Origin of the sequence: Bacteroides finegoldii DSM 17565, assembly GCF_000156195.1 — a bacterium.
Classification (GTDB): Bacteria; Bacteroidota; Bacteroidia; order Bacteroidales; family Bacteroidaceae; genus Bacteroides; species Bacteroides finegoldii.
On sequence record NZ_GG688317.1, the window covers coordinates 442,270 to 499,940 of the forward strand.

38 protein-coding genes and 1 pseudogene (1 of these 39 running past the window's edge) are annotated in these 57,671 nt (G+C 42.4%); 17 read left to right on the top strand and 22 right to left on the bottom strand.

The features are described 5' to 3' along the window. The coding region (locus BACFIN_RS17555; protein ID WP_007748433.1) for a transposase at positions 1-393 on the top strand (393 nt) is incomplete at its 5' end. A 251-nt stretch (positions 394-644) separates the two neighbouring features. Here BACFIN_RS17555 and BACFIN_RS17550 read toward each other — a convergent pair. From BACFIN_RS17550 to BACFIN_RS17535, 5 genes are all read right to left on the bottom strand, one after another. Then, positions 645-3,206, bottom strand: coding sequence for a glycoside hydrolase family 3 C-terminal domain-containing protein (locus tag BACFIN_RS17550; protein WP_007748437.1), 2,562 nt, complete (start codon positions 3,204-3,206; stop codon positions 645-647). A 4-nt stretch (positions 3,207-3,210) separates the two neighbouring features. Then, complete coding sequence (locus tag BACFIN_RS17545; RefSeq protein ID WP_007748438.1) at positions 3,211-4,929, bottom strand: family 43 glycosylhydrolase; 1,719 nt, start codon at positions 4,927-4,929, stop codon at positions 3,211-3,213. Positions 4,930-4,951: 22 nt separating this feature from the next. Beyond that, on the bottom strand, positions 4,952-7,816 hold the full coding sequence (locus tag BACFIN_RS17540) for a glycoside hydrolase family 3 C-terminal domain-containing protein (RefSeq protein WP_007748440.1): 2,865 nt from the start codon (positions 7,814-7,816) through the stop codon (positions 4,952-4,954). Positions 7,817-7,846: 30 nt separating this feature from the next. After that, positions 7,847-12,124, bottom strand: a complete 4,278-nt coding sequence (locus BACFIN_RS23145; RefSeq protein ID WP_007748443.1) for a glycoside hydrolase family 3 C-terminal domain-containing protein — start codon at positions 12,122-12,124, stop codon at positions 7,847-7,849. A 115-nt stretch (positions 12,125-12,239) separates the two neighbouring features. Beyond that, positions 12,240-13,106, bottom strand: a complete 867-nt coding sequence (locus tag BACFIN_RS17535; RefSeq protein ID WP_007748444.1) for a patatin-like phospholipase family protein — start codon at positions 13,104-13,106, stop codon at positions 12,240-12,242. A gap of 222 nt (positions 13,107-13,328) precedes the next feature. On the opposite strand from BACFIN_RS17535, the gene BACFIN_RS17530 reads away from it, so the two are divergent. Further along, positions 13,329-13,859 (top strand): hypothetical protein, encoded by a 531-nt coding sequence (locus BACFIN_RS17530; protein WP_022275916.1) that lies wholly within the window; start codon positions 13,329-13,331, stop codon positions 13,857-13,859. A gap of 178 nt (positions 13,860-14,037) precedes the next feature. Continuing rightward, positions 14,038-15,222 carry a C1 family peptidase gene (locus BACFIN_RS17525; protein ID WP_022275915.1) on the top strand — a complete coding sequence of 395 codons (1,185 nt, stop codon included), beginning with the start codon at positions 14,038-14,040 and terminating at the stop codon, positions 15,220-15,222. Between the two features lie 97 nt (positions 15,223-15,319). On the opposite strand, the gene BACFIN_RS17520 is transcribed toward BACFIN_RS17525, so the two are convergent. Further along, positions 15,320-16,171, bottom strand: a complete 852-nt coding sequence (locus tag BACFIN_RS17520; RefSeq protein WP_007748450.1) for a helix-turn-helix domain-containing protein — start codon at positions 16,169-16,171, stop codon at positions 15,320-15,322. A gap of 237 nt (positions 16,172-16,408) precedes the next feature. On the opposite strand from BACFIN_RS17520, the gene BACFIN_RS17515 reads away from it, so the two are divergent. The 4 genes from BACFIN_RS17515 (at position 16,409) to BACFIN_RS17500 (ending at position 22,632) form a co-directional block, all read left to right on the top strand. Further along, positions 16,409-17,614, top strand: coding sequence for a DUF4925 domain-containing protein (locus BACFIN_RS17515; RefSeq protein WP_007748453.1), 1,206 nt, complete (start codon positions 16,409-16,411; stop codon positions 17,612-17,614). Between the two features lie 29 nt (positions 17,615-17,643). After that, positions 17,644-18,960, top strand: coding sequence for a DUF4925 domain-containing protein (locus tag BACFIN_RS17510; RefSeq protein ID WP_007748455.1), 1,317 nt, complete (start codon positions 17,644-17,646; stop codon positions 18,958-18,960). Positions 18,961-18,965: 5 nt separating this feature from the next. After that, a complete protein-coding gene (locus BACFIN_RS17505; protein WP_007748457.1) occupies positions 18,966-21,815 on the top strand; it encodes a TonB-dependent receptor in 2,850 nt (949 codons plus the stop codon). A gap of 136 nt (positions 21,816-21,951) precedes the next feature. Next, positions 21,952-22,632 carry a hypothetical protein gene (locus BACFIN_RS17500; RefSeq protein WP_007748459.1) on the top strand — a complete coding sequence of 227 codons (681 nt, stop codon included), beginning with the start codon at positions 21,952-21,954 and terminating at the stop codon, positions 22,630-22,632. Between the two features lie 131 nt (positions 22,633-22,763). Here the strand turns inward: BACFIN_RS17500 and BACFIN_RS17495 are convergent, their stop codons facing one another. The 6 genes from BACFIN_RS17495 to BACFIN_RS17470 all read right to left on the bottom strand — a co-directional run bounded on the left by BACFIN_RS17495 (position 22,764) and on the right by BACFIN_RS17470 (position 31,742). Next, positions 22,764-23,957 (bottom strand): BT_3987 domain-containing protein, encoded by a 1,194-nt coding sequence (locus BACFIN_RS17495; RefSeq protein ID WP_230325587.1) that lies wholly within the window; start codon positions 23,955-23,957, stop codon positions 22,764-22,766. Between the two features lie 29 nt (positions 23,958-23,986). Beyond that, entirely contained in the window at positions 23,987-25,105 is a 1,119-nt protein-coding gene (locus BACFIN_RS17490) for a glycoside hydrolase family 18 (protein ID WP_007748468.1), read from the bottom strand. Positions 25,106-25,137: 32 nt separating this feature from the next. Continuing rightward, positions 25,138-26,679 carry a SusD/RagB family nutrient-binding outer membrane lipoprotein gene (locus BACFIN_RS17485; protein WP_007748475.1) on the bottom strand — a complete coding sequence of 514 codons (1,542 nt, stop codon included), beginning with the start codon at positions 26,677-26,679 and terminating at the stop codon, positions 25,138-25,140. 13 nt (positions 26,680-26,692) lie between these two features. Further along, a complete protein-coding gene (locus BACFIN_RS17480) occupies positions 26,693-29,983 on the bottom strand; it encodes a SusC/RagA family TonB-linked outer membrane protein (protein WP_007748478.1) in 3,291 nt (1,096 codons plus the stop codon). 169 nt (positions 29,984-30,152) lie between these two features. Further along, entirely contained in the window at positions 30,153-31,133 is a 981-nt protein-coding gene (locus tag BACFIN_RS17475) for a FecR family protein (RefSeq protein WP_022275909.1), read from the bottom strand. A gap of 24 nt (positions 31,134-31,157) precedes the next feature. Continuing rightward, positions 31,158-31,742, bottom strand: a complete 585-nt coding sequence (locus BACFIN_RS17470) for an RNA polymerase sigma-70 factor (protein ID WP_032839127.1) — start codon at positions 31,740-31,742, stop codon at positions 31,158-31,160. Between the two features lie 274 nt (positions 31,743-32,016). Between BACFIN_RS17470 and BACFIN_RS17465 the strand changes: the two genes are divergently transcribed. The 7 genes from BACFIN_RS17465 (at position 32,017) to BACFIN_RS17435 (ending at position 43,533) form a co-directional block, all read left to right on the top strand. Further along, positions 32,017-32,889 (top strand): electron transfer flavoprotein subunit beta/FixA family protein, encoded by an 873-nt coding sequence (locus tag BACFIN_RS17465; protein ID WP_004314244.1) that lies wholly within the window; start codon positions 32,017-32,019, stop codon positions 32,887-32,889. Between the two features lie 2 nt (positions 32,890-32,891). Beyond that, positions 32,892-33,911, top strand: a complete 1,020-nt coding sequence (locus tag BACFIN_RS17460; RefSeq protein ID WP_007748503.1) for an electron transfer flavoprotein subunit alpha/FixB family protein — start codon at positions 32,892-32,894, stop codon at positions 33,909-33,911. A 6-nt stretch (positions 33,912-33,917) separates the two neighbouring features. Then, on the top strand, positions 33,918-35,624 hold the full coding sequence (locus BACFIN_RS17455) for an acyl-CoA dehydrogenase family protein (RefSeq protein WP_007748504.1): 1,707 nt from the start codon (positions 33,918-33,920) through the stop codon (positions 35,622-35,624). 151 nt (positions 35,625-35,775) lie between these two features. Beyond that, positions 35,776-37,530 carry a rhomboid family intramembrane serine protease gene (locus BACFIN_RS17450; RefSeq protein ID WP_007748505.1) on the top strand — a complete coding sequence of 585 codons (1,755 nt, stop codon included), beginning with the start codon at positions 35,776-35,778 and terminating at the stop codon, positions 37,528-37,530. A gap of 7 nt (positions 37,531-37,537) precedes the next feature. After that, on the top strand, positions 37,538-37,957 hold the full coding sequence (locus BACFIN_RS17445) for a hypothetical protein (RefSeq protein ID WP_008644787.1): 420 nt from the start codon (positions 37,538-37,540) through the stop codon (positions 37,955-37,957). A gap of 37 nt (positions 37,958-37,994) precedes the next feature. Then, positions 37,995-43,055, top strand: a complete 5,061-nt coding sequence (locus tag BACFIN_RS17440) for a DUF4132 domain-containing protein (protein ID WP_007748507.1) — start codon at positions 37,995-37,997, stop codon at positions 43,053-43,055. A gap of 7 nt (positions 43,056-43,062) precedes the next feature. Next, positions 43,063-43,533, top strand: coding sequence for a GAF domain-containing protein (locus BACFIN_RS17435; protein WP_007748508.1), 471 nt, complete (start codon positions 43,063-43,065; stop codon positions 43,531-43,533). Positions 43,534-43,645: 112 nt separating this feature from the next. Here BACFIN_RS17435 and BACFIN_RS17430 read toward each other — a convergent pair whose 3' ends face one another. From BACFIN_RS17430 to BACFIN_RS17405, 6 genes are all read right to left on the bottom strand, one after another. Continuing rightward, positions 43,646-43,960, bottom strand: a complete 315-nt coding sequence (locus BACFIN_RS17430) for a chaperone modulator CbpM (protein ID WP_008025905.1) — start codon at positions 43,958-43,960, stop codon at positions 43,646-43,648. 14 nt (positions 43,961-43,974) lie between these two features. Further along, on the bottom strand, positions 43,975-44,940 hold the full coding sequence (locus BACFIN_RS17425) for a DnaJ C-terminal domain-containing protein (RefSeq protein WP_007748510.1): 966 nt from the start codon (positions 44,938-44,940) through the stop codon (positions 43,975-43,977). Between the two features lie 94 nt (positions 44,941-45,034). After that, entirely contained in the window at positions 45,035-46,738 is a 1,704-nt protein-coding gene (locus BACFIN_RS17420) for a phosphoethanolamine transferase (protein WP_007748511.1), read from the bottom strand. Beyond that, positions 46,725-47,924, bottom strand: coding sequence for a BamA/TamA family outer membrane protein (locus BACFIN_RS17415; protein ID WP_007748513.1), 1,200 nt, complete (start codon positions 47,922-47,924; stop codon positions 46,725-46,727). Before BACFIN_RS17415 ends, BACFIN_RS17420 begins: the two co-directional genes overlap by 14 nt. A gap of 89 nt (positions 47,925-48,013) precedes the next feature. Continuing rightward, positions 48,014-49,027, bottom strand: coding sequence for a threonine aldolase family protein (locus BACFIN_RS17410; RefSeq protein WP_007748516.1), 1,014 nt, complete (start codon positions 49,025-49,027; stop codon positions 48,014-48,016). Between the two features lie 171 nt (positions 49,028-49,198). Further along, positions 49,199-49,417: a winged helix-turn-helix domain-containing protein gene (locus BACFIN_RS17405; protein WP_004301053.1), complete on the bottom strand. Its 219-nt coding sequence runs from the start codon at positions 49,415-49,417 to the stop codon at positions 49,199-49,201. 238 nt (positions 49,418-49,655) lie between these two features. On the opposite strand from BACFIN_RS17405, the pseudogene BACFIN_RS17400 reads away from it, so the two are divergent. Continuing rightward, positions 49,656-51,396 (top strand): annotated as a pseudogene (locus BACFIN_RS17400) (thiamine pyrophosphate-dependent enzyme). A gap of 456 nt (positions 51,397-51,852) precedes the next feature. Here the strand turns inward: BACFIN_RS17400 and groL are convergent. From groL to BACFIN_RS17380, 4 genes are all read right to left on the bottom strand, one after another. Beyond that, complete coding sequence (groL, locus tag BACFIN_RS17395) at positions 51,853-53,490, bottom strand: chaperonin GroEL (RefSeq protein WP_007748528.1); 1,638 nt, start codon at positions 53,488-53,490, stop codon at positions 51,853-51,855. Positions 53,491-53,533: 43 nt separating this feature from the next. After that, positions 53,534-53,806, bottom strand: a complete 273-nt coding sequence (locus BACFIN_RS17390; RefSeq protein WP_004314007.1) for a co-chaperone GroES — start codon at positions 53,804-53,806, stop codon at positions 53,534-53,536. A gap of 791 nt (positions 53,807-54,597) precedes the next feature. Beyond that, positions 54,598-55,305 (bottom strand): DUF5039 domain-containing protein, encoded by a 708-nt coding sequence (locus BACFIN_RS17385; RefSeq protein ID WP_022275608.1) that lies wholly within the window; start codon positions 55,303-55,305, stop codon positions 54,598-54,600. Between the two features lie 17 nt (positions 55,306-55,322). Further along, positions 55,323-55,871: an NUDIX hydrolase gene (locus BACFIN_RS17380; RefSeq protein WP_007748539.1), complete on the bottom strand. Its 549-nt coding sequence runs from the start codon at positions 55,869-55,871 to the stop codon at positions 55,323-55,325. A gap of 155 nt (positions 55,872-56,026) precedes the next feature. On the opposite strand from BACFIN_RS17380, the gene BACFIN_RS17375 reads away from it, so the two are divergent. Together BACFIN_RS17375 and hydE are read left to right on the top strand one after the other, a co-directional pair. Next, positions 56,027-57,496 (top strand): 4Fe-4S dicluster domain-containing protein, encoded by a 1,470-nt coding sequence (locus BACFIN_RS17375; RefSeq protein ID WP_007748547.1) that lies wholly within the window; start codon positions 56,027-56,029, stop codon positions 57,494-57,496. After that, positions 57,477-57,671: the 5' portion of a [FeFe] hydrogenase H-cluster radical SAM maturase HydE gene (gene hydE, locus BACFIN_RS17370; RefSeq protein ID WP_007748548.1), read on the top strand. Its footprint extends 945 nt past the window's final position; only the first 195 of its 1,140 coding nucleotides appear in the window; the start codon lies at positions 57,477-57,479; its stop codon lies off the right edge, out of view. The genes BACFIN_RS17375 and hydE overlap by 20 nt, the downstream gene beginning before the upstream one ends.

A 57,671-nucleotide genomic window follows, 5' to 3' on the forward strand; every position in this document is an offset into this window, starting at 1 on the left:
CGTTTTAACGAAGGAGTACGTTTGAAAGACTGTATTCATCTGCAACAACAACTGACCGGGGTTAGGGTTAAGGCGCTTGCGGCGGATTCAATCTATGCCAATAATGCCAACCGGAAATTTTGTACTAAATATCATATAAGTACTTCCTTTAAGCGTAAGGGCAGAGCTGCCAAAGATGAGCCGCTTCGGAGAATCTTACGGTCGGAACTCAGCCGCGAAAGAGCTACCCGCCTGGAAGGAAGTTTTGGAACGCAGAAACAACATTACTCACTGGCCAGGATAAAAGCTAGAAACAGGAAAACGGAAGTACTTTGGATTTTCTTTGGGATACATACAGCCAATGCGGTATGTATGATAGAAAAGGTCGAAAAGAAAAAAAGAAAGGCAGCATAATCTGACTAAAATAACAGGAAAAACAGGAGAGGTTTTAACTTCCCCTAAAAAAGACATGTACATAATGCATGGGTGGGAAGGAAAAAACAAGAATATGTAAACAATATTCTACAAAAAAGATAGAAGACTGGGAGAGTTGAACGAAAAAATCAAGAGAAAAGCTTTGCTTTACGTGAGCTTTTCTCTTGATTTTTTAGAAAGAGGAACATTTACTGAATATCCCTACGAAAACGACTTTAAAATGACGGACACTATAAATTTGTAGTGTTCTCCAAACGAATATCACCGGATGAAGCACCTACCATGAAAGTAAACGAACCTTGAGGCACTACAAAACAAGCCTGTTTTTCATCCCAATACCGAAGTTGTTCTTTATCAAGCGTAATCTCCACTTTCCGGCTCTCTCCTGCCTTCAAAGCAACACGACGGAAACCTTTCAACTGTCTGATAGCCTGTGTACTGCCTGCTATTTCCGGTAATCTAACATAGACTTGCGCAACTTCATCACCTGCCCGCTTACCTGTATTCTTCAATGTAAATGATACATTCACTGTTTTTCCCGCATCGTCTACTTTCAGATTACTATATTTAAAAGTCGTATAACTAAGTCCATATCCAAACGGATAGAGCACATCTTTCTTAAAATACTGATAAGTACGTCCTTTGGTTATATCATAATCATCAAAGGCCGGAAGTTGCTCTAAAGACTTATAATAAGTCAACGGTAAACGACCCGCCGGATTATAATCCCCAAATAAAACTTCCGCAACTGCCGTTCCCCCTTGTTCGCCGGGATACCATGCGTTCACAATGGCTGGCAAATGTTCGTTTTCCCAATTAACAGCCAAAGAACTTCCTGCAACCAAAACCAAAATGATGTTAGGATTCACTTTATAAATTTCCTGTAAGAATTCACGCTGATCGGCCGGAAGTTGGATGTCATAACGATCTTGTCCTTCGCGTTCAATTGATTTATTGATTCCCATTACGGCAACAACAGTCTCACATTCGCGAACAGCCTTTCCCGCTTCTCCATACAAATCAAGCCGGGTAGCCTTTCCTATTTGCGGCACTTTCCATTGCAACTTTGCAATGGCATAATCCCGGTTATCATAATACTCCGCCTGCAGTTGATAATCTTTTCCCGCCTCCAGATAAATAGATGCGGAGTCGGTAGATACGGAATGCCCATTCCAAGCGTCAATCAACATTTCATTATTAATACGTAAACGACAACCATCGTCCGAAGTAAAGCTAAAAGTATAACGTCCGGAGATAGTAGGCCTCAACTTACCTGTCCAACGAATGGAAAGAGGAGATTTAGGGAGGAACGGATCGGGTGCCTGATTGGCAGGTTCAAAATTGATCCAACCTTCCTTGCGCTCTTTAGGCGTGCCCTCCAAACGGGTATTATCAAAGTACTCCGCTCTCAGCCCTTCCGGGAAATTCTCTCCTTGAATAAGTTCCAGACCATCGACAGCCGATTTCCAAGGAGCATAAACCACCTTTACCTTATCACCTACCCTGTTCTTGATACCTTGCAAAATAGAAACTGGTTCCACTACCGGAGCCCCACTATAATCACCAAACTCGCATTTACCGGCATTAATCCCCACAACAGCTATCGATTTCAGCTTCTTTACATTAAGCGGAAGCATATTTTTCTGATTCTTCAATAAGACAATACATTCGCGGGCAGCATTCAAAGCTACCGTCTGATGCTCTTTCGAACCTATTACCGACGGAGAGATCTTAGCATACGGATTTCGTTCCACACCATCAAAAAGCCCCAGCTTCATACGAGCTGTCAGCACGTGATAAGCAGCCGAGTCGATATCTGCTTCCGAAGCCATATATTGTTTATAAGCATTCAACAGATACTCATCATACACATCATCTCCACATTCCAGATCCAATCCGGCTTTAATGGATAACGTGGCTGCCGCTTCTTTGGTCTTCACATACTTATGCGCATTGACCAATAAAGAAGGTCCTCCGCAATCGGATACCACATATCCCTGAAATCCCCAATCCCGACGCAACACCTTCTGCAAGAGCCAGGAATTCAACGTACAAGGCACATTATTAAGTGCATTATAAGCAGTCATGATGGAAGCGGCCTTTCCTTCCTTCACACACATCTCAAAAGCAGGGAAATAATATTCGCGCAGTTGCTTTTCCGAAATTTGCGGATTGCAGACAAAACGATTGTGTTCTTCATTATTGGCAGCAAAATGCTTGGGAGTAGAAACAATCTTTAAATAATGCGGATCATCCCCTTGTAATCCTTTCACAAAAGCCGTTCCCATCACCCCGCTCAAGAAAGGATCTTCCCCATACGTTTCCGGTGTACGTCCCCAACGAGGGTCACGAGCCATATTCACGGTAGGCGACCAGAAAGTCAGCACATCGCTGAACTGCTCTTTTTGATTCCTCCCCTGATCGAGTTCATTCCAACGGGCACGCGCCTCATCCGAAATCACAGTAGCTATCCGCTTTTGTAATTCGGGATTCCATGTAGCCGCCAGTCCGATAGCCTGTGGAAATACCGTAAAACGTCCCGGGCGGACAACTCCGTGCAATGCTTCATTGCCATGATAATATTTATCAATGCCCAGACGGGGAATGCCGGGAGAAGTCGCACGAAGCAGGCTTATCTTCTCTTCCACCGTCAAACGTGAAATCAAATCCATCACTCGTTCATGCACAGGGGCATTTGCATTCTTATATAACTCCTGTGCGTACGAAAAAAGGCAAGGTGCTCCACATAGAACACCCGCCAATAAAAACTTTCTTATTCCTTTGATACTCATTTTTCTATCTTGTACTCTTTAATAGATCGGAGCTGTTTTCATTAAAAGCTTCAATTGAGAAATAATACTCCGAATCCCGATTAAAATAACGGGCCTCATACTGATTATCAAAAACCATCACTGCATGAGTCAGTTTATCCTTTTGAGTTCCCCAGCGCAATACGTAGCCCGTAGCCCCCTTTTGAGCTTCCCAAATAAAACGGTAAATCCGCTTGTCCTGCTGATCCCGAACAGCTCGGAATCCCGCCACTTTAGAAGGAGCAATACCTTGCCCCGTACCAAACACACGGAAACCGGATAAAGAGAAGTTGCCCTCCATGTTCTTTGCGTTACTGATCCGCAGATATCTGATTTTTACGGGTTTATCTAATGTAAACAAACGATGAGGTTCATCTTTACTGTTGTCTCTTTCGTCAACAAGGTTCACCCACTCTTTTCCGTCCACCGACCCCTCAATAATGAACTGATAGACTACCGGAGGATGCGGTGCAAAAACCTTGAAATTATGATCGGCAAAGTTCACGTGTACAGCATTCACTGACAACAGATTCTCCAAATCAACCTGTATCCACTCTCCTTTTTTTCCGGTTTGAGCAGCCCACCACGTTTCTATTTGTTCGTCATTTACCTTATCCGGCTCATATCCTGCAAGAGACGAAGATGCAAGAACAGGCTTCCGATATGAGAGTAGATTCCAGCCCATACAGAGATTATTCCCGCTGAAATCAACCCTGCGGTCCGGAATATAGAATGGATAATCTCCCCAAACCGTATGAGCGTACATACCTTTGCGAGAAGAGACTACAACAGGGAAAAGCCCTAACCTCCGTTCAAACCAATGGCGGACAGAAATAGTCATAGACGCCACATGCCAATAATTTCCGTATTTGTCACGGAAAGTATGCCCATGCCCGGCCCCACCTATGAAACCTCCCGGTTTAAAGGAAAACGGATTATCCTCCATATATTCAAATGGTCCCAAAGGACTGTCACCGACATAAATTCCATCGCCATAAATACGATACTGAGTACCTGGAGCCGCATATTGCAGATAGTAACGCCCCTCATGTTTCAGCATACAAGGACCTTCATTCCATCCTTGACGCGGTTCTTCATTATTCTTTCCCGGAACTTCCCAACCATATTTGTCTCCATGATGTTCTATCAACGCTTTAGCTTCCCCAATAGCTTTGAAACCATCCTGCGGGGCGACCTCTACTCCCATAATAGGCTCTTTGTCCGAACATCCCCAATACATATACACTCTTCCATCATCGTCTCTATAAAACGCCGGATCATGCAATCGGTAGGTCAACTTCGTGTTTACCGGTTCCCATGTATCTTTTTCCGGATGAGCATTTTTGAATATTTGGGTTTTCCCGCTAGAGGTAGTGAAGTATAATGTATCTCCTATAGGAAGAATCGTAGGAGCATAATCTTCCAGTGTGGGAATAGTCGTACAAGGAATATACTCCCAGTCCGCCAGATCGTCGGATCGCCAATATCCTCCGGACTTGGAGGCAAACAGATAATAGTAGCCTTTGAAGTATTCCAATACCGGATCGGCGGCTTCACGACGAGACTCGTCTTTCGGTTGGAAGCGATAATTCAGATTGAGCGGGTTAGTAACAATCCGGTGAGCGGCTATTTGCTTTTGTGATTGGCAGGAAGTGATACTTCCTGCCAACAACATACTAATTATTATAGAAGCAGTCCCCTTCATTGTGTTTTTCTAATTGATACCTTTATAAAGCTACCATTTTATATTTGGTAGTGAAAGCAACAGGCTGCTTATTATCTTTACTCAGCTTGAAAGGAATCAGTTTTTCTTCTCCGGGTCCGAGTTCATAGTGAATGGCATCTCCCATCTTCTTACCGTCAACAAACATTTCCACCTTACCGGTATCCATCAATGTTCCACCATTCTTCACGCTCACCCATACGGTCTTTTGGTCGTTCAACAAATTCTCTTCCACTTTCGATACAGAGAGGTCAAAATCAGCTCCGAACTCATGCGTATAATTAAGTATCCCAGATACTCCTTTCTTCTTGTCGCTATAACCCACACTATGCTTTATTTCATTATTTGCCTTATAATCAGGACTCATACCACCAACACAAATCTTGAACTCTCCTTTTTCGACTACTCTGTCCATATGATCATTAAGCAATGACAGATCATACGGTGTCAGTTCAAAAGAAACAGTCTTTGACTCTCCGGGATTCAAATGAATACGAGCAAAGTCTTTTAGTTCCATGACACGGGTTTTTACACTGGCATACATATCTGTAACATACAACTGGGCAACTTCGTCACCGGCACGACCTCCCACATTCTTCACTGTAGCCTCGACCGTCACATTTCCATTCGGCTTTTCCTGTACCTTCAATCCCGAATATTCAAACGAAGTATAGCTTAGCCCGTATCCGAAACGATAAAGAGGATAATATTCCATATCTACATATTCATAACGGCGTCCCGAAGTTTTGAAGTTGTAATATAAAGGAAGCTGCCCTACATGACGTGGGAAAGTCATCGGCAAACGACCACCCGGATTATAATCACCAAACAAAACATCTGCCGTAGCCGGTCCGCCTTCTTGTCCCGGCAACCAGTTCACTAGAATAGCTTTACACATTTCCGAAGCCTTCAAAAGATCATAGGGACGACCGGCCTGAAGAATTAAAATCACAGGTTTTCCAGTTGCACAAACCGCCTCCAATAATTCCTGTTGTTTACCCGGCAAAACCAGAGTGGCCAAGTCATTGTTTTCACCACACGTCTTACGTACATCCTTAGTAGCTTCGCTTATTGAACAGTCTCCCAGCACCATTACTACAACATCTGCCTGAGAAGCGGTCTTCACTGCTTTAGGAATATCTGTCATCCCCGTTTCTGTAAAGTCGCATCCCTTTTCATAAAGCACTTTGGTCTGTTTGCTTACAGCAGCCTTAATACCAGTCAATACAGATTTCAACTGTCCCGGTTGAAGTTTCGGAGTATAATCACCCGGTTGAAGATCATCCGCTCCGGGACCTAGAACTGCAATCGTACGAAGCTCCTTTGACAAAGGTAGAAGGTTGTCTTTATTTTCCAACATCACGATAGACTCACAAGCTGCCCGGTGTGCCATAGCTTTATGACTATCCGAATTCCATCCCGGATAAATCTTGTTCCAATCCAACGGTTTGCAGGGATTCTTCTCAAAAAGTTCATTCCGGAACATAGTAGCCAGCATAGTACGACATACATTATCCAGATTCTCCATATTGATACGTCCATCCTTTGCGGCTTGAATCACTTCTTTATTATTGTAAGTATCACCGCAGTTAGTAGCAATTCCGGCAGCCAATGCCTGATTGGCAGCCTCTATCTTATCCTTTGCCGTATAATGCTTACGGGCAGTCAGGTTACCGATAGCCCCACAATCACTGACAATAAAACCGTTGAATCCCCACTCCTGACGCAATATCCGTTGGAGTAATTCCGTACTCTTGGCAATAGGAATACCCATATAATCGGAATAAGCCATCATCAGCGACTGACAATCATAGTTACGGATGACATGACGGAACGGTACTAAATGCACTTCACGCATTTCACGCTCCGACAAGCCGATATCATGTGAATCACGCCCGCCTAAAGGTGCTCCATGCCCACCAAAATGCTTAGGAGTAGTAAACAATCCTTTAGATTGGTATCCTTTAATCCATGCACCTCCCATTTGAGAGACCAATACCGGGTCTTCTCCGAACGTTTCTTCACAACGCCCCCAACGTGCATCCTGAGCTACATCCAATACCGGTGACCATGCCTGTTTGGTATTGGCTATCACTGTCTCATCCCCAATAGCCATTGCTACTTCTTCCGTCAGTTGCCTGTTCCAAGTAGCTCCCATTGCCAAAGCCTGAGGGAAAATGGTAGCTCCACTACCATAAGAGAATCCGTGTACTGCCTCCACTTTAGTAATAGGCGGCACATACAAGTGAGGAATACCGGGAATTCCCCATCCCTCACGAATAAGTTCCATCTTGTCTGCCGGAGTCATCGCAGCTAGCAAGCTTTCCACTCGTTCATCTACAGGGAGCGATGCATCCATATAGGGACGGTCGGTCACTTTCCCTTTGCTGTCTGTCAGCACTTTTTCTGTTAGAAATACGGCAACTTCCTTCAAAGAGAAAGGCTTATCCGCTTTTCCGGATTTAAAGTTCAACTTGACATGGGCACCATATTTAGGAGTAAACTTGACTTTCATTGACTTATCGTTCCCACTCACCTGGTAGTCCACCGGATCTCCCAAGTTCATCGGATCATAGGTGACATAAATATCCAATAATCCTTTCAGATCATTCTTATTGATTCCCTGCATCTGGAGGTCCAGTTCACAAACATCCCCCGGCTGCTGGATAGTGAACATTAACCATTGTTCGGCTTTCAACGCCTGAGACGGCAACGTCCACATCGTTTTCACATTTTTATCAACAGCCAATACAGCTCTTTCCGCATTCACAGAAGCCGATACTGACATAATATCGCTCTGTTGTTGCGCCATCACCGCAGAACATGACAATAATCCTATTGCCAACATCCATTTCATTTTGTTTCTCATGTTATGCTTTTTTCAAATATAATTAAATAATTATTTATCTATCGTATAAGTATCTCCTGTAAGTTTCAAAGCAGTTTCTACAGTTTTTAAAGGAGCAGTTAGCGTAGCCACAGGTGAACAGCCGCCAACTTGTATCTTTACTGTGCCAGGCAGAACTTTACGAATGCCGTTTTCATCGACGCAGGACAAATCTTCAGAAGATAAGGAGAAAGTTATTTGTTTTGCTTCACCAGCCTTCAAATATATCCGTTTAAAACCTTTTAAGGCCGTCACCGGAACCAGTATTTTTTTATCCGGATGGGATACATAAAGCTGGACAACTTCTTCCCCATCCATCTTTCCTGTATTTTTCACTGTAACTGTTACCGGAATTTCTTTATCAGTAGTATTGCAAGCCGTAGGCATTTTCAAAGAAGAATACCTAAAATCGGTATAACTCAATCCGTAACCGAAAGGATAAAGTGCTTTTCCCTTAAAATAACGGTATGTCCGTCCTTGCATATCATAGGATTCGAAATCCGGCAAATCGCTGTCTTTGGCATAGAAAGTTACCGGAAGCTTTCCGGAAGGATTATAATCTCCAAACAGAACATCTGCAATCGCTTCTCCACCATATTGACCTCCATACCAAGCATTCAAGATTGCCGGAACGTGCTTTGCTTCCCAAGGAATGGCAAGTGCGCTTCCCGTCATCATCACGAATACAGTCGGAATGCGCCCTGCCACCAATGCTTTCATCAGTTGTGTCTGGACTGTCGGCAAAGCAATGGAAGTACGGTCACCGCCATCAAATCCGTCTTTATTGACCGACATTTCCTCACCTTCCAATCTCGGACTGATACCGCCTATGAAAATAACCGCATCAGCACCTTTCGCCTGATTAACATATCGCTTCAGTTCATCTTCCGATACGGTATTTATGTAATCAATACCACTCACATATACAACTTCCGCCACTCCTTTCAAACGTTCACGGATAGCCTGCAAAGGAGTTAACATACGGGAAGGATGACCATTATAATTTCCTAACAGAGCGTCTTTGCAATCAGCATTCGGCCCCATCACTACCACCTTCTTCAATTTATTTTTCTGAAGGGGCAGCAATCGGTCATTCTTGAGAAGTACCATTGATTCACGCGCCAATTGCTTCGCTAAATCCTGATGCTTTTTACATTCCAATACAGATATGGGAATATGGGCATAATCCACCTGTTCTGCGGGATCGAATAAACCCAAACGAAAACGTATCGTAAACAAACGCTTCACAGAGACATCCAATTGTTTTTCCGTAATGATTCCATTTTTTACAGCTTTTACTAAAGCCAGATATGCACTTTGACCGCAATCCAAATCAGTCCCATGAAATACTGCATCGGCTGCTGCCGTAGCCGCATCCGGATGTGCCTTATGATGATTGAATATGTCATCGATAGCGCCACAATCAGAAGTAACATAACCTTTGAAGTTCCACTTATCACGCAAGATAGACTGCATTAACAAATCATTTCCACAACAAGGCTGTCCCTTAAAAGCATTATATGCACACATGACACCGGATACATTTGCATCAACTACCAATGTGCGGAAAGCCGGTAGATAAGTATCCCACAAATCATAAGTACTTACATCGGAATTGAAGCTATGCCTATTCTTTTCCGGACCGCTATGCACAGCATAATGTTTAGCACAAGCCGAAGCTTTCAGATAACGGGGATCATCTCCTTGGAGCCCAAGAACAAAGGCTTTTCCTATTTTAGATGTCAGATAGGGGTCTTCACCGTACGTTTCCTGACCACGTCCCCAACGAGGATCACGGAAGATATTTATATTAGGGGTCCAATACGTCAAAGCATGATATTGACTGTAATCCCCTCTCTTTTGTGCATCATTATAAATAGCACGTCCTTCATCTGCTATAGAAGAAGCGACTTCTTTCATTAACACATCATTCCATGAAGCTGCCATTCCTATTGCCTGCGGAAATACTGTGACATGATATTTAGTACGTCCAACACCATGCAAACATTCATTCCACCAGTTATAAGCAGGAATTCCCAAACGTTTGATAGCCGGAGCATTGTTCAACATCTGTCGCACCTTTTCTTCCAGAGTCAAACGGGAAACTAAATCATCAACACGTTGCTCTATGGAAAGTTGAGGATTACGGAACGGATACCTTTTCTGTACCGTTATCGGCGTACTTTTCGTCTGTTTTACGAGCTTAATCGTCCCGTCAGGATTGTGATATAATTTATCTACACAAATGGAACGGAGCCAATCATGATTGGAGAGCGCACTATTATGATAAAAGGCATACCACTGTCCTTTAAACTCTACGATAGAACCATGATTCGTATAGCTGTCAGTCGGCTCCATATAGATTCCCTTTGATTCCCAAGGTCCCAAAGGAGAATCACTGACGGCATAACGCATTCGGTTATCCCCTTTGACCCCATCATTCCAATTCTCATCATGATTGTCGGAATAAGACAGATAATATTTACCATTATACTTATGTATCCAAGTCGCCTCGTGAAAATCTTCCAAACCTTCCATTGTCTGCATAGGTCCGTCCAATTCCATCATGTTATCTTTCAGTTTCCCCCCTTTACAAAGACCGCCACCACCATTATAGATATAGGCTTGCCCATCGTCATCCACAAAAACACAAGGATCAATCAACGGATCCATTCCTTCTATATAACCTTTTACCTTAAACCCTTCGGCAGGCTTACGGCTCGTAGCCACTCCGATTTTCCAGCTATCATTCCAATTCGTTCCACTAGGATGAGGAAAATAAAAATAATAGGTTCCATTCTTATATGCACAATCCGGTGCCCACATAAAACCTCCTTCTTTACGTCCCCAAGACACTTGAGCTGAATTCAAGATCTCACCATGATCTGTCCAATGTACCATATCGTCGGTAGAGAAAACATGATAACGGTCCATTAAATCACATCCGTGGGGCGGAGCAATATCATGCGAAGCATATACATACAACCTGCCATCTTTCCAAACGTGTGCGGAAGGATCTGCCGTATACATATGGCGGATAAAAGGATTAGGCGCCGAAGGATTCAAACTAGTATCGAATGCCATCGCCTTTTCCTTACGTAAGATTTTTCCAGCCTCACCGACCAGCTTCAAGTAATGATCACTTTCCACTTCCTCTTCAACAGGAATAAATATACTTTCCCCTACCGGAACTTTTTTTGCACATTTAAAGATCGCTGTGCCTTCATCCACTTCATCAAACATTGCTACATAGATCATTTCGGCTCCTGCACGAATAGCTCCCATCAGCTGTTTCCAAAGGAAAGAACCTTTGTTGCGGGGAATGAATGAATTGTGATCTTGACCTTTCATATTGCCCCACGAGAAACCTGGAAATACCAATGGAGCATAATCCACTTGATTTTTCTTTGCCCATTGGATATCCGCCTCTACCATTTTTTGAAATTTTGGATAAGTGTTCTCATTATAACGTCCTACGAACCAAGGCATCACGATATCGCATTTTCTGATAAGCTGATGAAGGTGGGGATCTGATTCTGTATCTCCTTTCAGTTCGCGCCATTGGGTAGGCACTCCAAGCATTACACTGAATCCTTGCAATTTTAAACCGTCAATAATACGCTCCGCCTCTTTCAGCCCATAACGTCGGTTATCATTAAATCCAACTCCCCATACGGTAACCAACGGTTTCCCATTATGATATAGATAAGAAGGATTCTTGACATGATCTTTTATAGAATATTGACGTGCGATTTCTGCAATATCTTTTAATAACAACCCTTCTTCTCCCGGCTTCATACCACTCAAGTCATACATCACACAGATAGCCCGTTCGTATTTATTTGCTGCCTTCATTGCCGAATTGAGGACTTTATTGAAATGTTTCAATCCGCTTTCATTCCGAATTTCGGAAACAAAGCGTTGCATAAATACTCCATCCAACCCATATTGGTTCATCCACTTAAAATGAAGTTCGACTGTAGATTCGTCATAAGAAGAAAAGACTGATGCTGGTTTGCCATCCTCAAAAGTAAACTCTGTCTTATAGAGTTTTTTATATTCCGACACTTCCGGCCAGAAATCAATTGAACAGGAACCGGGACGAAAACCCTTCGGACCATTATAATGATGCCAGCCGCGGCCGGAGCCGTCATCAGGGGTATTGAACCACCCCTGATAACCGGCCATCACTAACCCCTTATAAGAGTTATATTGCCTGCCTCCACCTTTGGCTGTTATACCTACTGAAAACAATAAACAAAAAAACAACCAACTAAATCTTTTTACCATATTCCTTTGTTTTTCATGTTATATTAAAAGTTCTCCAATACTATTTTTCAGCAAAGTAAAGGAGCGCCCCTTAATAAATCCCACTAAAAGGAATTAATAAAGACTTAAAATCGAATTAATCGGGGAAAAAAGTAGAAAAATAATGAGACAAAGCCTGTGCGCATGCGTATCCCTCTTCATAAAATTCCGTCAGTTTGCGCACATTCTTTTCAATACGGTCTACCACCACAGGCTTCAATGGGCGGATAACGATAATCTTTCCTTCGTCTTCCATACGCTCCACCATTTCCAATTGTTCATTATAAACAGCACAACGACGGCTCAACGCTTCACGTAACTTCGGATATTTCCGATAAACAAATGCCGGAATACGAATATCCTTCGAATCTTTCCGATACCCCCTGTTACGGGTAAGTACAACGACATTATGTGTGTAACCATCCGCAATAGCCCGTTGCAGGGGAATGGAATCTACAATTCCTCCATCGAGCATCGGTATACCGTCTACATAAGCAATAGGGCAAACAAAAGGCAGACTGCTGGAAGCACGAACGATATCGATCACTCGCCTTTTATCTTTCTTCTCTTCAAAGTAGTTGGCCTCTCCCGTCACGCAATTCGTAGTCACCATCACAAAACGCTCGGATGAAGCAAAATAAGTTTCATAATCGTAAGGAAGGATATGCTCGGGAAACTCATTGAAAAGTAAATCGAAATCGAGAATGTTACGCTTCTTGAGTAAATACTTCAAACCGATATAGTTGTATTTTTCCAACAGGTCAATATTGCTGTATTTGGCACGTCCCCGTTGACGGGAAGCATACGACAACCCATTACACGCTCCTGCCGATACTCCTATCGTATAAGGAAAACGAATATTGTGATCCATCAGATAGTCGAGTACACCACAAGTAAACACACCGCGCATACCTCCGCCTTCCAATACCAATCCTATAGATTCATCTACTTTCAAATCTTTCATATCCTTACTCCCATTCTCGTTTTCACACTCTATGTTGCATAAACAAGCCTTTGTATTTTATTGCATATTTATGACAAATTCAAACAAAAAGGCTGATTGTTGGGCAAAAATAGCAAATATTTAAACAGATACTTGTTTTTTCGGTTCAATATATGTAACTTTAGGCTAGCTTAATTGTTTAAGGAGGAAAAACTTAAAAAGTCCTGCCCGCAGGCAAGCACCATGAGAATACAGTTTGAAATTAAAGAAAAGTTCCCGGAAATCATCGAAGAAATCATGAATTCCGAAAAATGGCAAACTTCCGTGAAGGAAGAACTTAGCGGTCGGACGACCGTTGTGATCCGTGACCAGGCGTATGGTTCAGAAGCCACTATTGAGATTTATGCTACGTCCATTGAAATCAAAACCGCATGGTCAAAGTACTCCTATCGCATATTCGTAACCAATGACATCGTATGGTGCGAATATAACGGAGCCTATCGTGGACTATTGGAACAAGTACTTCTGCCGACTATTACCCCCAAAGAGAGTTTGCTCAATTCCGATGTGACCGAAAGTTCGCTTTATGGAAACGAGCCTAAGAAACTTAGAGAGTACGCAGAAGACAATCTGAAATTAAAACAATTCCGCCGGGACAACTTCAACGAACAGAAAAACGGAACTGCACCGTTCGACCATCCGAAACGTGTCTACGATGAATTCATTAAAGAAGATTACATAGTAACATCCAAAGATAAGGAAAAGAAAGAATAGCACACATCTAATGATGTATCTACCTATACCGCTTTGTTGTAACAGCAAAGCGGTATTTTCGTACCCCAATATACTAATATTCATTCTTTTTTTATACATATTAATTCAAACGGATGGTTATCAAAAGAGGAATCCTTATATTTGTAGCCAAAACAAATTTAATATTAATGTCATAAGAATGAAAAAGAGTATCCTTATCGCTGCTTTGGGCTTATTCAGCCTAAGCATGACGGCACAAGACACAAAACCCGAAGAGGGCTTCGTTTTCACGACAGTGAAAGAAAATCCGATTACTTCCATTAAGAACCAGAACCGTTCGAGCACCTGCTGGAGTTTCTCTACTCTTGGATTCGTAGAGTCCGAATTACTCCGGCTAGGAAAAGGTGAATATGACCTTTCTGAAATGTTCGTAGTACACAAAACGATGGAAGATCGTGGAGTGAATTATGTACGCTATCATGGCGACAGTTCTTTTTCACCGGGTGGAAGTTTCTATGATGTGATGTATTGTATTAAGAATTACGGTATCGTTCCGCAAGAAGTAATGCCGGGTATCATGTATGGCGATACTCTACCGGTGCACAATGAACTGGACGCAGTTGCCGAAGGATACATTAATGCAATAGCCAAAGGCAAGTTAAGCAAATTGACTCCGGTTTGGAAAAACGGTCTGACAGCTATTTATGATACATATTTGGGAGAATGTCCTGAGAAGTTCACTTACAAAGGAAAAGAATATACGCCGAAAAGTTTCGCCGAATCACTTGGTCTGAACTGCGATGATTATGTATCACTGACTTCTTATACTCATCATCCGTTCTATACTCAATTTGCCGTAGAAGTTCAGGATAATTGGCGTAACGGTCTGTCATACAACCTGCCAATCGATGAACTGATGGCTGTAATGGACAATGCCGTAAAGAAAGGATATACTTTTGCATGGGGTAGTGATGTCAGTGAACAAGGGTTCAGCCGCAACGGTACCGCCGTTATGCCGGATATCATCAAAGGAGCTGAACTTTCCGGTTCGGACATGGCCCGTTGGACAGGTATGACTCCTGCCGACAAACGCAGAGAATTGAGTAGCAAACCATCACCGGAAATGGAAATTACTCAAGAAATGCGTCAGACTGCTTTTGATAACTGGGAAACAACAGATGACCACGGAATGCAAATCTATGGAATCGCCAAAGATCAGACAGGGAAAGAATATTTCATGGTAAAGAATTCTTGGGGAAAAGCCGGCAAATATAACGGTATCTGGTATGCCTCCAAAGCCTTTGTTGCTTATAAGACTATGAATATTCTAGTACACAAGGATGCGCTTCCTAAGGAAATTGCCAAGAAACTGGGTATCAAATAAGTCTGCCAGAAAATAGTATTAAAAAACATAACTAACTAATATATAGAACGGTATCCCTACATCAAATGTGCAGGAATACCGTTCTTTTATTTCATAATTACTTCTCTCTATATTCCTGTGGAGTCATCCCTACATGCTTCCGAAAATATTTATTGAAAAAAGACAAATTGTTAAAGCCTAACGAGAATGCTATTTCTTTCACCGGTAAACGGGTAGACTTTAATTGTGCCTTAGCATTCATTATTATCATACCTGTAATAATCACCAACGGACTATGCCCACTTGCCTTTCGAATTGTACTAGAGAAATGTGCCGGTGTCACTCCGCATTTATCGGCATAGAAAGCAACTTCATGCTCTTTTGTGTAATTCGCCATTAATATTTGAACAAATTGCCGATATAATTCATGTTCACGTTTGAGAGGTTCATTCACTACTGTTTGTTGTCGACTATACAACTCTTTCACTCCTTGAAAAAAGATAGTAAGAATAGAACGAAGGATTTCTTTATTTTCCAATGTATTAGGCAAAGAATAAGCCCTGATTAATAAGCTATAAGCATTACGATACAAAGTTGCAATTTCTTCCGGTAAAGAAACAACCGGAGTATTCAGTATGTTTGGCAATAAGCCCAACAACGAATCGACATAATTCACTGAAGCGACAAACTCAGAAGAAAATCCGGCAAAGCAAACACGGGTATCCGAAGATACTTCATGTATTTGGATAAATGAATTAGGAAGAAGAGTGATAAAGTCATTTCGACGAATGACTACCTCCAACAAATTTATGGTGGCACGAACAGTTCCCTCCGTACAAAGTATAAAAAGCCCGGCTTTTATCTGACAGGGAAATCGACTATACATATTTAATATATCACCAGTAATACTATCGTCCGCTATAAAATCAATAGGAAGATCAAATTTAGGAAGATTACCATCTATTATCATAACCAAAAGAAATTAAGTTGCCCAAAGATAGTTTTTCTTTTGAGACCTTTGTTATAGCACATTAAGAATAGAACAACATATCTAATAAATAGAACATCTATTTAATATTTCATTAGATTATACAAATTAAAATAGCAAATATAGAACATTGAATCCCAAATATGGAGCTTGATAGCGAATAAACATTAAACGACCTTTGCAGAGTTTTAATTAATATTCTAATAAAACTAAAAGAGAATGAAAACTTCTAAGAAACTATTTTATGTCGCCTGTATGGCTTTACTCTTGGTTTCCTGCGAAAAAACCTACAACGACAAACTCTTTTGGCCGGGAGAAATCAGCCAGGAATATGGTTCGTATATCAAGCCATACACTTTAGACCTAACCTACAGTGGAGAGAAATTGGCTGGAAAAACAGTCAACTTTAAAACGGAAGACAGTGAGACAGGAACACTGACATTAAACGATATAATTCCGGGAGAAAACACAACTCCAATCAATGATGTGCAATTGAATGAAAGTGGAGAAAAAGATGCATATACATTTAATGGGACGAGCGTTACGGAAACAGGGGCTGAAGTTAAATATAGCGGTAAAATCACACCGAAAGCTATGCAATTGTCGCTTGAGGTGACGATGGCTCATTACGGTTCTGTTGCGAATACATACGTATTCCCCGCCTACTCACACACAACAACCGAAGAAGTAACAGTACGCAATAGTGGAGCTAGTTATGTAAACATAACAGTAAAAGAAGAAAGCGAGTCGATAAAACCGATCATCCTACAAATAAAACAGATGGCAACCAATGTTTTAGACGTACTTTTCCCTTATATATTGAAAGATTTAACGTTAGAGAGAAATGGGCTTGTTACTGCCAATTATACTACCAGTTCCATAAACTTTGATGAAATTATAGAGATTGCTAATGCAAATAAAACAGACGCAGAGTTTAAAAGCCTGCTTCGACAACGTACCTATGTTCCTTCCCCTATAGGATTAGCTTATTGGAATCAAACAGATGATAATTCATTTGTATTACAATTAAACATACCCGCCATCATCTCCCTTATCACTCAAAATAATGGACAAGAAATAGATAATCAACTCATCATCGGTATTGGCGAAGCACTTATCAAATCTGATCCAGTACGATTGAAGCTAGCATTAAGCGCTCTCAATACTGTTCTGAACAATCAAATACTGACGTATATTTTAAAGGTAGACGATGCCACTTTCACTATGCTAATGTCATGGCTAAAGAATGGTATTCCAATGGAAATCAGCCAAACAACAAAGGATCATACCTATATCTATTTCAATAAAGAAAGTCTTACACCGTTCGTCAATATCATTTCGTCATTATTGAAAATGGATTTAAAAGAAGTTACCACATTATTAGACAAAATGGAAATAGGAGTCGATCTCACTATTCAACAATAATTAATCTTAACCATCAAAAAGAAAGAACAATGAAAAAGATATCTATTTTAATGACAAGCTTCCTTGTCATAACGCTCAGTTTACTGACATCTTGTGATAATGATCATTACGGACCGGCTCCGGTAGATGTGACAGCTAATTATTCAAACAAGCTGTCAAATCCCAATCCAAACTTAATTCTTACCTATAATGGAGAAACAATGATTGGAAAATCTGTAGACTTTAGTACTGTAACCGGAGAAACAGCTATTGTTACTCTTTATGATATTTTACCGGGAGAGAAAGAATTAAAAATGGTATCCATCCCCCTTTCTGGAGATGAGGAAGGATATTCTTTTTCCGGAAATGGAATGGGAGAGAACACTTTAACCTCCTTTAGATACGAAGGGCGTGTCACAAAAGGGCAGTTAACATTAAATATATCCAATCTTCAAATGGGTAATGCTGAGTTATGGGCAAACACCTACAAACTACCTACAGTTATTAACGGTATCAAAAGGATTGTAGTGGGGGATATATGGGGAGATGAATATACATGGCAAGAAGTTGATGGACAAGTTTTAAATGCATCATGCTATTTTTATGCAGACATAGAAGCTTCAGAAAGCGGAGCCACAACTCAGACATGGGGTAATGCAATTCAAAACATTTTAAGCTATATCTTACCACAAGTTTTACAAGATATAACTTTAAGAGCAGATGGAAATATAACAGCCTCCTATTCTAATGAACCACTATCAGGACTAGATATGGAAACTATTTTTGGCTTTCTCTCAGTTCCACTGACACAAGATATGATCACTCCTCATATTGCTAATCGCAAATACATTCCATCTCCTAAAGGGTTTGCCAACTGGCATCAGAAAAATGACAAGTTTATATTAAAATTAAACTTAGCCAATATAATTTCTCAAATAGCTAGCGACAAGCATATAGATGCAAATATAATTAATGCAATCATTGATGCTATCTCTCAAATGGATCCGATGAAATTGAAAGAGCTACTAACTACCCTTAATCAAAGTCTAAACAACGACACACTTGGATTTCTGATCAATATCAATGATACCTCTTTCAAAGCACTTTTTAATTGGTTAACTACAGGAATTCCAATGCTTGTTACCTCAAAAGAGGGGCACACTCATATTTATTTAGATAAAGAAGAATTTACTCCTATAGCTAAATTACTTCCAGACTTGAGTCCATTAGTAATTAGTATGCTTCCAGAGGATATGCAAGCATTAGGAAGCATAATCTCTGCGTTTTTAGATGGAATTTCGAAAGCTTTCCTTTCGCCCCAAAAAATCGAATTTGGTTTAGAGCTTGTACAAAGCAATAAAAAATAAGAAAAATGAAAAAACTACATATCCTAACTTTATTAATTAGTCTTATTGGATTGGGGAATAGTTTTGCCCAAACCCTTAAAGGACATATATACGATGCAAAGACCAATGAACCATTGGTAGGAGCAGCCGTCACTTATAAGCTTCACGGCAATCAGGGAGTAGTATCCAACATCAACGGAGAATATGAAATCAAACTTCCAGAAGGAGGAGTTGACCTTGTTTTCAGTTATGTAGGTTATGAAGATGTGCTAATGCCTATTGTGATCAATAAACGTGAAATTGTCACCAAAGACGTCTATATGAAAGAAAGCACCAAGCTACTGGAAGAAGTAGTGGTCAGTGCAGGACGTTTTGAGCAGAAGTTGAGCGATGTTACCGTCTCTATGGATGTAGTCAAATCAGGAGATATTGCCCGCCAAGCACCGACAGATATCTCCTCTACCCTTCGTACACTTCCCGGAGTAGATATTGTAGATAAACAGCCTTCCATGCGTGGTGGTAGCGGATGGACCTACGGAGTAGGTGCACGTAGCCAAATTCTGGTAGACGGAATGAGTACACTCAACCCTAAAACCGGAGAAATAAATTGGAACACCGTACCTCTAGAAAATGTAGAACAAGTGGAAGTGATAAAAGGAGCTTCTTCGGTACTATATGGTTCGTCAGCACTGAATGGTATTATCAATATCCGTACCGCCCGTCCGGGACTAACGCCGAAAACCAGGTTCAGTGCTTACGTTGGTGTATATGGTGATGCAGAAAATGATGAATATCAATGGAGCGACAAGAGCTTTTGGAAAGAAGATAAATACGCAGTGAAACCTATCTTGCGTGGAAGCCTTCTTAGTGGTGTACGCAATCCTATTTACGAAGGATTCGACCTTTCCCACTCCCGCCGTATCGGTAATTTCGACGTTAGCGGAGGTATTAACCTCTTCACCGACGAAGGATATCGCGAACAAGGATACAACAAACGTTTCCGGATGGGTGGGAGCCTGACCTATCATCAGCCGGATATGGGTATGAAACTATTGAACTATGGATTCAATGTTGACTTCCTGTCCAACCAATATGGAGATTTCTTTATCTGGCGTTCACCGACAGAAGTATACAAGCCATCTCCTTTCACCAACATGGGACGTGAAGAAAACAACTTCCATATCGACCCGTTCATCAACTATGTGAATCCGGAGAACGGTACATCACATAAGATTAAAGGCCGCTTCTATTATAGTGCCGACAACATTATACGACCCACCAACGGAGCCTCCATTACCGATATTCTAGGGAATATGGGAACCGATGCCCAAACAATACAAAATATAGCAGGAGGTGATTACAGTTCACTTTATCCGGCATTAATTGGCATTGGTTCAGGACTTATCAATGGAAACCTGGAAGATGCAATGAATGGAATATTCACTTCATTAGGAAATATATTCCCGAATGCAACAACTGCCGACTATTGCGACTTAATCTCATGGACTATGGATCACGGGCTGCCCGCTGATTTAGACAAACTGATACAAGATGGCAAATTGCCCAGTGATCTCGTTCCTTGGCTATCTAATGTTATTAATCCGTCACGCATTAATCCGAAAACACAGACGGACAAGAATTTCGACTATTACCTCGACTACCAATTTAATAAAAAATGGAACAGTGGTGCGCAAATCACTACGGGGGTTACATTCGAACATATCCGCTATGACTCTGCTGTAATGGATGAGATATATAAAAGTGACAACATCGCCGCTTTCCTGCAATATGACCAACGTTTTTGGGATCGTCTGAGCGTATCGGCCGGTGTACGTGCCGAATACTACCGCGTAAACAACCATCACCGAGAGGCGGAAACAAAAATATTCGGAACAAAGGTCCCCTTCCGCCCTGTTTTCCGTGCCGGATTAAATTACCAATTGGCTGATTACAGTTTTATCCGTGCCAGCTTCGGACAGGGATACCGTAACCCGTCTATCAATGAAAAATACCTGCGTAAAGATATCGGTGGAGTCGGTATCTATCCTAACCTGGACATCAAACCGGAAAAGGGATTTAATGCGGAATTAGGATTCAAACAGGGATATAAAGTCGGCAATCTGCAAGGATTTGTAGACCTTGCAGGATTCTATACGCAATATAAAGACATGGTTGAATTCCAGTTCGGTTTGTTCAACAATGCCAACTATACGATGATCAACAGTATTGGCGATGCCATTCAGATGTTGTCAGACGGTAAAGGCTTTGGAATCGGTGCCCAATTTCATAATGTATCGAAAGCACAAATCTACGGTATTGAAATCTCTACAAACGGTGTATACAACTTCAATAAAAATACAAAACTATTCTATAACTTAGGATATGTATATACCGAACCTCGTGATGCTGATTATCAGGAACGCAATGCCGTAGAAGGACTTTATACCGACCCGTTACAGATGAAGGAGAAATCAAATACGGGAAAATATCTGAAATACCGTCCTAAACATAGCTTTAAAGCTACGGTAGATTTCCAGTGGAAGCGTATCAACGTAGGTGCCAACATTGCATGGAAGAGTAAAATTCTCGCAGTAGACTATTTGATGATGGACGAACGTGATAAACAGCAGAAAGATCTGATGGACTATGTACGCGGTATTCTCTTCGGCTATTCAAAAGGCGAGACACTGGCTACTTACTGGAAAAAGCACAATACGGATTATGCTACCGTCGACCTGCGTTTTGGAGTAAAAGCAACCAAAGAAGTAGCGTTCCAATTTATGGTAAATAACCTATTGAACAAAGAATACAGCTATCGTCCTATGGCGGTTGCCGCTCCACGCACTTTCGTACTGAAAATGGATGTCACTTTCTAAATGACTATTAAGATTTATAATTGATTACGAAGCGGCTGCACAATGCAGTCGTTTCCTTTTTTTGCCCTATCCGGTCACATTTAATTTATATATTAAGTATCTTTGCACCCGAAAACAGAGAAATACAACCGATAAAATGAAAAGACATATTGTACTTATTGCAATCCTATTTTACGCAGCCTTTGCACAGGCACAAGAAGTTTTTGTAAATGCTGATTTCGTCAGCAGCTATATCTGGCGTGGTATTGACAGCGGCAATGCAAGTGTGCAACCCTCACTCGGCCTCAACTGGAAAGGATTGACCGTCTATGCTTGGGGCTCCACCGAGTTCCGGGAAAAGAATAATGAAATAGACCTTTCACTAGAATATGAGTACAAAAACCTGACTCTTTACTTCAATAACTACTTTACCCAAACAGAGGATGAGCCTTTCAAATATTTCAATTACAGTTCACACTCCACCGGACATACTTTTGAAATAGGAGTCGGATATATGTTTAGCGAGAAATTTCCACTATCTATAAGCTGGTACACCACATTTGCAGGAAATGACTACCGGGAAAACGGGAAACGCGCTTGGTCCAGTTACTGTGAATTGAGTTATCCTTTCAATGTGAAGGACGTAAATCTAAGTATTGAAGCAGGCTTTACACCTTGGGAAAGTTTTTATTCCAATAAATTCAATGTAGTCAACGTTGGGTTATCCGCAACAAAAGAACTCAAAATTACATCCAATTTTTCTTTACCCATATTCGGAAAATTAATAGCTAACCCTTACGAGGAACAGGTCTATTTTGTATTCGGAATTACTCTTTAGTTTATTCATTCCTCTAATACAACTAGAAGCTAACTTAACGACCGTAAGTGGGAATATGAGATCCCAATCTTAGAAACATAAAAAGTCGCCACTTATTAACGTGACGACTTTTCTATTCATTTTACTAGGAGTTATTTATTCGGATGAGAAAAATTAATTTGTTCACTCCATTGAGGTGTTCCACCAAGAGTTACATGGTTCTGGTTAGGACTACTATCCTTCAACTCATTACCCGTTCCTTCATCACATTTCCAATAACCTATCAACCCATCAGAATCTCCGGCAACTTGACGTGACATATTGTCTTTTATCACATTCTCTGAAAGACATTTCTTCCACATACGAATCTGTGCGAATTCTACTTGTTGTTCATATCCAAAGCTTCCTATAGCAAAAGAAAGGCTTTTAAAAGTCCAGTCAATAGAATTTGCTAACGAATTATTCTTTACACCATCTTTATATACTGTAACTGTTGTACCATCATAGGTATAAGCAATATGATACCAGGTATCAGGCCACCAGAATCCAGTAGTATCAAAATGACCAGCTGAATTTTGGAATTGTAAAATAGGAATCTGTACATTAGCTCCATCAGCATAATAGCGAAGAGTTAAATCAGAGAATGTGAGCGGTTGGGAATCAGGAACAAAAATTCGTGCCCTGAAATTTTTATTTCCCAAACCTTCCCAATCTCCTGTAGGTTCCCCTGTTATATTATCTACCTTCACCCAATATTCAAAAGTCCATTGTTCCATAGGAATGGCAGTACTAAACGTCTTAACAGTTCTATTTCCTTTTTTTATTATTACAGCTTTTTGCCTATGAGGTGAGGTTAGCAAATAAAGAAGATGATTCGCGTTCCCCTTCATTTCGACCGGTCCGTCCACAGAAGTAATTCGTATAGGAATAGCATATGCCTCACCATTTGAAGAACTATACGGCTTTATAATAAGATTAACAACCGGAGCTGAAACATTACCAGCAGAGATAGTGACTGTCTTTTCAAAATTTCGATATTCTTCCGGAAGCACTAAATAGTTTGCTTCATTTTTGTTATTATACTCCTCAAGCAACTGAGGATCAATATCCAGTGTGACAGTGACATCATGATCCATAGCACGAACTAAACGAACTGTCAGCGTTTTCACAACTTCTTCATCATCTACCAACTGCGTTATTATCTGTTGATCGAATTTATTAGAAGGTGCGGCCTCCTGAATATATAATCCATTATCAATGGCCTTCATTTCCGCATCATCACAACCAAAGACTGATGCTAGAATAATTACCAATGCCACATATTTAGAAAATCTAATCATCTTCATAGTTTTCATTTTTAGTTATATTCATAGTATTAATGTTGGGCAGGATTCATCACCTGAATCACTTCACGCATAAAGAAATAGTCATTCACCGGACGGCACAAATTAAAACGATACGCTCCTACACCACCGATACGTGCATCTACTCCCGGACGATAATACATAGACATCCCCTTCAAAGAATATGTCGTCACACCGTCTCGAGTTGTAAACTGCGGTCCTCCGTCCGATTTATGTCTTTCGAAGTCTTCACACCAAACAGTTTTACGAAGAATTGCAGCTTCATCTTCTATTGATCCAAATTTAGCCAACAGTTTATTGAAACGAGTATCCAAATCAGTATCACCCGGGCTATAATATGCTTGAATCACATAGTAATCCAATAGTCCACCAGATTCTGTGTTCAAAGTCTGAGGTTCTCCATCCACCATAAGAATACGGCCTGTTCCCGATTTCGGTCCAAAATTTTTCGATAACTCATCAAGAAGAATGTGCATGCGTTCCGGATGACTGGAAATATTGCCTGGATAGCCCCAACTCGGTTCATAGTCAATATCAAAACCATCATAATCATACTTATTGACAGAATCCGCTATAACCTGTGCATATTTACGGATAGCAGCCTCAATACCCTCTGGGGAGCCATCACCATAGTGATTATTGTACGTTGAATGATTTCCGGTTGCATACCATCCCCAGTAAGCTGCCATAGCCTCTTCATAAGAGTTATATTGCACACCGTCTACTATATGGTCATTCTCCACAGAAGCAGGCGTCATACTTCTACCAATATCCATGATATGCTGGCAATACAATATCCGAGTTCCTTTCTTTTCCCTAACCTCCTTAAGATCACTTTTCTGCGCTTCTGTCAAATTGAAAGCACCGCCCCACAAAGATACTAAATCCATGGAATCGGGAATACCTCTCAATTGGTTATTCATATCGTCACCTGTACCCGACCAATCACTATACCACCCAAAACAAATAGGATGATCTGTCTTTTTATATTCCCGTAAGGCTCGATAGTAATCCTCACTATTAATATTCACCGGTTCAGTAAATTTATTCTCCATTTCAGTCCAGTCACTACATTGTACAAATACTAGTACAGCGACAGACGCAAATATGAAATATATTAGTCTTCTCATACTATAATCTTAAAATTAACCATTAATAATCTCTAATTTTTCAAGGCCCACCACAAATCGGTACCATTAGAGTCTCTCCCATCACTAAGCATAGTCACAGCAGCCTCCACATTTTCTTTATTCGTATTATACTCTGTGTCAGCAAAACGAAGACGGCGTTGCCCGCGAGCCGGTTTACAATCCGGATTTGCAGAATGTGTTGCCGGAAATATTTTCGGGAATCCCGTACGACGGAAATCCGACCAGCCATTTAAAGGATCCGGATAGAGAGCTATCCACTTTTGAGTAAGCACTCTCTCCAACATTTCCTCCGGAGTGGCACTTTTGTCCCATTTAATAGTGATAGTAGACAGATTACTATAATTGTCGGCAGAGTGATTGGGATCAACGTAATTTCCCGGTTTCGATTTATCATCATCCAAATACGCATCTACTCCGGTTACTTTAAATTCCTCAAAAGACAACCGAATTCCCTGTTCATAGAAAGTCTCTGCATCACCCTGCATATCCCAGCCTTTCAGCTCGCCTTCTGCACGTAAGAAAGCTGCTTCTGCAGCATACATCACCGGTTGCGGCAATGTTTTATCAGTCGTTATCATCAGGTTACTATAATTCTGATAATCAGAAGGATTTGGAGCTACCGAAGATCCCGAACGGACTCCTACATAATCTTCAGAAAAGCCAGCCGCTTGCTTAGTAAAATAAGCGGAACGCCGTGGGTCTTTATACCCATTCATATATGAGGTAATACAAGCATTAGCTCTCACTTCGCCCCATCCGCTCACAATAGCATAGCCATTTTCATTGATACCACTGCTAGTTGTGTCATATGAACTATCGGAAACAGACTCCAACACACCACCACGTACAGCTTCTTCAGCTTTAGCCTGAGCATAATCTGCCACTCCGGACACCCGGATAGCCATTCTAAGTTTTAATGTATTGGCAAATTTCATCCATTTTTCGCAATTTCCGCCATAAAATTGATCTACTGCTGCCAAATCCTGATTAATCCCCAATTCCGCTGCAGATTTCAATATAGCAATTACATTATCCAAATCATCGAACATGGCACGCCAGGCAGTCGGTTCATCGTCATAAGCAGCCCTTATATCACCCGATTTCACTTTAGAGTAAGGGATAGGACCTTGCAGGGAGGCCATCATCTGCATTGCATAAATACGTGTCAACTGAGCCATAGCGTAGATAACACCCTTTTTCTCCGTAGCTTCCTCAATCCTGAAGAAGTTAGGATAAATGCGTGCATATATTTTAGCCCAGGTAGCAGCGTTATGATCCTCCATCGCATTATAATAAGCAAAAAGATTTTCCCCTTTTGACCAAGTACTAGGTGCGGTGATTTGTCCGCTAAAACAAGCCCACATACAATTTATATGCTGACAGTCATTTTGCATAGGTGCTGCATATACATTAAACATTCCCGACAGCAATGTATTAGCCGGCACTTTAGAAGGCTGGTACGGATTGGTGTTGAAATCCTCAAAATTAGTAGTACATCCTGCCATCAAGCATATAACCGCACTTGCTCCAATATATTTTATTATCTTGTTCATACCTATTTACTATTTAAAACTGAAATTTGACATTAAATCCAAAGTTTCTCGTACTTGGGAGCATATATGCATCAAATCCCTGATAGAAATTAGACGCAGCCGAGGTAGTCAGTTCCGGGTCGAAAGGTGCTTTGCAATAAATCATCCACAGATTCTTTCCTACAAGTCCGACAGTCATACCTAATTTATTGGCAAACCATTTCTTCGGCAATGTATAACTCAGGCTTAATTCACCCAAACGCACGTTTGTAGCACTATATGTGTAGTAAACGGAAGCTGTTTGAATTGTCTGGAAGTAATTGCGTGCATCTATTTTGGCTTGATTAATCGGTACGCCACCCGCATCACGAACATCCGCACTAATTTTAGACACACCGGCAGCATTCAATACTGATTGCGTTTCACTTAGTACAATACCTCCAAAACGTCCGGTAAATGTCATACCTAGATTTATGCCTTTATATCCGAATCCCAAATTCCATCCCATATTCATCTTTGGCAAGATAGACCCCAAATGCGTTTCCTTATTTTCAAGGGCAAGACCTACTCCTTCCTCATTAAGGATATATCCATTGAGATCGCGTTTCAGCACTTTCTGACCATATACATCTCCCATTGAACCACCTACACGCAAAAGCAGACGGGCATCTAATTGTCCATAATGTAAAACATCCAACTCCGGCATTACGATCGGCTCTCCGGTAGCATAATTATAAGCGCCATCAGCTAATTGTTTTATTTCATTACGATTCCAAGTCAACGTATAATTAGTGTTGAAAGAGAAATCCCCCCACTTCTTATCATATCCTAAAGACATTTCAATACCTTCATTCATAATATTTCCACTTTGGATAGGAATAGATGAATATCCGGAAGAAGCAGACAAAGTTGCATGGAAAGTCTGATTGTAAGTATTGGAACGATAGTAAGTTAAGTTGAAACTGATATCATTCAGAAATCTAGCGTCTACCCCCACTTCCCATGATTTTGTGCGTTCTGGTTTCAATTTAGTATTCGGGTAAACAGAAGTCGTGTTCCAATTATGCGATGCTTCATCGTATGGATAAGTGACAGTAGTCATAAAACGATCGTAAGAATTACCTACCTCAGTATATGAACCACGAACTTTCAAAAAACTTAACCATTCCGGTGTATCAAACATACTTGTAAGAATAGCCGAAAGCCCTACCGACGGATAGAAGAATGATTTATAATCAGAGAAAGCCAATCTTGAATCCCAGTCATTACGTCCGGTTACCGTCAAATAAAGCATTGACTTCCAACCTAGTTCTGCATTCGCAAAGATAGCTCTAGTCTGATCATGCCAACCCTCTTGCTTTGGTTTCCATGCTTTATCAAAATCCAAATTATGAACAGCAAAGAAGTTATAAATCTTCAAGCCGCCTTCATATCCGATCGATTCATAACGACTGTCATTCAAAGATACACCCAAGTTTACATTCACAGACCAATCGCTAAAATTCTTATTTACTGTAGCAATGGCATCTGCATAGGTAGTCTTTGACTGAGCCCAAGTATCATGATATGTTCCTCTGTCTCCTGCAGACAGACTACCGGTAGAAGCATACGCCTTGTATGTCTTACGATTTTCATAATTGTCAATTTTCACACGACCTGTGACATCCAACCAATCAAATATTTGATATTTCAGAGAAGCATTCACCATATAACGTGTTTTCTTATTCTCACGTATCTGACGGTTTTGTACCCAATATGGATTTGCCAGTCCACTGGAAATTTCTCCGTAAGGCCAATACTGTTCCATTATACCTAAACCCTCATTGTAACGCTCAAACATACGCACATCCTCAAAATTTTCCGAACGGGGGAATCGATAAAGTCCAGGCAGTGGATTATAATAATATCCTTGAGATACCATATTTTTATCGTTCTGAAGAATATAGCTTGCACCGGCATCCAGTGTCATTTTATCTTTCAAGAAACTGGTCGTGTTGCGTACAGTGAAATTATAACGGTTATATCCACTGTTCGGCAGGATATTCGTTGTATTAGTAGTGGAAGCCGACAAATAACTCTGGTTCTTTTGATTACCGGTAGACAAAGCTACAGAGTTTATCACGTTACTACCTGTACGGAAGAAATCGCGCGGATCATAATCGCTATTCACAATCGGTCCCCAGCTATCCACATTTCCTGCCACATTTCCGTACTTACTCTGCATTTCTGGCATCATCGCCACTTTCGAGAAAGTTGTATTGTTAGATACTGTCACAGACGTCTTGTCAACAGATCCTTTTTTAGTAGTAATCAGCACTACACCCGCAGCGGCAGCATTACCATACAATGCAGCAGCGGAAGGTCCTGTCAGCATAGAGATAGACTCTATATCTTCCGGATTAATATCAGCCGCCCCATCCGTACCCGGTTGGTCAGCAAAAACGCTTTGTGAATTGCCACCATTCATCATATTATACATGGGTACACCATCAATCACATAAAGCGCCAAGTTGGAAGAAGTGATAGACTTTACACCACGCATAACAACACGGGATGCGCCACCGGTTGAATTGGAAGAATTAATGGTAACACCGGCAACCTTTCCATTCAATGAAGAAATGAAGTTAGCGTCTTTCACAGTAGTCAATTCATCCCCTTTCACCTGTTGTACATTATATGACAAAGCCTTTTCCGCACGTTTTATACCCAATGCGGTTACAACGACTTCATCCAAGACTTCAGCGTCCTGTTTTAACACAACCTGATAAAAATCTTTATTTGAAACGGCAATCATTTGAGTTGCATACCCTATATAAGATATTTTCAACTTAGATTTATCGGAAGCTTTTATCATAAAGCTTCCATTCATATCAGTTATAGTTCCCGTAGAACTACCTTCCACCGAGATATTCACGCCAATCAGTGGTTCTCCATTTTCATCAACTACCTTGCCTCTTATATTCTTCACTACAGAAGGCGCTACCGACTTTTGTTCGGTAACTATAACATAATTATCACGGATTTGATAAGTGAAACCTGTTCCTTTTAAGATTGTATCAAGCGCAGTAGTTATAAGCGCATTTTTCAAGTTCAGATTGGTAAGCTTTTTGCTTTTCAATTGAGAATCACTATAATTGATAGACATTTTAGTCTGTCTTTCCACAGATTTTAAAGCCTCAATTACAGTCATATTTTTCTGTTGGATAGTTATTTTACTATCTTTTTGCCCAAAAGCAGAGGTCTGCATCATTAATAATACTAAAAAAGTAAGAAAAACCTGTTTTTGGAGCACTCGTCCTGCTATTTCTTTATACATTTGTAGCATTTTCCTGGTATTAGTAAATTGGTTGTTAATTCTATTTTGATTGGATTGCGTTAGTAACACGCTAATATTAAGGAATTTTTCGATTTCATATCCGGAAGGAATGGCAGTTCCCTCCGGATATTTTTTTTCATGGTGTGTTAAGTTAATAATTAGACATAGGGGTTATTTTTCAATTAGTTATATAGCATTTATTGTCTTTAATCACATAGTGGATATCTCCAACTACTTGTGAAATAATTAGCATAATTTCTTCCAACGTCACATTCTTCGGGAAACGGAAACTATAAGTATTATTATTCAAACTATGGAAACTATATACAAAAGTATATGGATACTTATGTTCTAGTCTCGTGAATATATCTTCCAAATGTGCATCACTAAATACAAGTTCTCCACGTTGCCAAGCTATCACATCATCAACTTGTGATTGTTGCAAACGACTTTTTTTGGTCAGCTTGTTATAAGATAACTGCTGGTTAGGTTTCAATATAACACTTGAGATTAAATTATCATACTCCACTTTTACACTGCCCGAAACTAAAGTAGTGTACACTTCGTCATTCTCCGAATAAGTATTTACATTAAACTCAGTTCCCAAAGCCGTAACCTGAAAATCAGATCCTTTCACAATAAAGGGATGTTCCTTATCCGGCATTACCTTAAAATAGCCCTCACCTATCAGATATACACTTCTGGTTTTACCATTAAAACTTTCCGGATAAAACAAAGTACTTTTTGAATTCAACATAACGGAAGTACCATCCGGTAATGTCAGTTCATGTATTTCTGCAGTTGGTATATGGCATTCTATCAAATCACTGGAAAAATCGTCTTTCTCCAATAATAAATAGATAGAAACCGACGATACAGCCAGCAACAACACCGACGCTACCTGCCAAATACGTAATATATATTTCTTTTGCGAAGAGACAGGACGCATACCTATATTTTGTTGCATACGGCGTATAGACTGCTGCATTCCCTGAGGAACTCGCTGCTGTCCAGCTTCTTCCCAAAGAGAAGCGAGCGCTTCCATTTTTTCTTCCTTATGTTCTTCATCAGCCAACCAATGCCGGAATTGCTTTTGGACGGAAACCGGATAGTCATTCTGACTAAAAAGTTCTATCACTTGTCGAATATAATTCTTCATCATTATTTCATTATTATTTCTGCCTTATACTTTAAAGACAACTAAAATCATTATACTACTTAAGAAAGAAGAGAAAAAAACTAAAAAAAGAAGTATTTTCTTTAGGTCTATTAATGCTAGATAAATTTGGTGCTCTACCGTACGGATAGAAACACCCAATTTTTCCGCAATATCTTTATTGCTTAGTCCTTGAAATCTACTAGCCTCAAATATCATCCTCCGACGCTCAGGCATTTTTGTTAAAGCAAGCCGGAGAATCATAAGCAACTCTTTATAATAGATATCCTTTAGTGCCTGATCATCTTCTATTATTTCACAAAGTATCGCATTTTCTATAAAACTTACCTGGTACTCTTGCTCTATACGCTGATGCTTAAACATATTAAGAATAATATTCCGTGTTGTTACAAAGATATACCCATCCAATTTATCATTAGGATGTTGCCACAGTTCCGGTTGTTGCCACAGTTTACAAAAAACATCTTGAGCAACGTCTTCTGCATCTTCGTCCGATTTCAGTAACTTTCGAGCAAAGTTCTTCACTTTAGGAAAGTTAACAGTGAAGAAAGATTGAAAGTCCTTCTCCATTTGTCTTTTATCATTTTCCATAATATTACCAAATAATAGCGGGCAAAATAAACATATTAGTTGCACATAAACAATACAAAAACCCTTTTTTATCGAAAAGAACAGTGATATACATATAACTAACAGAACAAAGAAATGCTTAACAATGTACATTTTTCGCTTGGATTTCTTGTCAGAACCAAGTGTTTGAGTAAATTTGCACGCTGATAGTTAACCGGATAGTTTGGATAGCAAGAGATTACTACTTGACTACTGGCTGCTAACTTGTAGAAATACTAATACTAAAATTTATAGCATGAGTTTGAAAATTGTTGTATTGGCAAAACAAGTTCCCGACACACGTAACGTTGGGAAAGATGCCATGAAAGCCGACGGAACGATTAACCGCGCGGCACTCCCCGCCATCTTCAACCCCGAAGACCTGAATGCTCTCGAGCAAGCTCTCCGATTGAAAGATGCTCATCCAGGCTCTACCGTAACCGTTCTGACAATGGGACCGGGACGGGCAGCCGACATTATTCGTGAAGGACTTTTCCGTGGTGCAGATAACGGTTACTTATTAACTGACCGTGCTTTCGCTGGTGCAGACACACTGGCTACGTCTTACGCACTTGCCACTGCCATCCGCAAAATCGGTGAGTATGACATTATTATCGGTGGCCGTCAGGCAATCGACGGTGACACGGCACAGGTAGGTCCGCAGGTAGCAGAAAAGCTGGGATTGACGCAAATCACATACGCAGAAGAAATTCTGGAAGTAGGCGATGGTAAGATTAAGGTGAAACGTCACATCGACGGTGGTGTTGAAACTGTAGAAGGCCCGCTGCCTATCGTGATTACTGTCAACGGTTCTGCAGCTCCTTGCCGTCCGCGTAATGCTAAATTGGTTCAGAAATACAAGCATGCCAAGACTGTGACTGAAAAACAGCAAGGCAATCTTGATTATACCGACCTGTATGACAAGCGCGATTATCTGAATCTGGCAGAATGGAGCGTAGCCGACGTAAACGGTGACCTCGCACAATGCGGTCTGTCCGGTTCACCGACAAAAGTGAAAGCCATCCAGAACATCGTGTTCCAGGCTAAAGAGAGCAAAACCATCAGCGGCAGCGACCGTGACGTGGAAGACCTGATTGTTGAACTATTAGCTAACCACACCATCGGATAATCATGAATAACTTATTTGTATATTGCGAAATAGAAGAAGGTAACGTTTTAGACGTTAGTCTCGAACTTCTGACCAAAGGTCGTTCGTTAGCCAACCAGTTGAACTGTCAGCTCGAAGCAGTGGTTGCCGGAACCGGCCTCAAAGATATTGAAAAACAAATCCTTCCTTACGGAGTAGACAAACTTCACGTTTTCGATGGCGAAGGACTTTACCCTTATACTTCACTTCCTCACACAGCTATCCTGGTGAACCTTTTCAAAGAGGAACAGCCGCAAATCTGTCTGATGGGTGCTACTGTAATCGGTCGTGACCTCGGTCCGCGCGTTTCTTCTGCTTTGACCAGCGGATTGACTGCCGACTGTACTTCACTTGAAATCGGTGACCACGAAGACAAGAAAGAAGGCAAGACTTACAAGAACCTGTTGTATCAGATCCGTCCGGCTTTCGGCGGTAACATCGTTGCTACGATTGTGAACCCGGAACACCGCCCGCAGATGGCAACCGTTCGCGAAGGTGTGATGAAGAAAGAAATCCTCTCTCCGACTTATCAGGGAGAAGTGATCCGTCACGATGTGAAAAAGTACGTAGCTGATACAGACTATGTAGTGAAAGTAATCGAACGCCACGTAGAAAAGGCAAAGAACAACCTGAAAGGTTCTCCGATCATCATCGCCGGTGGATACGGTGTAGGTTCGAAAGAAAACTTCGACCTGTTGTTCGACCTCGCTAAAGAACTTCATGCAGAAGTAGGTGCCAGCCGTGCTGCTGTCGACGCAGGTTTCGCAGATCACGACCGCCAGATCGGTCAGACAGGTGTAACGGTTCGTCCGAAACTCTACATCGCTTGCGGTATCTCCGGACAGATTCAGCATATCGCCGGTATGCAGGAAAGTGGTATCATCATCTCCATCAACAACGACCCGGATGCTCCGATCAACACGATTGCCGATTACGTAATCAACGGAACTATCGAAGAAGTTGTGCCGAAGATGATTAAGTATTATAAACAAAATAGCAAGTAAGGAAAGATGGCTAATTATTATACAGACATACCGGAACTCAAGTTTCACTTGAACAATCCGATGATGAAACGTATTTGCGAACTCAAAGAACGCAATTACAGAGATAAAGATGAATTCGATTATGCTCCGCTGGACTTCGAAGATGCTGTAGACTCTTATGACAAAGTGTTGGAGATTACCGGAGAAATCACAGGAGAAATCATTGCCCCTAACGCAGAAGGTGTAGACGAAGAAGGTCCTCACTGTGCCAATGGTCGCGTAGAATATGCATCAGGAACCAAACAAAACCTGGACGCAATGGTGAAAGCCGGTTTGAACGGTATGACCATGCCACGCAAATTCGGCGGTCTGAACTTCCCGATCACCCCGTACACCATGTGTGCAGAAATCGTGGCTGCTGCCGACGCAGGTTTCGGAAACATCTGGTCATTGCAAGACTGTATCGAAACTCTTTATGAGTTTGGCAATCCCGACCAACACAGCCGCTTTATCCCACGCATCTGCCAAGGTGAAACCATGTCAATGGACTTGACAGAACCGGATGCTGGTTCTGACCTTCAATCTGTTATGCTGAAAGCTACTTACAGCGAAAAAGACGGATGCTGGTTACTGAACGGTGTGAAACGTTTCATCACAAATGGTGACGCGGACATTCACCTCGTACTGGCACGTTCGGAAGAAGGAACGAGAGACGGCCGTGGTTTGTCTATGTTCATCTATGACAAGCGTCAGGGTGGCGTGAACGTACGTCGTATCGAAAACAAACTCGGTATCCACGGTTCTCCTACCTGCGAATTGGTATATAAGAATGCAAAAGCTGAACTTTGCGGTGACCGCAAACTCGGTTTGATTAAATATGTAATGGCTTTGATGAACGGTGCCCGTCTGGGTATTGCCGCACAATCCGTAGGATTGAGCCAGGCAGCTTACAATGAAGGTTTGGCATACGCTAAAGACCGTAAGCAGTTCGGAAAAGCAATTATCGAATTCCCGGCTGTGTATGACATGCTGGCTATCATGAAAGGCAAACTGGATGCCGGACGTGCTTTACTGTATCAAACATCTCGCTACGTAGACATCTACAAAGCATTGGACGACATCGCCCGCGAACGTAAACTGACTCCGGAAGAACGCCAGGAACAAAAGAAATATGCTAAATTAGCAGACAGCTTTACTCCGCTGGCTAAAGGTATGAACTCTGAATATGCCAACCAAAACGCTTACGACTGTATTCAGATTCACGGCGGTTCAGGTTTCATGATGGAATATGCTTGCCAACGCATCTATCGCGACGCACGTATCACCAGCATCTACGAAGGAACTACCCAGTTGCAGACAGTAGCCGCTATCCGTTACGTAACCAATGGTTCGTACATCGCTACCATCCGCGAGTTCGAAACCATTCCTTGCTCACCGGAAATGGAACCGCTGATGTCTCGTCTGAAAAAGATGGCTGACAAATTCGAAGCAAGCACCAATGCAGTGAAAGAAGTACAAGATCAAGAATTGCTTGACTTCACCGCTCGCAAACTGGTGGAAATGGCTGCTGACATTATCATGTGTCACCTGCTGATTCAAGATGCCAGCAAGGCTTCCGAACTGTTCTCCAAATCTGCACATGTATATTTGAACTATGCAGAAGCGGAAGTAGAAAAGCACTCAAACTTCATCGAAAACTTCGATAAAGAAGACTTGGCATTCTATAAAAAGTAATAAATACTCTATCAAATCTCATAAAAGCATCCCTTCTTAGGAAGTGGATGCTTTTTTATTTGTCACATTCTATTATTTTTCATTATTATTCTATACATTTGTCAGTGAGATAAGTAATTTTTAATCGACAACTCTATATAAGAATAGAAATATGGCACTCAAACCTTCATATAACGACAAACTGCATTTACCGGGTTTATCAAAAACAGAAATCCTTATACTGGCTCTCGAAGCTTCGCAAAAGCTGGAGTGGAATATCGAGGAAGTCACTCCGGAAGGAGCACGATTCGAAGTCCCGTTCAATATGTATTCTCATGGAGAGGAAATAACCTTCACCATAGAACCGGGAAGCGACGGAGAAGTAGCTGTGCGCAGCCAATCTTCTTCCGTACAATTTGTAGACTATGGAAAGAACAGAAAAAATATACAAAAGCTACGGGAGACGATGGAAGAAATAAAAACATCCCTTACCCCGGAAGAGCTAACCCAAAAGGCAAAAGATTTCGAGGAAGAGTGTAACCGTCCGCTCACAGAAGAAGAGAAAGCCTATCTGGAGGAAGAAAAGAAAAGGAACTCTTTCTGGTCGTTCTTTATTCCCCGCAAAGGTTTTATGGCAACGCCTATCCTGATAGACCTCAACATCCTTGTATTTATTGTGATGATTGCATCCGGAGTGGAAATCATGTCTCCTTCCACCTTATCACTGCTGAAATGGGGAGCCGACTTCGGACCGCTAACCCTTACAGGCGACTGGTGGCGTGCAGTGACCTGCAACTTTATACACATCGGAGCTTTTCATCTCCTGATGAATATGTATGCTTTCATGTATGTAGGTCTTCTACTGGAAGATCTGATAGGAAGCCGTCGGATGTTCATGTCTTATTTACTGACCGGACTATGTTCGGCAGTATTCAGTCTTTATATGCACGGCGAGACAATCAGTGCCGGAGCCTCCGGGGCTATCTTCGGACTTTACGGTATATTCCTAGCCTTCCTGTTCTTCCATCGCATCGCAAAGGAACAACGGAAAGCATTATTAACCAGTATCCTTATTTTTGTCGGTTACAATCTGGTTTATGGCATGAAAGCCGGGATTGATAACGCTGCACATATCGGCGGGTTATTAAGCGGTTTCCTACTGGGAATCATTTATGTATGCAGCTATAAATTTGAAAAAGCCGATGCGCAACGCACCGTTTCAATCCTTGGGGAGCTTGGTATATTTTGCATTTTCCTGTTCAGCTTTATTATGCTTTGCAAGAATGTCCCCCCTCTTTATCAAGACATACGCGGCGAATGGGAAAGCGGTATTGTAGAAGCCTATCTGAATGGTGAACTGGAAGAAGAGAACGAAGATGGTAACCAATCGGACATGGAGACTGCCAACAGTTCTTCCACCAGGCAATATCCTTCATACATTCCGGTAGGCAATAACGATACATGGCTTTCTTATTACGATGCAGAAACAAATTTCAGTTGCCAGTATCCTACCAACTGGACCAAAATAACGGGAGCGAAAGGATTAACTCCCAGCGCAGAGCCTCCGTTGCTCAGGCTTGCCAATGGTGCCAACCAACTGACGGTTACTGCTCTGACCTACGATACACAAAAAGAGTTTGAACATATCAAGAAGTTATCGCTCACTCTCCCGCGAAATGCACAAGGAGAACCATCGGAAGACTATAAGCAGAGCAATGTCAACATCAACGGGCTATCCATGACAAGAACTACAAACCCTCTGCACATCGGAGCTCCTGATGAACCGGGAGAAGACATACAACAAATTGTATTACACTATTTCCAAGAAAGCAAGAAGCGAACTTTTACCATTGTCATGCTTGTCTATGATGAAGAAGCCGAAACCGATCTGAATGCTATTACATCAAGTATTCAGATCACCCAATAAAGAGAATATGAGAGTATATGTCCAAGTCAAACAGTTAGGAAAGCGAAAGTGCAATATCGAAAAGATTCCTGTCGATTTTCCTGTTCCGCCTGTCGATGTACAGGGGTTGATTGAAGCCATCGTCAGTTGGCAAGTCTGTGAATATAATGAACGCTTGCAACAAAGCGAAGTACTGAAATACCTCACACAGGAAGAAGTGGAAAATAAAACAGCTTCCGGCAAGGTTGGTTTTGCAGTAAACTATAACGGCAAACCTGCCGCAGAAGTAGAAGCAATCACCAACGCCCTGCAATCTTACGAGGACGGAATTTTCCGTATCTTCATTGACGATACGGAAACTGAAGACTTATCCTCTCCCACCGGACTCAAAGAAGAATCTACCATCACCTTCATCCGATTGGCTATGCTGTCGGGAAGACTTTGGTAATCATTTTCTTATAAACACACTTAAAACGAAAATAATCATGAGACTCATTTATAATGACGCATTAAACAAACGGATTGCTCCGTACCTGGAAAGGTTAACGAAAAAGAGAACCAGTTTAGACAAAGAGACAATGACACTGTTGGACGTATTTATGCAATACTTCAACATGGATACCCGGTATGGCACATACAGCGATAAACTAGAGCCTTGCATCATACATATTATTCAGGAAGAGAAGATAAAGAGTGTTGCCAATCTTTTCGACGGAAAGTTGAACAAAGTGCTCCGTTATCTATTGGGAGACGAATATGCTAACCTGTTCCACACCTATCTGAAGCTCAAAGCACGGTGTCCGTACACTCATGGATATTCGCGCCGGTCACAGCGGTCGGCGAATCCCCTTCTGCATTTCAGTCACATCATAGATGCGCTGACGGAATTTCTAAAACTACGTGCCACCGGATTCAGCGAACAAGCCATACTGAACGGAGGAAACACTCCGGAAGAAATAGAAACATACAAGGATGCGATGAACTGCCAAAACTGGATGGCCGCCCAAATAGCAGAAGGCAACCAAACTGTCATTGAACACCTCAACAACGTATTGACCAGCGAGAATAATGCCAACCGCCTCAACCAGGGACATCTCCAGGCTATCGCCGTGAGCGGTTACCGCCCGTTGCTGGAACTGGAAGGGAAGTTACTGCTAGCAGCCAAACTGCAGGAAGGTCTCCGTCAAGCTATCGTGGAAACAATGGACGAAGGATGCCCCGAAAGTTATCTCCATCTGTTCTCGGTGATCTGCGACAACGGCCTGCAACGATTTGCCTCCGTGAAACGCGGCATTGCAGTCTGTACGGGTATCGGAGAACAAGACAGCAGCGAGCGTATCACCAACAAATATGTGGAACTGATCCGCCGTTTTCTGAACGACCGAGAACAAGCACGCAAAGCCCTCCAAAGCAAAGATACGGTCGAACTTTATCTGGCTCTATGGAGTATCGGATTCTATAATACGGAAGAAATTCAGGCACTTGTTCCGGGAATAATTAAAGACGGTGCCAAATATCAGGTACAGACCTTACTTTACTTTTTACGCTGTACGCAATACTCCGGCATGAACCACCGTATCAGTAAAGATGCTTTTGAAAAATGGTATAACGAACCGTCGGTAGTGGCGGCTATCCTGCCACTGTATCTGTCCGGACTCTATCTTAGCCGGTACGGAGGACATAAGGACGCCCCGTCGCTCCATGATTATTTTGATAGCAAAGAAGAAGCGATCCGCCATTATGACTATCTGAAGAACGTCTATCAGTCCATCTCTGCCAAAGAGATTTATTCTCCATACGTATTCCCATGGGAAAGTGCAGAGCTCACCCGTTCGGAAATCGTTCTCAAGATGGCGTATATCACCTGGATGACCAACGATTCTGCATTAAAAGACGATCTTTGCACCTGTCTGCCTTCTTTGGATACCTATATGCGGGCAGGCTATATCGGTGTCGTATTAAATCCCCCGACCAGCCATTTACAGGAAGAATATGTGCTGCAATCACTGGGCGACCGTTCGCAGGACGTTCGTGACGAAGCCTACAAAGTCTTGTCCGAGATGACTTTGTCGCCCGAACAGAATCAGAAAGTAGAAGAGTTGCTGCGCTTCAAATATAGTGAGATGCGTATCAACGCCATCAATCTATTGATGAAACAGCCGAAAGAACAATTGTCCGGCAGTATCCGCCGCTTACTAACAGACAAGGTTGCCGAACGCCGCCTGGCCGGATTGGATATGATGAAGACTATCCACAACGTAGAATTTCTGCAAGATACCTATCAGGAACTGATCCCCACCGTCAAAGATATTCAGAAACCGAACGCGAAAGAAAAAGTGTTAATAGAATCTCTGATTGGAGACGGAACGGAAGAAAACACCGCACAGCACTATACCAAAGATAACGGCTTCGGTCTGTACGACCCGGCTCTTGAAGTCAATCTGCCGGAAATTACCCAGGATAAAGGATTCAACGTGAAAAAAGCATTCGAATTCATTTGCTTCGGAAGGGCCAAACTCGTATTTAAAAAACTAAGCAAATACATCGAAATCTATAAGAATGAAGAGTTCAAGAATGGGTACGGAGAAGCACGCCTGGTAGGAAACAGTGTCCTGATAAACTGGAGTAACTACGGAGGATTGAGCGGACTCGGTTTCCCGGAACTGTGGAAGGCCTTCTACGAAGAAGAAATAGGAAGCTATGACAAACTACTGATGATGAGTTTCATGCTTGCATCGACAGGCGCTCCTAAAGACGATGACGACTACGATGAAGAGGATGAAGAAGACATCAAGGCAGACCAGAAATCAAGCAACACTTTCGAGCCGCTTGTCAACCGGATGTATGCCGGCATCACTTACCGCGGATTGCAGAAGGAACTCCGCAAGATGCCGTACTACGAACAGATGAGTGATATTATCGAAGCATTGTCATACGAGTATAAAGACGAAGCAGTCTACCAACGATTGGCTGTCAATATGCTGCTCCAACTGTTGCCTTTGCTGAATACTAAAAACATTTTCCGCCAGTACACCAACAAGCATGCATGGCTTCGGGACAAACTGGAATATGGAGAAAAAGAGATCGTTTACCCGATACATAACAACAAGTTCGTGAATTTCTGGCTTGAAATGCCTCAAAAGCCCATGAGTGATGATCTGTTTATCCGCTACTTCACAGTGCGCTACCAACTTTACAAGCTCACCAACTACATGGAACACACACCCGAACTGGAAGAGACAGACTCTTACCTTCACGCCACGGACTTCGCCCGTGCATGGATGCTCGGAATCATCCCGACAGAAGAAGTATACCGCGAAATGATGGGACGCATCAGCTCGCCCGCCCAGATCAAGGCAATCACCACGGTATTGAACGACAACGTTCGTTTCAATAAGGAAAAAGAAAGATACGCCGACATCAAAAACGTCGATTTCTCTCTCTTCCGTTCTCTTGCACAGAAGATAGTAGACCGGATTCTTGAAATCGAACTGAAACGGGGAGACTCCGAGACACAAGTTACCAGCCTTGCGGAAGAACTAAGTTATATTTATGGAGCGGACACATTTATCCACATTCTGCAAGCATTCGGCAAAGATACGTTCATACGCGACAGCTACAACTGGGGCAGCACCAAACGAGGTGTATTGAGCAGCTTGCTCCATGCTTGCCATCCCCTGCCGACAGATACCAGCGAAAACCTGAAGAAACTGGCGAAGCAAGCCGAAATCAGTGACGAACGACTGGTAGAAGCCGCCATGTTCGCTCCGCAATGGATTGAACTGACCGAAAAGGCAATAGGCTGGAAAGGACTGACAAGTGCCGCCTATTATTTCCACGCCCATACCAATGAAACATGTGACGACAAGAAAAAAGCAATCATCGCCCGCTACACCCCTATCGACGTGGAAGACTTGCGGGAAGGTGCTTTTGATATCGACTGGTTCAGGGATGCATTTAAGACAATTGGCAAACGACGCTTCGAAGTGGTCTACAATGCCGCCAAATATATCTCATGCAGCAATAGCCATACCCGTGCCCGCAAGTTTGCCGATGCCACCAACGGCGCAGTGAAGGCGGCAGATGTAAAGAAAGAAATAGTTGCCAAACGCAACAAAGACTTATTGATGAGCTACGGTCTCATCCCATTGGGACGGAAACCGGACAAAGAACTGCTGGATCGTTATCAATACCTGCAAAAGTTCCTGAAAGAGAGTAAGGAGTTCGGTGCTCAAAGACAGGAAAGCGAAAAGAAAGCGGTAAACATCGCCCTGCAAAACCTGGCGCGTAACTCCGGCTACGGAGATGTTACCCGTCTGACCTGGAGCATGGAAACGGAACTAATCAAAGAACTTCTCCCCTACCTGTCTCCCAAAGAGATAGACAATGTAGAAGTGTACGTACAAATCAACGAGGAAGGCAAATCGGAGATTAAACAAATCAAAGACGGCAAAGAGCTCAACAGTATGCCTGCCAAACTGAAAAAGCATCCGTATATAGAAGAACTGAAAGCGGTACACAAAAAGCTGAAAGACCAGTACACCCGCTCCCGCGTGATGCTGGAACAGGCGATGGAAGACTGTACCCGTTTTGAAGAAAGCGAATTGCGCAAGTTGATGCAGAACCCTGTCATCTGGCCATTGTTGAGACATATTGTCTTTATCTGTAACGGACAGACGGGCTTCTACACCGACGGATTGCTGGTGACTGTAAATGCCGTTTGCCTACCGTTAAAACCGAAAGACGAGTTACGCATCGCCCATCCCACAGACTTGTACGCAAGTGGTGACTGGCACGCCTATCAGAAATTCCTGTTCGACAAAGCAATCCGCCAGCCTTTCAAACAGGTGTTCCGTGAGCTCTATGTTCCGACTCCGGAAGAAGTGGAAGCCACTCAATCCCGCCGTTACGCCGGCAATCAGATCCAACCGCAGAAAACGGTTGCCGTACTGAAAGGCCGTCGCTGGGTAGCCGACTACGAAGACGGTTTGCAAAAGATCTATTACAAAGAGAACATTATCGCCACCATCTATGCGATGGCAGACTGGTTCTCTCCTGCCGACATCGAAGCTCCGACGTTAGAATATGTCTGCTTCCACAACCGCAAGGACTACAAGCTGATGAAAATCTCGGAGATTCCTCCTGTCATTTTCTCGGAAGTGATGAGGGACGTAGACTTGGCAGTAAGTGTAGCCCATGCCGGAAGCGTCGATCCGGAAACCAGCCACTCTACCATCGAGATGCGCAGCATGTTAGTGGAACTGACAATGCCGTTGTTCCATTTCAAGAACGTGACGATAAAAGGAAGTTTCGCTCACATCGAAGGCAAACTGGGTAAGTACAATATCCATCTGGGCAGCGGCGTGATCCATCAGGAAGGCGGCGCGCAAATTGCCGTTCTTCCGGTACATTCGCAAAATCGCGGACGCCTGTTCCTGCCTTTTGTAGATGAAGATCCGAAGACAGCCGAGATATTGACTAAGATTATCTTCTTTGCAGAAGACGATAAGATAAAAGACCCGAGCATCCTGAACCAAATCAAATAGAAAAGAGATGGCAGAGAATTTAATCATCGGCACAGGAAATAAGGAAGAGAAATACCGCGAATTACTTCCGCAACTACACGCTCTGGTAAGTACGGAAACGGATCTCATAGCTAACCTTGCCAACGTTGCAGCGGCGCTCAAACAGACTTTCGGTTTCTTTTGGGTAGGCTTTTACCTTGTGAAAGAGGATGAACTCGTACTGGGTCCGTTTCAGGGTCCCATTGCCTGCACCCGCATCCGCCTCGGCAAAGGAGTTTGCGGCACAGCTTGGAAAGAGGCCCGGACACTGATTGTTCCTGACGTAGAACAGTTTCCCGGACACATTGCTTGTAGTTCGGACTCGAAATCGGAAATAGTAGTACCGATCCTCCAACAAGGTGAAGTCATTGGAGTGTTGGATATTGACAGTGATGAACTGGATAGTTTCGACACTATCGACGCACGCTATCTGGAAGAGATTTGTACGTATATTGGATAAGTTGGCGACCATGCAAACGTCCTGAAAAAACAGAGGCTCTGATTGAGTGAATCAGAGCCTCCGTTTACTATAAATAGAGCCTCTGTTCGGATCAAACAGAGGCTCTATTTTTTTACCAGTCCATATCTTCTATTTCGCGTTCCCGGTACAGCAGAAGTTGTTTGCGAAGCGAACTCATTTCGCGTCTCATATCTTCCATCTTTTCCAGTAAATGATGAATGGCATCGATCCCTTCCATATTGATGGATAAGTCGTAGTACATTCTGCTGTAACGCTCCACGTTCGGGAGTTCCGACAAAAGCAAATAATGTTCGCCGCCTTCGGTATGTACGTTAATCAAACCGCCCTCTTCCAACAAGTCGATGAATGAAGGCTCAATATGACATTTGTGACAGTATTCACTGACAATAATTAATTCGGTCTGCATAGTGCTCATTCATTTTAGTTCATACTCTGTAATTGACGGAACAACTCTTTCTGTTTGTCGGTCAAGTTCGTAGGAATCTTGACGGAATAGGTCACAATCAAGTCACCGAATTGTCCTTCCTTCTTATAAACCGGGAATCCTTTACCTTTCAGTCGGACTTTCGTACCGTTCTGCGTTTCCGGTTTTATCTTCAGTTTCACTTTACCGTCCAGCGTGTCGATCACTTTCTCACCTCCCAATACAGCAGAGTAAAGGTCTACTTCCACATCTACGTACAGGTCGTCGCCCAGGCGTTTGAACACCGGGTCTTCGGCTATCACAAACGTAATGTACAAGTCACCCGCAGGTCCTCCGTTGACACCTTCGGCTCCGTAGCCTTTCAGTTTGATTACCTGTCCGTCGGCTACACCGGCAGGGATGGTAATACGCACTTGTTTACCATTGACAGTCAATATTTGCTTATGCGTTTGAGCAGCATCACGAAGGGAAAGATGAAGTTCGGCATTAAAGTCCTGTCCGCGGAATCCCGCAGAGCCTTGTCCTCTTCCTCCCCGATGTCCGAACATGGATTCGAAGAAATCTGAAAATCCACTGGCATTGCCACCGGAAAATCCCTCTCCATCGGAACTATACCAATAACTTCCGTTACCGTCGGAGAAACCTTGACCTGCACCACCGAATCCGCCGAAACCTCCCGCACCGCCATAGCCTCCGGCTTGTTGCTGTGCACGTTTCTGCGCTTCGAATTCATCGGCATGTTTCCAATGTTCTCCGTACTCGTCATACTTTTTACGTTTCTCGGGATCACTTAGTACTTCATTGGCTTCATTGATTTCCTGAAACTTATCCTTTGCACTCGGGTCATTAGGATTCAAGTCAGGATGATACTTTCGGGCCAACTTACGAAAAGCCTTTTTGATATCATTCTGCGAAGCACTTTTGTCTACTCCAAGAATCTTGTAATAATCTATATAGGCCATGTTTTATGAATTTAATCGTTCATACATCATACGGCAAATAACACGCCAATCCCGCTTTTGGATGCAAAAATTAACAAGGATTAATACCTAATACTTAATACTTGATATTCCTCTTTTCCAGCATCCGGAAGTCTTGCTTCTTCATGCCCAAATCATCCAGCGGACGGGGTTCGTTGTGATCGTTCAGATAAACTCTCGGTTTTAAGACGTAGTGCGAAGCCGTTACAGATTGCGAATCATCCCGGTAAGGAGTTTCTATTCCGGCTAAAGACAACATGGTCGGAAAGAAAGAACTGCTGGAAGAAATATTCTTATCCTTATTATCCACAGCATTTTTCCAATGTTCGGGATAGGTTTCAAGGTAGTTGTCGGACATCCAGATGAGGAACGGCACGTGAAGTTGATAATAAGAAGGTACGGGAGAAGCGTGGAGGAACAGATGGCGGGAATCGTCGAAAATATCCTCACCATGATCGGAAGTGTAGAGCATGGCGGCATCTATCTGCTGTTTTTCCAACATGTGGATAAGGCGTGACAAGAAACTGTCCGTATAACGGATGGAGTTGTCATAGGCATTAACCAGGTTATCCCGGTATTTTCTTTCTGCTTCCATCGGATAATCGGGCGTAAAGAAAGCACTTTCCGACGGGTAACGTTCGCGGTAGTTAAAGTGAGAGCCGTAGGTGTGGAGCACGATGAATTGTTTCGTCGCACCTTTAGCCAGTTCCTGCTCCACCAATTTCAGAAGTTCGTCGTCAGAAGGATTATAGGAGGAGCTGACAGAATCTTCTTTTATAAAATCGTACGTATCGGCTTCCATTCCGAAGAAGTCAATAAACGAATGGTTGTAACGTTGGTTGGAGAAAAAGGCTGTCCGGAAACCTGCCTCTTTGAAAGCGGTGATGATTCCTTTCTGATGATAGATAGAATCATAGTTGCAGGCGGCAGCGTCCGACATCAACATGGGGACACTTTTATGTGTCGTATTCGACTCTGTCAGTACTTTCGGGAAAGCAATCAGACCCGATTGCCGGGATAAGAGCGGGTTTGTTTCACGTTCGTAACCATACAATTGCCAGTTCAGGGCACGGGAGGTTTCTCCTACGACCATTACGTATACTTCCCTTTTCTCTTTCGGATGCGTAGGCAGGGCATGGAAAGTAAAGTCCTTCGAAGTACGGTGATAATTCTGCGTCAAGGCGGTTCGTTGGAAGGCTAGACCTACGTTATAGCATACGTTCAGCGGATATAAATCGGACTTCAACTCATATCCCGGGTCCTGCATATATGCTCCGACAAGGCTAAGGAGGGAGATTCCAAAGACTATGGAGGCTCTCTTCCGTTCTCTGCGGATAAATTCTGCCGTGAGTTTCCGCTTGCGTACTATTGAAATGGTTCCCAATATCAAAGCGGGTACGTAGAGTATGATGACAGCAATAATGGCAGGTGTGAGGTTATCAAGCAGTTCCAGGGCTTCACTCGAATTGGTAGTCACCAGGTTCAGAAACATATCGACAGCGATAATGGACTGGCCGAACAAATAAAGCAATACAATCTGAAAGGCTCCGAAAAACAGGAACAGGAATAAAATCCAAAGCATCTTGCCACAGTTTCTCGACAAAGTCATCAACAGATAATAGCAGCCGAAAGGCAAAAGCACATTACACACCTTTGCCATCAACGGTAAAGGCTCTGTCAAACAGAGCACAAGGTTGGGTACTATCAAGATGAAGAGGAACAGATAAAACAAATGTTCCTGATTCTCCAACCAATTCTTTATATTCTTAAAAAGCTTCATTGATATTAAAAATAAATCCGGTCTGGTGTTTGCCAAACCCTAAATCCAAACGTACATTTACTCTCTTCTTAAACTCCCAACGATAACCGAAACCATAATTAGGCAGAATATGCTTCGGAGTAAACTCGGAGAGTCGTGGAAAAATCGTTCCCGCTCCTGCCCATACAGCCACTCCATTCCGTTTCCAGACGTGTTGCCGGAGTTCTATTTGCGCATCCATTGCTCCTTTGTCCCGATAGCGTCCTTCGTAATATCCGCGCATGGAGTAAGAGCTTCCCAGCGTTGCCATCAATCCCCACGGGGTATCGCCATAGGTAAGCAATGTGTGGAATTGTCCTGCCAGCACTCCGCCTTTCCATACGGGCTGATAATAGCTGGTAGTCAGTTCGGTGCTGCTAAACGCATATTTATTGCCGAGAAAAGCCGGGCTGAATCGCTGGTCTATCCGCAAGTAATAGCCGTGAGATGCATTTGTCAGGAAATCACGTGAATCGTAAAGGAGAGAAAGCCCCAGGCTGGTATTGGTGGTCCGTGCAGCCATTCCTTCCCATAGTTCCGGTTTATCAAAGTCCCGTCCGTCGATATAATCGAATATGGCCATCGGGCCGATGTAGAAGTTCTTTGCCAGCCGGAACATAAAATCGACTTTCACCTGTGCTTGAAAACGTTTATAGTCGCTTTCATTATCAGAGTTGGCTCCATTGTCATATCCCCGTCCCCAATACAGGCTGGGGAAAGAATAGAAATAGAGATTGTAGTTCAAGCGGTATTTGTCTTGCGGAAACAGATGGTTTCCACGGATTCCCAACAGATAGAAGCCGACCGTCGACACATCTCCGTAAAGAGAGACATTGGAAGGAGGAAGAAGCGAATCGTTCCGATCGGTGCGATATAGTCCGGCTGCCACCAGTCCGAGTCCGAACTTGGTGTCACTGGAATAATGGGGACCACCTATCACACTGAAATCAAACTTTTTATTCTTTTTCTCCTTATTGGCGTCATTGAAGTAATCAAGAAACTTTTTAAAGAAGCTGCGCTTTGCCGGAATGGAATCTTCCATGGTTACAGATATAGAATCCTCCGGCAGTTCAATTTTAGTAGAATGCAGCTGTGCGCCCAACGGGGTTTGTGTCAACAACAAAAGCGCGAATATGATTAGCCTGTTCTGTCTAGTATTCATAATCATAAGAAGTAGAAAACTTTGCGGACAAAGTTAGTTTCAAACTTCCTATAAAAACAGATATTCAGGCGCTTTTGTTGTTCCGGATTTCCTTTTTAACGTTTTAAAAGTCTTATAAACTCGTCTACATCCTCCTCTGTGGTATCAAAAGAAGTCACCAGACGGATTCCATTCTTCTCTTCGTCCCAAAAATAAAAGAAGTAAGACTCTAGCATCCGGTCGATAACCGGGCGGGGCATGGTGAGGAATAACTGGTTACTTTCGGCTCTTTGAGTGAAAGTTACTTCGGGCAGTTTCTTCAATTCAGTGTAAAGTTTGGCAGCCATTGCATTGGCATGGTTGGCATTCTTCAGCCAGAGGTTATCTGTGAGGTATGCCGTAAACTGGCAAGAGAGGTAACGCATCTTCGAAGCGAGCTGGGCGGATTGCTTACGGATGAAGCGGGCTTCCGGTTGCAGGTCTTTATTAAATACAATCACGCACTCTCCCATCATCAGTCCGTTCTTCGTTCCGCCAAAACTAAGAATATCGACTCCGCAGTCTACTGTCAGTTCCTTTAAGGAAAGATTCAAAGCGGCACAGGCGTTGGCTATTCTGGCTCCGTCCATGTGTACATACATACCATTCAGATGGGCAAAGTCTGTCAGACGTTTCAATTCTTCGGGAGTATAGATGGTGCCAAGTTCGGTACATTGGGAGATGTAGAGGGCTCTGGGTTGTGAATGGTGCTGATCGCCGAAACCATGCAGATAAGATTGCATCAATTCCGGGGTAAGTTTACCGTCAGGAGTGGCAATCGGGCGAATCTGACAACCTGTCATTTTCACAGGAGAGCCGCATTCATCTACATAGATATGAGCCGTTTCCGCACAAAAGATGGAATGATACGGACGGGTCATCAGCTGCAATGCTACCACGTTGCTACCCGTTCCGTTAAATACAAACAAGGGGACACAGTTGGGCGTAAAGGTTTCCTTTATCTTCGCTACGGCTTCTTCTGTCCATTTATCATCGCCATATCCTAAAGAATGGTCTATATTAGCCCGGTTCAATGCTTCCATTACCAACGGATGCACACCGGAATTATTGTCGGAGGCAAAACTTCTCATTGTTTCTTACATTTTAATTCGTGATGCAAAGTAACAGAATTATTTCCGGAAATCCATTGAAAGGAAGATACATAAAGCAGAAAAAGGATAAAAAACGAGAATCTCCGAAGTGCTGACTATGCTGTCATTCCTCCGGAGATTCTTCTGTTCTCGTTAAAGCGTCAAACTCTTTCAGCCAATATAAACATTCACACAGAGATATACATAAAGCTCTTCATCGCACTGATCGAACTCTATTTTGCTCTCTCTTGACAACCACCCCAAAGCGGCACCCAGCTCTTTATCTTTCAGCCCGGATTTTCTCTTCAAAAGTCCATAGCTCCACTTCTCATTATTGCTAAGCAGTTGCCAAACCTTACCGGCATTCACACCGATTTCATTTCTGTTCATTTTTCTAGAGTAATTAAGAGGTTTAATACATTAGGTTAAGATTTCGCCTATAAAGATAACAAAAGGATATTGCAATTGTTTATACATCTTTACTAAAAAGTTGTTACAGAATTAATTTTAACATAAAAGCGGTGATGTGTCCCGACACAAAGGCGTTATTAGCATATGTTAAATCAGTAACTTTTCTTTGCAGCCATCTGTTATTACAATAAAAATCAATCCTAAACCAATTACAGCTATGGCAAAAAAAATAAGCAGAACAGTTGATAGATACTCTGGTAAAATCCGGAGTTGAACGCATCTACGCCGTAACAGGCGACAGTCTGAATGAAGTAAACGAAGCAGTCAGAAAAAACGATCAAATAAAATGGATACATGTGCGCCACGAAGAAACAGGGGCGTATGCCGCTGCGGCAGAAGCACAACTGACCGGTCGCCCGGGATGCTGCGCGGGAAGTAGTGGGCCGGGACATGTTCATCTGATTAACGGCTTGTATGACGCACACCGGTCCGGCGCACCGGTAATCGCCATCGCCTCTACAATTCCTACCGGAGAGTTCGGTACGGAATATTTTCAGGAGACAAATACCATCAAACTTTTTAACGATTGCAGTTATTATAATGAAGTAGCCACTACTCCCACACAATTTCCACGTATGCTCCAGTCGGCCATACAAACGGCTGTCACCCGCAAAGGGGTGTCCGTTATCGGGCTTCCGGGTGACTTGGCAAAGGCTTCTGCCGTTACCGTCGACTCGTCGGTTATCAACTATCCTGCCCCACCGGAAGTTTGTCCGTCGGAAGAAGATCTGGCTCAATTAGCTGACATGTTAAACAAACATACACGTATCACTCTTTTCTGCGGCATCGGTTGCCGGGGAGCTCACGAGGAAGTGATCGCGCTTTCCGAGAAGCTGAATGCTCCGGTGGTATATACTTTCAAAGGAAAGATGGAGGTGCAATATGAAAATCCGTATGAAGTGGGTATGACCGGATTGTTGGGAATGCCGTCAGGCTATTACAGTATGCATGAAGCCGAAGTGCTTCTCATGCTCGGCACAGACTTTCCTTATTCCGCTTTCCTGCCGGATGACATCAAGATAGCACAGATTGATATAAAGCCCGAACGTCTGGGACGTCGTGCAAAGGTGGATATCGGACTTTGCGGTGATGTTAAACTGAGCATCCAAAGTCTATTGCGTATGCTGAATCCGAAGACAGATGATTCGTTCCTGTTGAAACAACTCAAAAGATATGAAGGCGTAAAGAAGGATCTAGCTGCTTACACGGAAGATAAAGGCGACGTAAATAAGATTCATCCCGAATATGTGATGTCCGAAATAGACAAACTAAGTTCGGACGATGCTGTGTTCACAGTAGATACGGGAATGACTTGTGTGTGGGGAGCACGTTATCTGCAAGCGACAGGCAAACGCCACATGCTGGGTTCTTTCAATCATGGTTCTATGGCAAATGCTTTGCCGCAAGCCATCGGTGCCGCACTAGCTTATCCGGATCGCCAGGTAGTGGCGCTTTGCGGAGATGGTGGCTTGTCTATGACTTTAGGAGACTTGGAAACCGTTGTACAATATAAGTTACCAATTAAAATTATCGTATTCAACAACCGTTCATTGGGAATGGTGAAGTTGGAAATGGAAGTGGACGGATTGCCGGACTGGCAGACAAATATGTTGAATCCAGACTTTGCTCAAGTGGCCGAAGCGATGGGAATGGCAGGGTTTAATGTCAGCGATCCGGAAGAGGTGTTGACTACCTTACTTAATGCATTCGAACTGGATGGTCCGGTACTTGTCAATATCATGACTGATCCGAATGCACTGGCCATGCCTCCGAAAATTGAATTCGGACAAATGGTGGGTTTTGCACAGTCGATGTACAAGTTGTTAATCAACGGCCGCTCACAAGAAGTAATTGATACCATCAATTCTAACTTTAAGCATATACGGGAGGTATTTTAAGTTATTCTCTTTTTAAGATCTTCAATACCTCTCCCAAAGTATGACTTACTATTATTGCTAATCGCAATAAGGTAAGTCATACCTTTTTATTGTCTATTTTATAGTCTATCTTGAAGTGGAAATCATTTTATTTTCTTATGTTTGCAATTATCAAAAAGTAAAAACACATGGAAAAGCCCGACTTTTCGCCTTTATCCCGACAAGCTCTACACACAACCATTAATACCGGATACAACCGTTATTCCATTCAAAGCGATATCTGCCTTCTTTACAGCCTTAAAATTCTCAACCGACAGTTCTACTATTTTATCCATACAGATATATTCTATAATATAGATGATATGCAAAGATAAGAAACAAAAAGAGATTCTTTTAAGTTTCAGAACAGTTTATAACAAAAAAGTCGCTTTCGGTAAACCGAAAGCGACTCCTATATTCATTCTACGAAAGCCGGAATTACATCATTCCACCCATGCCTCCCATTCCGGGAGCACCCATCGGCATTTCTGGCTTATCTTCCTTCTTTTCTACGATTACACATTCAGTAGTCAGGAACATACCAGCGATAGAAGCTGCATTTTCCAAAGCTACACGAGCAACCTTAGCAGGATCTACCACACCGGCAGCGTGCAAGTTTTCGTACACATCCGTACGGGCATTGTAACCGAAGTCACCCTTTCCTTCACGTACTTTCTGAACAACTACAGCACCTTCTTTACCGGCATTAGCTACAATCTCACGAAGCGGTTCCTCGATGGCGCGTTTGATGATACCGATACCGGTTGTCTCATCAGCATTGTCACCCGTCAGACCTTCCAAAGATTCGATGGCACGGATGTAAGCTACGCCACCACCCGGAATAATACCTTCTTCGATAGCAGCACGGGTTGCACGCAATGCGTCATCTACACGGTCTTTCTTTTCTTTCATTTCCACTTCAGAAGCAGCACCTACATAGAGAACAGCTACACCACCTGACAATTTAGCCAGACGTTCCTGCAATTTCTCGCGGTCATAGTCAGACTTAGTTGAAGCAATCTGAGCTTTGATCTGTTCGCAACGTTCTTTGATGTTGGCTTTGTCACCTGCACCGTTTACGATTGTTGTATTGTCTTTAGAAACAGTAACCTTGTCGGCAGTACCCAACATTTCGATGGTAGCCTGTTCCAGTTTCAAACCTTTTTCTTCACTGATAACAACACCACCTGTCAGGATAGCAATATCTTCAAGCATTTCTTTACGACGATCACCGAAGCCCGGAGCCTTCACTGCACAAATCTTCAATTGAGAACGCAGACGGTTCACTACTAATGTAGTCAATGCTTCGCTATCTACATCTTCTGCAATTACCAACAAAGGACGACCTGTCTGTACAGCTGGTTCAAGGATAGGCAAGAAATCTTTCAAGTTAGAAATCTTCTTGTCGTAGATCAGGATGTAAGGTTTCTCCATCTCACATTCCATCTTTTCCGTATTTGTTACGAAATAAGCCGACAAATAACCACGGTCGAACTGCATACCTTCCACTACGCCGATGGTAGTATCAGTACCCTTAGCTTCTTCGATAGTGATAACACCGTCTTTAGAAACTTTACGCATAGCGTCAGCAATCAATTTACCGATCACCGGATCATTGTTTGCAGATACAGTAGCCACTTGCTCGATCTTATCGTAGTTGTCACCGACTGTTTCAGCTTGGTTCTTGATTGATTCCACTACTTTGGCAACAGCCTTGTCGATACCGCGTTTGATATCCATCGGGCTGGCACCTGCTGTTACGTTCTTCAAACCTTCAGCTACGATAGCCTGAGCAAGAACAGTTGCAGTAGTTGTACCGTCACCCGCATCGTCACCTGTCTTAGAAGCGACCTCTTTTACCAACTGTGCACCAGTATTCTGGTAAGCGTCAGCCAATTCGATTTCTTTAGCTACTGTCACACCGTCTTTTGTGATGTGCGGAGCACCGAATTTCTTCTCAATGATAACATTACGTCCTTTCGGACCAAGAGTTACTTTTACTGCATTCGCCAAAGCATCGACACCTTTTTTCAATTGGTCGCGGGCATCGATATTGAATAATATTTCTTTTGCCATATCTTTATTTACTATTTAAAATTTTACTATCTACTATTATTAATTAACCCAAAACAGCGAGAACGTCGCTCTGACGCATGATAAGATATTTAGTACCTTCAACGTCAAGTTCTGTTCCGGCATATTTACCATAAAGAACCGTATCGCCTACTTTCAATACCATTTCTTCGTCTTTCGTACCGTGACCTACTGCCACAACTTCACCCTTCAAAGGTTTTTCTTTTGCTGTATCAGGGATAATGATACCACCAATTGTTTTTTCTTCTGCAGGTGCAGGGAGGATAAGCACTCTGTCTGCTAATGGTTTAATGTTCATAGTTACTTGTTATATTTTAGTTATACATTTAATATTTAGATGTTACCCGTCATTTTCAGGCGGAACGCTAAAAACATTGCGAAAAGTGTGCCAAAGCAGTTTAGTGATTCTTTGTCAGAAATTGAACTGACAAAATGGCTGTCTGCCTACCTCGTTATGGCAAAAACAAATGAATCCCGTGCGAAAGTTTTCGCACAGGATTCATATTATGCCTTATTATAACATGAGCTTGATATATTAATAGCCTTCACCTTTTCACTGTAACTCCTCATTCATCAGTGTTAACGGGTGAAGAGCGACATCTTCACCCGCATTTACACCTCCGGTTCATTAATAACAAGCTTACTTTCTATAGGCACTAAACTTCTTTTCTATTATAGATAAACTTCTCTTCTTCCGAATATAAAATTCTTTTGCACTAGGCACAATCTATAAACGCAAGTTGCGTTTATAAAAACAAAGATTGCGTTTATAAAAACAAAGGCTTCGTTTTTATAATCAAAGCCTTCGTTTATAGTTTATCTATAACCAAAAAGAAATTAGTTCTTATAGAAAGGAAGTTTAGATCCTATAGAAAAGAAGTTCATCTACAATATCCGGTCGCCATCAGACCAATTATCGGTATACATAGATAGCTTAAAAAAAGGAAAGTGGGTGAAATATATGCCCTTCACCTGCTAACATCCATGAATAAGGCGTTATAGCGAAAAGGTGAAAGGCATATCACATTTGTACGACACACGGACATCATACCTTAATTCCGGTAAATCAGACAGATAGAAAGTCTTTTCTTACTCTTCTTTAGCTTCAGTCAAGCCATACTTTGCTCTCGTAATTTTCCGTACAAGTTCCCTTTGAACACTTTCCAATGCGTTCACTTCTTTATCCAACAGTTCCAAAGCTGAACCTTTCTGTAGCAGATAAGAACGGTCTGAGTATTTTATCATAGAAGTGGACACTGCCTTATTATCCTTTTTATATTGTTCAATCATATATCGCAAAGCTTCCGATCTATATTTACAAACGGTCTTCCGTTCCGCATAATATAATTCTTTGTAAGCATTGTCTTCACTTCTCAACTTCTTCCAAAAAGCAGAAAAAGCTGCCGACACCGCATCTTTCTCTTCCTTAGATACAGCCTCCGATTGTCTCTTTTTAAGCTCCCTATATTCTTTATATGTATTTAAGAACTTATCCAGCGCATCTTTACAGACTTTATGCTCAAGCCGGTAATTTTCCAATGAAGCAGGACGGTTATATTCAACAATCTCTTGCAGGTAAGGCACATCATTCCAACTGATATACTTATTATTCGCTTCACAATAGTCTGCGTAAGCACTCACAAGTTGCCAACTATATTCTTTTGTTTTCTGATTCAGTTCTTCATTGATGGCCGACAAACTTTTCTCCATTTCCTGTAAATTCTGCGCTAATGCGGTCTGCATACTCCCCCATCCCGAAATGAACAGACAAAGGACACTTAATAATGTTGTTTTCATAATATAATGATTTTAAATTATAGACTTGCCATGTATTTCCAAAGAGGGGCGGCATTCAGCGACTGCATAATTTCGTTATTCTCAAGCAACGTCCTCACCTCTTCCAATGTGAACAAATGCACAGAAATATCTTCCGTAGCTTCCAAATGTTGATGATCTATCAGTTCCACATCTGTGGCGAGAAAACAATGAGTCAAGTTAGTATGAGTACTCGGATTAGCCGAAACTACCATATATTCCTGCCAGTTCCCATTGCCATACCCTGTTTCTTCCCACAATTCGCGCTGGGCGGATACCAGTGGCGAAACATCTTCCTTCTCGCACACACCGGCGCAAAGTTCATAACAAGTCCGTCCGATTCCAGGACGGTACTGACGAACAAAAACAAATTTACCTTCTTTGGTGATGGCAATCGTATTCACCCAATCGGGATATTCTAAGATATAATATTCGGGGATATGATTCCCATTTGGGAGCAACATATCTTCGCAACGTACAGTTAGCCAAGGGCGACGAAACAGGTACTTACTACTCACAGTTTGCCATGCTTTATTCTTTTCTTCCATGAAGTTTCATTTTTTCTTCCGACAAATATAGGAATTTCCAGCGAACCACCTCACTTCGCCTGTTTATTTTCTTTTATTGCAAAAAACTTAAATATTGAAATAGTGTTCGTATCTTTGCACCGGCTAACTAATAATCTCTTTATTTTTATTACAATATGGCATTTACGAATAATATTATGATTGTCCGGCACAAATTGCTGGCAGACCTTGTAAGACTCTGGAAAAACGACCAGTTAATAGAAAAGATAGACCGGCTCCCCGTAGAACTGAGCCCCCGAAGATCGAAGCCGATGGGACGTTGCTGCATACATAAAGAACGGGCGGTATGGAGATATAAGACTTTTCCTTTGATGGGATTGGATATGACGGATGAACATGATGAAGTCGCTCCCCTCTCTGATTATGCGCGTATGGCATTGAGCCGCCCCGAGCCGAATAAGGAAAATATCATGTGTGTGATTGATGAAGCATGTTCTTCCTGTGTCCAAATCAACTATGAGATTACCAATCTTTGTCGCGGATGCGTAGCCCGCAGTTGCTATATGAACTGCCCCAAAGACGCTATACGCTTCAAAAAGAACGGTCAGGCGATGATTGACCATGACACTTGCGTCAGTTGCGGTATTTGCCATAAGAGTTGTCCTTATCATGCCATTGTGTATATCCCCGTGCCATGTGAGGAGTCTTGTCCGGTAAAAGCGATCAGCAAAGACGAACATGGCATAGAGCATATCGATGAAAGTAAATGTATCTATTGCGGTAAGTGCCTGAACGCTTGTCCATTTGGTGCAATCTTTGAGATTTCACAGACATTCGATGTCCTGCAGCATATCCGTAAAGGAGAAAAGCTGGTTGCCATCGTTGCACCGTCCATTCTCGGGCAGTTCAACACAACCATAGAAAAGGTATATGGAGCATTTAAGGAAATAGGATTCGCTGATGTCATTGAGGTTGCTGAAGGTGCCATGCAGACTACCAGCAACGAAGCTCACGAGTTATTGGAGAAGTTGGAAGAGGGACAGAAATTCATGACCACTTCTTGTTGCCCTTCCTACATAGAGTTAGTCGAAAAACATATTCCGGGAATGAAGCCATACGTATCTTCCACCGGTTCACCCATGTATTATGCCGCACGGATCGCCAAAGAAAAACACCCGGACGCAAAAATCGTATTCGTCGGCCCCTGTATAGCCAAGCGTAAAGAAGTCCGACGCGACGAAGCGGTAGACTACATTCTGACATTTGAGGAAATAGGTTCTATTCTTGATGGATTCGATATCCAACTGGAACAAATGCAGGAATTTTCCATTTTGCACACTTCCGTCCGCGAAGCACACGGGTTTGCCCAGGCAGGCGGCGTGATGGGGGCTGTCAAGGCTTACTTGAAAGAAGAAGCGGAGAAAATCAACGCGATACAGGTATCGGACATCAATAAGAAGAATATCGCTCTGTTACGCGCTTGCGCCAAGACGGGAAAAGCTGCCGGACAATTCATCGAAGTGATGGCTTGCGAAGGCGGATGTATCACCGGTCCAAGTACGCATAACGATATTGTTTCAGGACGTCGCCAACTGGTACAAGAGCTTCTCAAACGCAAAGAGAGCTATGAAACAATGGATCGATAGGCTACGGTGGGAAAGAACACTCCGACCGGAAGAGTTCCGGCAACTGTTGACTGAATGTGACGCAGAGCTGCTGCGTTACATCAACAAACAGGCGCAGGAAGTCAGTCTCCTTCATTTTGGAAACAAGATTTATATCCGTGGACTGATTGAAATCAGTAATTGCTGCCGGAACAAC

Excerpts from the sequence above, each read along its gene's own strand:
- BACFIN_RS17550 (WP_007748437.1), bottom strand. The coding sequence starts at position 3,206 with ATGAGTATCAAAGGAATAAGAAAGTTTTTATTGGCGGGTGTTCTATGT.
- BACFIN_RS17545 (WP_007748438.1), bottom strand. The coding sequence starts at position 4,929 with ATGAAGGGGACTGCTTCTATAATAATTAGTATGTTGTTGGCAGGAAGT.
- BACFIN_RS17540 (WP_007748440.1), bottom strand. The coding sequence starts at position 7,816 with ATGAGAAACAAAATGAAATGGATGTTGGCAATAGGATTATTGTCATGT.
- BACFIN_RS23145 (WP_007748443.1), bottom strand. The coding sequence starts at position 12,124 with ATGGTAAAAAGATTTAGTTGGTTGTTTTTTTGTTTATTGTTTTCAGTA.
- BACFIN_RS17535 (WP_007748444.1), bottom strand. The coding sequence starts at position 13,106 with ATGAAAGATTTGAAAGTAGATGAATCTATAGGATTGGTATTGGAAGGC.
- BACFIN_RS17530 (WP_022275916.1), top strand. The coding sequence starts at position 13,329 with ATGAGAATACAGTTTGAAATTAAAGAAAAGTTCCCGGAAATCATCGAA.
- BACFIN_RS17525 (WP_022275915.1), top strand. The coding sequence starts at position 14,038 with ATGAAAAAGAGTATCCTTATCGCTGCTTTGGGCTTATTCAGCCTAAGC.
- BACFIN_RS17520 (WP_007748450.1), bottom strand. The coding sequence starts at position 16,171 with ATGATAATAGATGGTAATCTTCCTAAATTTGATCTTCCTATTGATTTT.
- BACFIN_RS17515 (WP_007748453.1), top strand. The coding sequence starts at position 16,409 with ATGAAAACTTCTAAGAAACTATTTTATGTCGCCTGTATGGCTTTACTC.
- BACFIN_RS17510 (WP_007748455.1), top strand. The coding sequence starts at position 17,644 with ATGAAAAAGATATCTATTTTAATGACAAGCTTCCTTGTCATAACGCTC.
- BACFIN_RS17505 (WP_007748457.1), top strand. The coding sequence starts at position 18,966 with ATGAAAAAACTACATATCCTAACTTTATTAATTAGTCTTATTGGATTG.
- BACFIN_RS17500 (WP_007748459.1), top strand. The coding sequence starts at position 21,952 with ATGAAAAGACATATTGTACTTATTGCAATCCTATTTTACGCAGCCTTT.
- BACFIN_RS17495 (WP_230325587.1), bottom strand. The coding sequence starts at position 23,957 with ATGAAGATGATTAGATTTTCTAAATATGTGGCATTGGTAATTATTCTA.
- BACFIN_RS17490 (WP_007748468.1), bottom strand. The coding sequence starts at position 25,105 with ATGAGAAGACTAATATATTTCATATTTGCGTCTGTCGCTGTACTAGTA.
- BACFIN_RS17485 (WP_007748475.1), bottom strand. The coding sequence starts at position 26,679 with ATGAACAAGATAATAAAATATATTGGAGCAAGTGCGGTTATATGCTTG.
- BACFIN_RS17480 (WP_007748478.1), bottom strand. The coding sequence starts at position 29,983 with ATGCTACAAATGTATAAAGAAATAGCAGGACGAGTGCTCCAAAAACAG.
- BACFIN_RS17475 (WP_022275909.1), bottom strand. The coding sequence starts at position 31,133 with ATGAAGAATTATATTCGACAAGTGATAGAACTTTTTAGTCAGAATGAC.
- BACFIN_RS17470 (WP_032839127.1), bottom strand. The coding sequence starts at position 31,742 with ATGGAAAATGATAAAAGACAAATGGAGAAGGACTTTCAATCTTTCTTC.
- BACFIN_RS17465 (WP_004314244.1), top strand. The coding sequence starts at position 32,017 with ATGAGTTTGAAAATTGTTGTATTGGCAAAACAAGTTCCCGACACACGT.
- BACFIN_RS17460 (WP_007748503.1), top strand. The coding sequence starts at position 32,892 with ATGAATAACTTATTTGTATATTGCGAAATAGAAGAAGGTAACGTTTTA.
- BACFIN_RS17455 (WP_007748504.1), top strand. The coding sequence starts at position 33,918 with ATGGCTAATTATTATACAGACATACCGGAACTCAAGTTTCACTTGAAC.
- BACFIN_RS17450 (WP_007748505.1), top strand. The coding sequence starts at position 35,776 with ATGGCACTCAAACCTTCATATAACGACAAACTGCATTTACCGGGTTTA.
- BACFIN_RS17445 (WP_008644787.1), top strand. The coding sequence starts at position 37,538 with ATGAGAGTATATGTCCAAGTCAAACAGTTAGGAAAGCGAAAGTGCAAT.
- BACFIN_RS17440 (WP_007748507.1), top strand. The coding sequence starts at position 37,995 with ATGAGACTCATTTATAATGACGCATTAAACAAACGGATTGCTCCGTAC.
- BACFIN_RS17435 (WP_007748508.1), top strand. The coding sequence starts at position 43,063 with ATGGCAGAGAATTTAATCATCGGCACAGGAAATAAGGAAGAGAAATAC.
- BACFIN_RS17430 (WP_008025905.1), bottom strand. The coding sequence starts at position 43,960 with ATGCAGACCGAATTAATTATTGTCAGTGAATACTGTCACAAATGTCAT.
- BACFIN_RS17425 (WP_007748510.1), bottom strand. The coding sequence starts at position 44,940 with ATGGCCTATATAGATTATTACAAGATTCTTGGAGTAGACAAAAGTGCT.
- BACFIN_RS17420 (WP_007748511.1), bottom strand. The coding sequence starts at position 46,738 with ATGAAGCTTTTTAAGAATATAAAGAATTGGTTGGAGAATCAGGAACAT.
- BACFIN_RS17415 (WP_007748513.1), bottom strand. The coding sequence starts at position 47,924 with ATGATTATGAATACTAGACAGAACAGGCTAATCATATTCGCGCTTTTG.
- BACFIN_RS17410 (WP_007748516.1), bottom strand. The coding sequence starts at position 49,027 with ATGAGAAGTTTTGCCTCCGACAATAATTCCGGTGTGCATCCGTTGGTA.
- BACFIN_RS17405 (WP_004301053.1), bottom strand. The coding sequence starts at position 49,417 with ATGAACAGAAATGAAATCGGTGTGAATGCCGGTAAGGTTTGGCAACTG.
- groL (WP_007748528.1), bottom strand. The coding sequence starts at position 53,490 with ATGGCAAAAGAAATATTATTCAATATCGATGCCCGCGACCAATTGAAA.
- BACFIN_RS17390 (WP_004314007.1), bottom strand. The coding sequence starts at position 53,806 with ATGAACATTAAACCATTAGCAGACAGAGTGCTTATCCTCCCTGCACCT.
- BACFIN_RS17385 (WP_022275608.1), bottom strand. The coding sequence starts at position 55,305 with ATGAAAACAACATTATTAAGTGTCCTTTGTCTGTTCATTTCGGGATGG.
- BACFIN_RS17380 (WP_007748539.1), bottom strand. The coding sequence starts at position 55,871 with ATGGAAGAAAAGAATAAAGCATGGCAAACTGTGAGTAGTAAGTACCTG.
- BACFIN_RS17375 (WP_007748547.1), top strand. The coding sequence starts at position 56,027 with ATGGCATTTACGAATAATATTATGATTGTCCGGCACAAATTGCTGGCA.